This window comes from Candidatus Hydrogenedentota bacterium (genome assembly GCA_018005585.1).
Lineage (GTDB): Bacteria > Hydrogenedentota > Hydrogenedentia > Hydrogenedentales > JAGMZX01 > JAGMZX01.
This window is the reverse complement of the sequence record JAGMZX010000007.1, coordinates 7753-65423: the sequence shown is the minus strand read 5'-3', so window position 1 is coordinate 65423 and position 57671 is coordinate 7753. Positions and strand designations below refer to the sequence as shown.

The 57671-nt window shown below is 63.0% G+C and carries 52 protein-coding genes (1 of these 52 running past the window's edge); 28 read left to right on the top strand and 24 right to left on the bottom strand.

What is annotated here, in order from left to right:
- The 9 genes from rpiB to KA184_02355 all read right to left on the bottom strand — a co-directional run.
- Positions 1 to 274: the 5' portion of a ribose 5-phosphate isomerase B gene (gene rpiB, locus KA184_02395; protein ID MBP8128402.1), read on the bottom strand. It extends 170 nt beyond the left edge of the window; 274 of the gene's 444 nt are visible here — the first part of the coding sequence; its start codon is at positions 272 to 274; the stop codon falls past the left edge of the window.
- A 150-nt stretch (positions 275 to 424) separates the two neighbouring features.
- Positions 425 to 1021, bottom strand: coding sequence for a threonylcarbamoyl-AMP synthase (locus KA184_02390; GenBank protein MBP8128401.1), 597 nt, complete (start codon positions 1019 to 1021; stop codon positions 425 to 427).
- Positions 1018 to 1614 carry an RdgB/HAM1 family non-canonical purine NTP pyrophosphatase gene (rdgB, locus tag KA184_02385; protein ID MBP8128400.1) on the bottom strand — a complete coding sequence of 199 codons (597 nt, stop codon included), beginning with the start codon at positions 1612 to 1614 and terminating at the stop codon, positions 1018 to 1020. The genes KA184_02390 and rdgB overlap by 4 nt, the downstream gene beginning before the upstream one ends.
- A complete protein-coding gene (gene rph, locus KA184_02380; protein MBP8128399.1) occupies positions 1607 to 2317 on the bottom strand; it encodes a ribonuclease PH in 711 nt (236 codons plus the stop codon). The genes rdgB and rph overlap by 8 nt, the downstream gene beginning before the upstream one ends.
- Before the next feature lie 19 nt (positions 2318 to 2336).
- Entirely contained in the window at positions 2337 to 3842 is a 1506-nt protein-coding gene (locus tag KA184_02375; GenBank protein MBP8128398.1) for a S41 family peptidase, read from the bottom strand.
- A 252-nt stretch (positions 3843 to 4094) separates the two neighbouring features.
- Positions 4095 to 4853 (bottom strand): tetratricopeptide repeat protein, encoded by a 759-nt coding sequence (locus KA184_02370; GenBank protein MBP8128397.1) that lies wholly within the window; start codon positions 4851 to 4853, stop codon positions 4095 to 4097.
- Complete coding sequence (locus KA184_02365) at positions 4850 to 7717, bottom strand: O-antigen ligase family protein (GenBank protein ID MBP8128396.1); 2868 nt, start codon at positions 7715 to 7717, stop codon at positions 4850 to 4852. The genes KA184_02370 and KA184_02365 overlap by 4 nt, the downstream gene beginning before the upstream one ends.
- Before the next feature lie 124 nt (positions 7718 to 7841).
- Positions 7842 to 8720: a hypothetical protein gene (locus KA184_02360; GenBank protein MBP8128395.1), complete on the bottom strand. Its 879-nt coding sequence runs from the start codon at positions 8718 to 8720 to the stop codon at positions 7842 to 7844.
- Positions 8713 to 9864 carry a terpene cyclase/mutase family protein gene (locus tag KA184_02355; GenBank protein MBP8128394.1) on the bottom strand — a complete coding sequence of 384 codons (1152 nt, stop codon included), beginning with the start codon at positions 9862 to 9864 and terminating at the stop codon, positions 8713 to 8715. The genes KA184_02360 and KA184_02355 overlap by 8 nt, the downstream gene beginning before the upstream one ends.
- A 195-nt stretch (positions 9865 to 10059) precedes the next feature.
- Between KA184_02355 and KA184_02350 the strand changes: the two genes are divergently transcribed.
- The 10 genes from KA184_02350 (at position 10060) to KA184_02305 (ending at position 21123) form a co-directional block, all read left to right on the top strand.
- Positions 10060 to 11328, top strand: coding sequence for a glycosyltransferase family 4 protein (locus KA184_02350; protein MBP8128393.1), 1269 nt, complete (start codon positions 10060 to 10062; stop codon positions 11326 to 11328).
- A gap of 6 nt (positions 11329 to 11334) precedes the next feature.
- Positions 11335 to 13221, top strand: a complete 1887-nt coding sequence (locus tag KA184_02345; protein ID MBP8128392.1) for an alginate lyase family protein — start codon at positions 11335 to 11337, stop codon at positions 13219 to 13221.
- A 300-nt stretch (positions 13222 to 13521) separates the two neighbouring features.
- The gene (locus KA184_02340) at positions 13522 to 14580 is read left to right on the top strand and encodes a hypothetical protein (protein ID MBP8128391.1); all 1059 of its coding nucleotides are present in this window, start codon (positions 13522 to 13524) and stop codon (positions 14578 to 14580) included.
- Positions 14577 to 15656, top strand: coding sequence for an undecaprenyl/decaprenyl-phosphate alpha-N-acetylglucosaminyl 1-phosphate transferase (locus KA184_02335; protein MBP8128390.1), 1080 nt, complete (start codon positions 14577 to 14579; stop codon positions 15654 to 15656). Before KA184_02340 ends, KA184_02335 begins: the two co-directional genes overlap by 4 nt.
- Positions 15649 to 16791 carry a glycosyltransferase family 4 protein gene (locus KA184_02330; GenBank protein ID MBP8128389.1) on the top strand — a complete coding sequence of 381 codons (1143 nt, stop codon included), beginning with the start codon at positions 15649 to 15651 and terminating at the stop codon, positions 16789 to 16791. The genes KA184_02335 and KA184_02330 overlap by 8 nt, the downstream gene beginning before the upstream one ends.
- 53 nt (positions 16792 to 16844) lie before the next feature.
- Positions 16845 to 18089, top strand: a complete 1245-nt coding sequence (locus KA184_02325) for a hypothetical protein (protein MBP8128388.1) — start codon at positions 16845 to 16847, stop codon at positions 18087 to 18089.
- 112 nt (positions 18090 to 18201) lie between these two features.
- On the top strand, positions 18202 to 18423 hold the full coding sequence (locus KA184_02320) for a zinc ribbon domain-containing protein (protein ID MBP8128387.1): 222 nt from the start codon (positions 18202 to 18204) through the stop codon (positions 18421 to 18423).
- A gap of 14 nt (positions 18424 to 18437) precedes the next feature.
- Positions 18438 to 18782: a hypothetical protein gene (locus KA184_02315; GenBank protein MBP8128386.1), complete on the top strand. Its 345-nt coding sequence runs from the start codon at positions 18438 to 18440 to the stop codon at positions 18780 to 18782.
- Between the two features lie 18 nt (positions 18783 to 18800).
- The gene (gene waaF / locus KA184_02310; GenBank protein ID MBP8128385.1) at positions 18801 to 19850 is read left to right on the top strand and encodes a lipopolysaccharide heptosyltransferase II; all 1050 of its coding nucleotides are present in this window, start codon (positions 18801 to 18803) and stop codon (positions 19848 to 19850) included.
- 127 nt (positions 19851 to 19977) lie between these two features.
- A complete protein-coding gene (locus tag KA184_02305; GenBank protein MBP8128384.1) occupies positions 19978 to 21123 on the top strand; it encodes a hypothetical protein in 1146 nt (381 codons plus the stop codon).
- On the opposite strand, the gene KA184_02300 is transcribed toward KA184_02305, so the two are convergent.
- The 8 genes from KA184_02300 to KA184_02265 form a co-directional block, all read right to left on the bottom strand.
- Complete coding sequence (locus KA184_02300) at positions 21089 to 21823, bottom strand: leucyl/phenylalanyl-tRNA--protein transferase (GenBank protein MBP8128383.1); 735 nt, start codon at positions 21821 to 21823, stop codon at positions 21089 to 21091. The two genes, KA184_02305 and KA184_02300, sit on opposite strands and share 35 nt — an antisense overlap.
- Before the next feature lie 23 nt (positions 21824 to 21846).
- Positions 21847 to 22524: a hypothetical protein gene (locus KA184_02295; GenBank protein ID MBP8128382.1), complete on the bottom strand. Its 678-nt coding sequence runs from the start codon at positions 22522 to 22524 to the stop codon at positions 21847 to 21849.
- On the bottom strand, positions 22521 to 24488 hold the full coding sequence (locus KA184_02290) for an ABC transporter ATP-binding protein (protein ID MBP8128381.1): 1968 nt from the start codon (positions 24486 to 24488) through the stop codon (positions 22521 to 22523). The genes KA184_02295 and KA184_02290 overlap by 4 nt, the downstream gene beginning before the upstream one ends.
- A gap of 280 nt (positions 24489 to 24768) precedes the next feature.
- The gene (locus KA184_02285) at positions 24769 to 25800 is read right to left on the bottom strand and encodes an iron ABC transporter permease (protein ID MBP8128380.1); all 1032 of its coding nucleotides are present in this window, start codon (positions 25798 to 25800) and stop codon (positions 24769 to 24771) included.
- Complete coding sequence (locus KA184_02280; GenBank protein ID MBP8128379.1) at positions 25797 to 26663, bottom strand: ABC transporter ATP-binding protein; 867 nt, start codon at positions 26661 to 26663, stop codon at positions 25797 to 25799. Before KA184_02280 ends, KA184_02285 begins: the two co-directional genes overlap by 4 nt.
- The gene (locus tag KA184_02275) at positions 26660 to 27532 is read right to left on the bottom strand and encodes an ABC transporter substrate-binding protein (protein MBP8128378.1); all 873 of its coding nucleotides are present in this window, start codon (positions 27530 to 27532) and stop codon (positions 26660 to 26662) included. Before KA184_02275 ends, KA184_02280 begins: the two co-directional genes overlap by 4 nt.
- Positions 27533 to 28591, bottom strand: coding sequence for a tryptophan--tRNA ligase (gene trpS / locus KA184_02270; protein ID MBP8128377.1), 1059 nt, complete (start codon positions 28589 to 28591; stop codon positions 27533 to 27535). It abuts the gene before it with no gap.
- A 497-nt stretch (positions 28592 to 29088) separates the two neighbouring features.
- Positions 29089 to 29601: a BrxA/BrxB family bacilliredoxin gene (locus KA184_02265; GenBank protein MBP8128376.1), complete on the bottom strand. Its 513-nt coding sequence runs from the start codon at positions 29599 to 29601 to the stop codon at positions 29089 to 29091.
- Positions 29602 to 29856: 255 nt separating this feature from the next.
- Between KA184_02265 and KA184_02260 the strand changes: the two genes are divergently transcribed.
- Together KA184_02260 and KA184_02255 are read left to right on the top strand one after the other, a co-directional pair.
- On the top strand, positions 29857 to 32283 hold the full coding sequence (locus KA184_02260) for a PAS domain-containing protein (GenBank protein ID MBP8128375.1): 2427 nt from the start codon (positions 29857 to 29859) through the stop codon (positions 32281 to 32283).
- 15 nt (positions 32284 to 32298) lie between these two features.
- Complete coding sequence (locus KA184_02255) at positions 32299 to 33093, top strand: ComEA family DNA-binding protein (GenBank protein ID MBP8128374.1); 795 nt, start codon at positions 32299 to 32301, stop codon at positions 33091 to 33093.
- A gap of 53 nt (positions 33094 to 33146) precedes the next feature.
- Here the strand turns inward: KA184_02255 and KA184_02250 are convergent, their stop codons facing one another.
- Positions 33147 to 33746, bottom strand: coding sequence for a hypothetical protein (locus KA184_02250; GenBank protein ID MBP8128373.1), 600 nt, complete (start codon positions 33744 to 33746; stop codon positions 33147 to 33149).
- Between the two features lie 354 nt (positions 33747 to 34100).
- Here KA184_02250 and KA184_02245 point away from each other — a divergent pair, with 354 nt between their 5' ends.
- On the top strand, positions 34101 to 35933 hold the full coding sequence (locus KA184_02245; protein MBP8128372.1) for a hypothetical protein: 1833 nt from the start codon (positions 34101 to 34103) through the stop codon (positions 35931 to 35933).
- Positions 35934 to 35960: 27 nt separating this feature from the next.
- Positions 35961 to 38090, top strand: coding sequence for a hypothetical protein (locus tag KA184_02240; protein ID MBP8128371.1), 2130 nt, complete (start codon positions 35961 to 35963; stop codon positions 38088 to 38090).
- A 61-nt stretch (positions 38091 to 38151) separates the two neighbouring features.
- On the opposite strand, the gene KA184_02235 is transcribed toward KA184_02240, so the two are convergent.
- Positions 38152 to 39270: an exo-alpha-sialidase gene (locus tag KA184_02235; protein ID MBP8128370.1), complete on the bottom strand. Its 1119-nt coding sequence runs from the start codon at positions 39268 to 39270 to the stop codon at positions 38152 to 38154.
- Positions 39271 to 39530: 260 nt separating this feature from the next.
- Between KA184_02235 and KA184_02230 the strand changes: the two genes are divergently transcribed.
- The 12 genes from KA184_02230 (at position 39531) to KA184_02175 (ending at position 48639) form a co-directional block, all read left to right on the top strand.
- Positions 39531 to 39854: a winged helix-turn-helix transcriptional regulator gene (locus tag KA184_02230; protein ID MBP8128369.1), complete on the top strand. Its 324-nt coding sequence runs from the start codon at positions 39531 to 39533 to the stop codon at positions 39852 to 39854.
- Positions 39855 to 39951: 97 nt separating this feature from the next.
- On the top strand, positions 39952 to 41265 hold the full coding sequence (locus KA184_02225) for a permease (protein ID MBP8128368.1): 1314 nt from the start codon (positions 39952 to 39954) through the stop codon (positions 41263 to 41265).
- 44 nt (positions 41266 to 41309) lie between these two features.
- On the top strand, positions 41310 to 41543 hold the full coding sequence (locus tag KA184_02220; protein ID MBP8128367.1) for a TM0996/MTH895 family glutaredoxin-like protein: 234 nt from the start codon (positions 41310 to 41312) through the stop codon (positions 41541 to 41543).
- Positions 41544 to 41574: 31 nt separating this feature from the next.
- Positions 41575 to 41985: a putative zinc-binding protein gene (locus KA184_02215; protein ID MBP8128366.1), complete on the top strand. Its 411-nt coding sequence runs from the start codon at positions 41575 to 41577 to the stop codon at positions 41983 to 41985.
- Positions 41986 to 42073: 88 nt separating this feature from the next.
- Positions 42074 to 42538, top strand: a complete 465-nt coding sequence (locus KA184_02210; protein MBP8128365.1) for a thioredoxin family protein — start codon at positions 42074 to 42076, stop codon at positions 42536 to 42538.
- Positions 42539 to 42589: 51 nt separating this feature from the next.
- Positions 42590 to 43288, top strand: coding sequence for a cytochrome C biogenesis protein (locus tag KA184_02205; GenBank protein MBP8128364.1), 699 nt, complete (start codon positions 42590 to 42592; stop codon positions 43286 to 43288).
- A 65-nt stretch (positions 43289 to 43353) separates the two neighbouring features.
- Positions 43354 to 44055, top strand: coding sequence for a flavodoxin family protein (locus KA184_02200; protein MBP8128363.1), 702 nt, complete (start codon positions 43354 to 43356; stop codon positions 44053 to 44055).
- Between the two features lie 24 nt (positions 44056 to 44079).
- Positions 44080 to 44547, top strand: coding sequence for a hypothetical protein (locus tag KA184_02195; GenBank protein ID MBP8128362.1), 468 nt, complete (start codon positions 44080 to 44082; stop codon positions 44545 to 44547).
- Entirely contained in the window at positions 44544 to 45014 is a 471-nt protein-coding gene (locus KA184_02190; protein ID MBP8128361.1) for an arsenate reductase ArsC, read from the top strand. The genes KA184_02195 and KA184_02190 overlap by 4 nt, the downstream gene beginning before the upstream one ends.
- Positions 45015 to 45019: 5 nt before the next feature.
- The gene (gene arsM, locus KA184_02185; protein ID MBP8128360.1) at positions 45020 to 45874 is read left to right on the top strand and encodes an arsenite methyltransferase; all 855 of its coding nucleotides are present in this window, start codon (positions 45020 to 45022) and stop codon (positions 45872 to 45874) included.
- A 13-nt stretch (positions 45875 to 45887) separates the two neighbouring features.
- Positions 45888 to 46952, top strand: coding sequence for an ACR3 family arsenite efflux transporter (arsB, locus tag KA184_02180; protein MBP8128359.1), 1065 nt, complete (start codon positions 45888 to 45890; stop codon positions 46950 to 46952).
- A 259-nt stretch (positions 46953 to 47211) separates the two neighbouring features.
- Positions 47212 to 48639: an MFS transporter gene (locus tag KA184_02175; protein MBP8128358.1), complete on the top strand. Its 1428-nt coding sequence runs from the start codon at positions 47212 to 47214 to the stop codon at positions 48637 to 48639.
- An 8-nt stretch (positions 48640 to 48647) separates the two neighbouring features.
- On the opposite strand, the gene KA184_02170 is transcribed toward KA184_02175, so the two are convergent.
- A complete protein-coding gene (locus tag KA184_02170; GenBank protein MBP8128357.1) occupies positions 48648 to 49376 on the bottom strand; it encodes a prepilin-type N-terminal cleavage/methylation domain-containing protein in 729 nt (242 codons plus the stop codon).
- A 62-nt stretch (positions 49377 to 49438) separates the two neighbouring features.
- Positions 49439 to 50929 (bottom strand): MFS transporter, encoded by a 1491-nt coding sequence (locus tag KA184_02165; GenBank protein MBP8128356.1) that lies wholly within the window; start codon positions 50927 to 50929, stop codon positions 49439 to 49441.
- Positions 50930 to 51149: 220 nt separating this feature from the next.
- Here KA184_02165 and KA184_02160 point away from each other — a divergent pair, with 220 nt between their 5' ends.
- The gene (locus tag KA184_02160; GenBank protein ID MBP8128355.1) at positions 51150 to 52106 is read left to right on the top strand and encodes a TlpA family protein disulfide reductase; all 957 of its coding nucleotides are present in this window, start codon (positions 51150 to 51152) and stop codon (positions 52104 to 52106) included.
- A gap of 304 nt (positions 52107 to 52410) precedes the next feature.
- Here KA184_02160 and KA184_02155 read toward each other — a convergent pair whose 3' ends face one another.
- The gene (locus KA184_02155) at positions 52411 to 53724 is read right to left on the bottom strand and encodes a hypothetical protein (protein ID MBP8128354.1); all 1314 of its coding nucleotides are present in this window, start codon (positions 53722 to 53724) and stop codon (positions 52411 to 52413) included.
- Between the two features lie 365 nt (positions 53725 to 54089).
- On the opposite strand from KA184_02155, the gene dinB reads away from it, so the two are divergent.
- A complete protein-coding gene (gene dinB, locus KA184_02150) occupies positions 54090 to 55292 on the top strand; it encodes a DNA polymerase IV (protein MBP8128353.1) in 1203 nt (400 codons plus the stop codon).
- Between the two features lie 14 nt (positions 55293 to 55306).
- On the opposite strand, the gene KA184_02145 is transcribed toward dinB, so the two are convergent.
- Both KA184_02145 and KA184_02140 read right to left on the bottom strand, forming a co-directional pair.
- Positions 55307 to 56827: a sulfatase gene (locus KA184_02145; GenBank protein ID MBP8128352.1), complete on the bottom strand. Its 1521-nt coding sequence runs from the start codon at positions 56825 to 56827 to the stop codon at positions 55307 to 55309.
- Between the two features lie 308 nt (positions 56828 to 57135).
- Positions 57136 to 57671, bottom strand: a 536-nt coding sequence (locus tag KA184_02140; protein MBP8128351.1) for a hypothetical protein, incomplete at its 5' end; no start/stop codon positions are given.

Genomic DNA, 57671 nt, shown 5'->3' with positions numbered 1-57671 from the left:
TGCAGGCCGCGGCACGAATCCCTTTGTGGCGGTTCGCGGCCATGCTCACGCCAATCCCTGTACCGCACAGCAGAATGCCTTCGTCTGCGCGGCCGCCGAGGATCACGTCGCACACAGCGTTGGCGTAATCAGGGTAATCGACCGATTCCGCGCCGAACGTGCCGCAATCTATGACTGAGTGGCCCAGTTCCCGCACATATTGCACCAACGCTTCCTTGTACGCCGGCGGCGGTCCTTCGTAACCGCTGTGATCGCAACCGAATGCTATTCTCATTTCAATAACTCCCAGCGGCCCTTGGCTTGTCTCTCCACAGTGAGAGAGCAGGCGGCAGTTCAGCAACACGCAGAGTGATGTGCTGCAACCTGATCGCCCATCACGGTCATTGTAGGAATTCGCGGCGCCGGTTCACAAGCGCCTGCGCGGTCAACCCGCGTTCCGCAACTCGGACTCCGGCACCGCCCCCGCTCGCAGCAGTTCGTTGGTGACCGGATCGAAAAGCGTCGAAGGCAGGCTCTCCGGGAGCAACCCGCCATCTATGGCCAACGCGATGCCGGCGAGGTCAAGCGTTGCGACGCGGCGGGCAGGCGTCTGCCCGGACGCATTCGCCGAGGTCGAAGTCAACGCGCCGCCAAAGACGCGGCACAATGCCTGCGCCGTCGCATTAGACGGCAGGCGCACCGCCACTTTGTCGCCGCCTGCCGTCACCCGGGACGGGAGCGCCGCGGATTTTGGAAACAGCAGTGTCAAAGGCCCGGGCCAGAACACGTCCATATAGACCCGTGCCTGATTGGGGACGCACCCGGCCACGCGTTCGAGGTGTCCCAGTTCGCCAATAATCAGAACAACCGGCTTGCCGGCGTCTCGCCGCTTCACTTCGAAGAGGCGGTTCAGCGCCGCCTCCGAAAAGGGGTCCACGGCAAGCCCGTATACCGTTTCGGTGGGATAGGCAACCACACCGCCCGCCCGCAGCACGGCCACGGCCTCGTCCAAGCCGTCAGGCGTCGCCGGAACCGTCTTCACCGCAGGGACTCCAGGTAACCACGGACATCGCGAAACGCCCGGCCCCGGTGGCTCATCGCGTGTTTCTCCTCCACGGACATCTCAGCGAAGGTGCGGTCATGCCCGTCCGGCACGAAAACGGGATCATAGCCAAAGCCATTCCGGCCGCATGGTGCGGCGGCGATGTGGCCATCGACCGTTCCCACCGCGAGGTAGGGCTTGCGGCCCGGAATGACCAGTGTCGCGCAGCAGACAAACCGTGCCGTGCGTTCATGCCAAGGCGTGTCTCCCAGCGCATCCAGCAACTTCGCGACATTCTTTTCGTCCCGGCACTCCGGACCGGCATAGCGCGCTGAGTACACCCCCGGCGCGCCGTCCAGCGCATCCACCATCAGCCCAGAGTCATCCGCCACGCAGGCGAGCGCCAGCCGTTCGCTGTAGTATTGCGCCTTTGCCAGCGCGTTTTCCTCGAACGTCGGCGCATCCTCGGCCGGTGCTGCTACGGGAGGAAAATCGGCGAGCGTTTTGATATCCCACGGCAGCCCGTACAATATCTCAGCCAGTTCCCGGGCCTTCTTCCGGTTGGCCGACCCAATGACCAGCGGTTCAGGCAAGTTCCAGCGCCCTCTCCTGCAACGCGATGAGTTCCCGCACGCCCTTCCCGGCGCGGTCAAGCATCTGCTCCAGCACCGCTCGCGGAAATGAGGCGCCCTCCGCGTTGCCCTGCACCTCGATGAACTGCCCTGCGCCGTCCATGACCACATTCATGTCCACTGACGCCTTGAAATCCTCCTCGTAGTTCAAGTCGAGCAGGACTTCACCTTTGACCACGCCTACGCTGATGGCCGCGCAGACCCCAGAAACCGGCACGCGCGCCAGATTACCCTTGGCCACCGCCGCGCGCAACGCTTCATATACCGCGATGTACCCGCCCGTGACCGACGCGGTCCGCGTACCGCCATCCGCCTGGATGACGTCGCAATCCACGTTGATTTGACAAGGACCGACAGCTTTGAGGTCGACCACGGCGCGCAGGGACCTGCCTATGAGCCGGCTGATCTCCTGGGCGCGCCCCTCCGTCGACTTGCGCCGCTCCGTCCGCTCGGGCGTGGAACCGGGCAACATGCTGTATTCCGCCGTCAGCCAGCCTCGCCCCGTGTCTTTCAGGAATGACGGTACCCGCTCCACAAAATTGGCCGTGCAAATCACGCGCGTGTTGCCGAACCCAATCAATACGGAACCCGCAGAAGACTTGATGAACCCGCGCTCAATAGACACGGGACGCAACGCATCCGGGGCACGTCCGTCTGCACGCATAGAGCCTCCGTGATGCCGCCTACGGCGTGGTGACCGGCTGTTCCGCCGGGGCCGCATCGTCACTTGGCACAGCTTCCGGGGGTTCCGGGGAGGATTCCGGCGCCGCCGCGGCCTCGTCTTTCTTTTCCTCGTCCGCGGCAGCCTCGTCCGCCGCCACTTGCGTGATATGGACGTCGCGATGATATTTTTGAATCAGGTCTCCCCAGACCGCGCTTTCCAGCAGGACTTCCACCGCCCGCTGCAACTGCGTGTCCTCCACGGAACCTTCGGCGGGCGCGTTGCCCGTCACCGCGCCGTGATTCTGACGGTCCGTCATGGAGGGGTCGTTCTCGAAGGACTCGTACAGTTGCTTGCCCAGCGCCCGCTCCTGGTCCCAATCCATGAGTACTTCGATATCCGGCAATATGCCGTTCTTGTCGATCGTGACGTCGCCCGGCGTGTAATAGAGCGCCGTCGTCAAACGAAGCGCCGTGTTTTCCGGGTGAGGAAGCGGGATGATCGTCTGTACGCTGCCCTTGCCGAACGTCTTCTCACCCAGAATAATCGCACGTTCGTAGAATTGCAGCGCGCCCGTTACGATCTCCGACGAACTTGCGGTCTGCTCATTCACCAGTACGATGACCGGGAACCCTTCCGGCAGCACCGGGTTTCCCCCCGTGTACAGTTCAAGGTCATCCGGGTTCCGCCGTCCCGCGAGTTCCCGGCCTTTCGTGTACGTAACCAGCGTGCCGCGCGGGAGGAAAAGTTCGCACACATCCTTGGAAGCCGTCAACAAGCCGCCCGGATTCCAGCGCAAATCCAGGACAAAACCCTTCATGCCCTCTTTAAGAAACTCCCGAAGCTTCTTTTTCAGGTCCTGCGCCGTATTCTGCTTGAAATCGCTGATACGAATGTAGCCGATACCGTTCTCAAGCAGGCGGGATTCCTTCAGGCTCGCCAGTGGCACCTTCTCCCGCTTTACGTCGGTCTCAATCACCTCCGGCTCTTCTTCGCCTTCCTTCAGCCTCAGCAGAGTCAAACGCACGGTCGTGCCGCGCGGTCCGCGGATACGGTCCGCGGCGTCGCTAAGAGTCATTCCGATGGTCGGCACCCCGTCGATTTTGGCAATGATGTCGAAAGGACGGATGCCCGCGTCGGCGGCAGGCGAATTCGGAATCGGCTGGAAAACCATGATCCGCTCCTGGTCATCCAGCTTGATCGAGACGCCAATGCCCTCGAACTCGCCCTGGGTGTCCTCCTGCATGATTTCGAGGTCTTCCGCCGACAGGAAAGAGCTATGCTCGTCCAGCGATCCCATCATTCCGTACAAGGCGCCTTCAACCACTTCGCGAATATCCACCTCGTGGACATACTGGTCTTGAATCGTATCCAGCACCAGGCCAATGGGCTCGATTTCGCGATAAACATCGACTTCCTCGGTCTCCGCGCTGATTCTTGCCACAAAGCCGTTGCCCAAGAGCAACACCAGCGAAACCAGGAAAGTAAGCAGGGTCAAAAACTCAAGTTTGGTGTTCCGTGTACGCATGCTTGTCTCCGCGCGTAAGCGCCCGAATCCGTCCGCGCGCATTCTGCCTTCAGATAGGGGCAGTGTAACAAAAGTCTGGAAATGATTGCGAACCGCCAAGCCTTGGCGCCCGCCAGCCGTTGACAGCAGACGGGCGCTTCCGCTGTTTCACGAATGCGCGCCGCTGACGGTCTCCCACGCGAAGGCGCGCACACCCGGTCTGCGCGGTAATGGTTTCTGAATCAAGGATTTACGGAATGACAGGCAGAAGCGCTATGGCATCGTGCCTGTTTCTTTTTCCTGCAGGAGTTTCAGGATGTGCCCGCGCAGCCAGCGGAAATACTCCGCCCGCTCGCCTGTTCCTGTCAGCAGATAGGCGTCAATTTGCGGCAACGCCTCCGCGTGCCGGCCCTGCTCGTAATACATCTGCCCCAATTCGGAGGCATTGCGTCCGCCGGGCAGTTCGCGCAGCCCTTCCAGAAAAGCGGTTTCCGCACGCTGTCGATCGCCCTCGGCCAGCGCGATCTTGCCCTCGTAGTATTTGGCCTTTCCCTTCTCCGCGGGAAGCCGGAGTTCCCCGGCCCGTTCCATCCAGCGAAACACCACTTCTTGCGCTTCCGCCAGCCGTCCCAGCGACAGAAGGCAGTCACACAACGGTTCGAAGACCGAGACCGGCGGCGGTTCGGCCTCCGCGGCAGGTTGCAGGCAGCGCACGGCCGCGTCCAGGTCCCCGGCCTGCCAATACAGCACGCCCAGGCGTTTCTGCGTATCGGCACGGTTCTGCGGCCCTTGAAATGGACAGTTCAGCGCCTCGGCATACACAGCTTTCGCGTTCTCCAAGGAGCCCGCTTCCTCGAAGCGCATGCCGCGCTCCATGAGTACCTCGCCCAGCTCTTCATCGAACGCGTCCACGACAGAACCGCCGAATCTCGCATACAACCACGTCCCGGACAGAAAAACTGCCATTCCCGCGAACGTAACCACGGCCACGGCGCGCATCAGCCCCTGTTCCGGCATGGTCTCATCGCTCACGGAGTATCTCCTGGCTCCTGTTCCATCGCGGCAAGCTCCGCTTCCAGTTCCGCGTGCAACGTGGAACTCTGCGCCACTCTCTGCAGCAGCGCCCGGTATTCGAACCGCGCTTCCGCCGCACGGCCCGACTCCGCGAGGCGCCGGGCGAGCATTTGCCGCACAAGGATCTGGTCCCCAGCGCTCGCTGCCGCTTCCTGCGCCAGCGCCAGGGCCTGGTCCTTGCGGCCGAGATGCGCCAGCGCTTCCGAGTAATACGCAAGCGCCACGCCGCGCCTGCTTTCCGGAAGGGCTCCAATCGCCGCTAAGAAAACCTCGTCCGCCGCATCCCAACGTTCGCTGCGGACAAATACCTCGCCCAGCCACGCCAGAAACTGCGCCTGCTCCGGCTGCGCCAGCGGCGCGGCCTTCAGAGCGTCGATATAGACGTCTCCGATCCAGCTGAGCGTACGGCGGACCGCGTCTTTCTCTTCCACCAGCGCGGCGGTGCGCGCCAACCCCGCCAGTTTCTCCGCCCCGCGCAGCAATTGTTCCGCATTCGGACTGGTCAGCGCCGCGACAAGCCGCAGCGCTTCTGGCACGGCGCGGTGTTCCTGTTCGAGCCGCTGAATCGAGGTGGAGGCAAGTTCCGCCAAGGCGGCGCCACGAGACTCGGGCGCGGTCACGATGCTCAGTTCTCCCCACAGCGCCAGGCTTCCGGGGTCGCGCGAGATGGCCTGCATAAGCGTCCGCCGCGCGAGTTCCGGCTCACCTTTTTCGCGATAGACTACGGCCAGATGCCACGCAATCTCCGACAGCGCGGCCGCCGGCGGCGGCTCCCGGCGGCCCAGCCGGTCCACCGCGCGGTGCAGCGCGTCCAGAAAGGGCCCGAGACGGCTGTGCTCGCTCGCAAACCCATGGTAAACGCGCCAGAATCGCGTATCCTCCGGCTTCAACTCCGCCGCTTGGCGGAACACCCGGTCCGCCTCGTCGACGTTTCCCGCATGGGCGTGAGCCAGTGCGAGCCGTTCCTGCAGTCCCGCGCGGTCACGCGCACCATAGACCAATGCCTTGTCGAAACACTCGGCGGCGGCCCGCCACACTTCCTGTGCGTCGCGGCCCGCGTCTGCCGCGGCTTGCGCTTTCATTGCCGCGAGCGCCCCCCGCAACTCCCACAATTCCGGCAGGCAGGGACAGAGCCGCTCGAGGCGGTCCAACTGCGCGACGGCGTTGTCCATCATGGAGGTCGCATGCTTTGTCCCGCTCGCCGCAAGAGCGACCTGCACACGCGCCAGACGCACCAGGGCCTGTACGTTCTCCGGTTCCGCCGCCACGACGGGTGTCAGCCTTCTGACCGCGGCCTCGCTGTCACCCTTGCGCAAATCGAGCAGCGCCATGAACAGCGGGAACCGGGTGTCCCACGGCGCCAGCTCGTGCCCCCGCGCCAGGGCTTCATACGCCTTCTGGCGCACCGCGGCCGCAGCATGCTCATTTCCTTGCGCTGCATACTGTTCGGAACCATAGCGCGCAAATTCGGCCGTCTGGAAATGCCGTTCCGCCGCGAAGGCCTGCGTGCCGAACACCGCGGACGTCAGCGCCGCCACGCACGCGGCCAGTGCGGCGGCTATTGAAACACCCCGGCTCAGCGCAACTGCGGGGATTCGCGCAGACAACAGGCCCAGCAACAAGAACAACAGCGTCGATGAAACCGGCACGCGCACATTGAAACCGAACAGGCCATCCACGGCGAAAGCGCATACGCAGGCCGCGCTCACGAGTCCCAGGGGACGGTCGCGCGCGGCTTGATTCTGTGCGCCCAGCATGAGACCCAGGAAAACACCCCACAACAACAAGGCCATGTACAGCGCCGCGCCCGGCACGCCCGCGTCGATCGCCGTTTCCAGCAGATCATTGTGCACGTGCATGTTCTTCTTGCCGGTCGTGGCGAACCATTGCTGCTCGTAATTCGTCCAATAGCCTGCGTTATACAACGCATATTGCCCGGGACCGAAACCCAGGGCAGGCCGTTCCAGCGCCATGCGCGCGGCGCCGAGATAGCCGTTGTAGCGCAGCAGCAGCGAGCCGTCCATTGGCGCGTAGGTCTGTCGAACGGCGCGATGGGCCACCACCAGGCTGCCCGCGCCTGCCAGCACGACTGCCCCGGCCAGCAACAGGGTCTTCCAGGCCGCTCGCAGCGGTCGGTTTTCCCTGCGGCGCATCCACATCGCAGCCACAGCCAATACCAGAGCCGCGAGCAGTGCCACCCGCGCCCCGCGCGCGGCCGTCAGATAGAGGTGCACGGCAATGACCAGCCCCGGCGCGAGATACAGCGGTTGCCGGCGCGATAACCCTGCGGCCAGAATGAGCCCCAGAACCAACGCATGGGCCGCGAAATTCGGGTTTGCGTATGTCGAAGGAAGACCGAAATACTCCTCCACATTCTTCTGTCCCCACGGAAACGGGTCTGGCCAGCCCGTAGCCTGGTACAACCCGTACACACTCGACGCCGCCACGGCCAGCACCATCGCCCCCATCAATTGCCGCGCATTGCCTGCGGTGCTGCAGGCGTGCGCCGCATACAACGCCAGCAGCGAAAGCCCCAGCCAGCGCCGCCACTCCGTCAGACCATGCGCCAGATGCTCCGATGCCAACGCGGAAACGAGGTTGACCAGCAGGAACGCCCCGAGCAGCAACGTCAGCGACGACCGCCAGCGCAGCCCCTTCCCTGAAACCAGCACATCCAGAACGCACAACGGCCCAAGCAACGCCAACGCCCAGTCCGTCGCCAACTGCTTGATGGGCCCCGCGGGATTGTGCGTGTACGGATATAACGCGAGCACGAGCACAAACACGAACCCCATCAACACCACCCGCATGCTCCTGCGCATGATTGAGTCCCGGTCTTCCATGACGTCGTGGTATATCAACTCCTGGGACCCCAGACAAGTCCAGCCCTCACGCAGCATCGTGCGAAAACCCGCGCGGGCTGCACGTCATCGGAAATGCTCGCCGCTAAGGCCCTTGAGAATGACATCGTTGCGGCGCGGGGCGCAGGTCGTCCGGCGCAACCGTTGCGGGCGGACACACCGGCGTGACCCCGGCATCGATCCAATGCTGCACCAAGTCGCGCAACGCGGGCGCCATCGTGTAGTACTGCCGCCCTTGCTCCTTCGGGTTTGCCTCCTGCGCCAATGCGCCCCGCATGAACGCGGGCAGGATCTCGAGCAGCAGGTCGAGTCCTCTCAGCACCACGCGGGCCCTGATGCGTCCCAGCGGCTCGCCCCGGCCCACCTCAATGAGCCGCCTCGCGAGGATCGGGCCGGTGTCGATGCCCCGGTCCATCACGTGAACCGTCGCCGCAGGCTGCATGCCGTGGTAGAGGCTCCATTCAGCGGCATTCAGGCCGCGAATATGCGGCAGCCATGCGCTGTGGATGTTCAATACGCCGCCGGGGAAGCGTTCCAGGAACGGGGCGCGGAGAATCCCCCCGCCCGTGAACAACCCGGCGTAGGGCGTGTACCGGTCCACCAGCCGCAGCACCCCGGGCGTGTCGTATCCCCGCACGACGTGAAAGGGAACCCCCAACTCCCGGCACAGGGAACGCAGACTTCGATGAGACACGCCCCATTCGTGGAGCCGTTCTCGATACATCGCGTATTCCGAGTCGTGGATCGACGCACTGCGCCTGCCGAGCGCACTGCGCATTCGCGCGAAGGACTCCGGGCCGAAACGGCGCCGCCACTGTCTCCACCGCCCCGGCGAAAACTCAGTCACGCAGAAGACCGCCTTCACCGGCGGCACATCCCGGGCGCGTCGCTTCAGCGCCCACAACAGCGCCAGAGCCGTGGGTGAACGCCGGTAGCCCGCGAGCAGAATCACGCCCTCACCCATCGCCCAACCCTCCTGTCACGAATCCGGACAAGTGCGCGTCGAGGTCCATCATCGCATCCGTGAAGAACTTTGCCGCCCAATTCGGATACCGGAACGTCAGGTAACTTCCCTGCAACGGATGTGACCCCGCGATGGCACCGTGCAGATGGGGCCGGTTCGGACAATGCCTCTGCCGCCGTATTACTTCATCGAGCGCCTTCAACGCGACGTTCAGATATCGCGGGTCGCCATCGCGTTCGTATACCCGCAGCCACGCAGACGCAAGTTGGCAATGTCCCGTGAGGCATGCAAAACGGAAATCGCCTGCCCACTTCCCGTCGTACGAGCCCGCAATCCGGCCCGCAATCTCGCAACGCCGCATGAGCCGCGCGCACGAGTCCGCGGCGGGCGCGCCGAACCGGTCCCAGGCGCCCAAGTTGCGTGCGCATTCCAGTAACCCTTGAAACGTATAACCGATGGTGTGCGTAAAGGCAGGCGTACCCGGGCGAAACCCCCAGTTGCGGAACGCGCCGTTCTCAAGCCGGTCCGACAAGACCGCCTCAAGACCCCGCTCCACGGATTGCAGCACGTCTTCGTCGCCCCAATGCTTCCAGACAAGGGACAACGGCAGGCAGACATGCGCGTAGTAACTCGGCGAGAACCCCGGACAATACGCGTGCTTGCGCCAGCGGCCGTCGTCATCCTGCTCCCGTACCAGCCACGCCGCGCCACTTTCCGCCGCCTCCCGAAAGCGCGGGTCTTTCGAGTGTTCATGCGCGGCACAGAACCCGAAGAGAATCTGCGCCGTATTGAACACGCTTGGCCGCCCCGGCCGCCCGGCGCGATATAGTCCGCCGGGGAACGCCCCGTCCGGCATTTGCAGCGTCAGCAGCCACTCCCCCATCCGCAGGGCCCGCGCCGCATAGTCTGGGTTTCCATACGCGGTCGCGGCGCGCAGCAAGGTCGGAATGATGTAACCGGTTGTCTCCGGATAGGGCGGAAACCAGCCCCACCAGGGGACATAATAGGCGCACGAGCCCCCCGCCCCGGCTGCGTCCTGCGACGCGCACAGCCAATCCAGGGCCGCGCGCACAGCCGCGATACGGCCCGCTTGCGCTGTCCTGCAACGGGACATGGCGTCTGGGTGCGCTCTTACTTCACTCACATCTTCACCGTTATCATGCCGGGCAGTCTACGAAATACACCGGAACAGGTGTCAAGACCGCATTCTGAAGGAAGTCTCGGATTGTTGACAGTCTTGGAGACGCCACACTAGAATGTCGGGCGGCTGCGGGCGTCTAAGCGGGTTTGGGCGGAGATTGCGTGTCACTACAAGGGATGTCCGATAAACACGCGCCATATGGCTAGTTCGTCGCGCGTGTCCGGGCGCGACAACGCTGTGCACATTCTGTTCTTGTGTCAATATTTTCCGCCTGAAATGGGTGCGCCTGCGGCCCGTACTTTCGAACATGCCCGTAATTGGGTCAAGGCCGGTCACAATGTCACCGTCGTCTGCGGCAAGCCGAATCATCCCGACGGAGTCATCCCGCCCAAGTATCGCGGCCCGCTTCTCTACCGTGAAAACATGGAAGGCATCAATGTGTTGCGCTGCTGGCTCTACGCCACGCCGAACCGGGGCGTCTTCAAGCGCAGCATCGCTTTTTGCACCTTCATGTTGTCCGCCATGCTCTTCGGAAGCTTTGCGTCGGGCCGCTGCGACGTGGTCGTAGCGACCTCGCCGCAATTGCTGTGCGGGCTTGCCGGATACGTGGTTTCCGTGTTGAAACGCAGACCCTTTGTATTCGAAGTGCGCGACCTCTGGCCCAAGCAGATCATTGACCTGGGCGCGGTGCGCAACCCCGTTGTGATTGGCCTGCTCAAATGGGCCGAAATGTTCCTGTACCGCCGCGCCAAGGCCATCGTCACCGTGGCCCCGGCCACCGCCGAGGAGATTGTGAGCCGCGGCATCCCCGGCGAGAAGGTCTTCACCGTTACGAACGGCATTAACGAGCGTTTCTTCTGTCCGCGCGACCGCATGGGACCCCTGCGCGACCATTACGGCTGGGGCGATGACATCGTGGTCATGTATATCGGCACGCACGGGTTGTCCCAGGGGCTCAGCACCATTATCGAGACGGCCGCGCTGCTGCAGGACCGCGAGAACATCCGTTTCGTGTTTGCCGGTCAAGGCGCCGAGCGAGAAATGCTCATGGAGATGGCGCACCGGAAAAAGCTGCGGAATGTCCAGTTCCTCCCCATGCAAAGCAAGGAAAAAATGCCCGAATTCTACGCCGCCGCCGATATCTGCCTTGTCCCCCTCAAAAAACGGGATTACTTTCGCTACAACATACCGTCGAAGATGTTCGAGATCATGGCGTGTGCGCGGCCTCTCATACTGGGCGCGGAGGGACAGGCGCTCGACATACTCAACGAGGCCGGCGCGGGTGTCTCTGTCGAGCCTGAAAACGAGCACGCGTATGCCGAGGCTATCCTCAGACTCGCCCAGGACCCCGAACTGCGCGCACGGTTCGGCGTCAGCGGCCGCGAATACGTGACCCGCAATTACACCCGCAAGCTGAAGGCAGGCAACTACCTCGAATGCCTGGACCGCGTCGTCAGGAACAAGTAAGCCTCGATGAAGACTCTCCGTCTCTACTGCCAAACGCTACGCTGGCTGCGCTTCCGGCAGGTCCGCGCGCGGTTGCTCCTCTTTCTGCGCCGCGAAACGGACCCGCTCCTCTTTCCAGCGCGATTGCGGCGGGTTCTGCGCGGCAAAGCGGGAGCTCCGCGTCTTTCGCCGTGCGTGCAAGAGGGGAGACTCGCCGCGACACCGCCGCACAGCGCCTTGGACGCAGCCGCGATTCTCGCCGGCGAATTCCTGTTTGCCCACGTAACCCGTCGTTTCCACGACGTGCCGGATTGGTCCTGCCCCGACCCCGCGCTGCGCTATTGGTATTACAACCTGCACTATTTCGAATACGGCCCCGCCCTTGCGCAGGCGTACCGCGCCGCCGGCAATACCGCCTATCTCGAACGCCTCATCATGCTGGTCCTCTCATGGATCGAGGCCAACCCTCCCGGCCGCGGATTTGCATGGGATGGCGGACCCCTCTCGTACCGCATTATCCATTGGTGCGACATGGCGTTCCTGCTTCCGCGGGAGCTCCAGGGAGACTCGCGATTCGCGGGCGCGTTCCTGCACAGCCTCTTCGCCCAAGCCCTCTTTCTCGAATCGCATCTCGAGTATCATCTCGGCGGCAATCACCTCGTCGCCAATGGCCTCGCCTTGTTGTACGCCGGGACTCTTTTCGCCGGCCCGGCGGGAGCGCGATGGCGCCGGCGCGGACTGCACATACTTGAAGAAGAACTCGCGGAACAGGTTCCCGGCGACGGTGGCCATTATGAACGCTCGCCCATGTATCACGCGGTCGTGCTCGATCTATATCTGCGGGCCGTACGCCTGCTTCGGGCAAGCGGGTTGCAGGAGCCCGAAACGTTTGGAGACAAGATCGCCGCAATGGCCCGGTTCCTGGCGGCATTGCGCGAACCCGACGGAGAGTTCCCCCTGCTGAACGACGCGGCCTTCGGCGTGGCGCGGCCAAGCTCCGCGATTCTCCGCGATGCGGAAGACCTGCTCGGCACACACGGCCTGCAGTTGCCTGCCGCGGGCGTCGCCGCATTCCGAGAGACCGGTTTCTTCGTCGCGCGCCCTGCCGACCGGGATTTCTTCCTCTTTGACGCCGGTCCCGTGGGTCCCGACTGCAATCCGGGGCATGCCCACAGCGATACGCTGAGTTTTGAGCTCGCGTTGGCGGGACAGCGCATCATCGTCGATTCGGGAACGTACAGTTACGCGGCGGACCCCATGCGCGAATACTGTCAGAGCACCCGCGCGCATAATACCGTCCTGATCGACGGCATCGAGCAGACGGAGAAATGGGGCCCGTGGCAGTTCCGCGCCGCGCGGCGCGCGAAACCGGTAGACGTGGACTACTACGAACACGATGGGCTCACGGTGTTCAAGGGAAGTCATACCGGCTACGACCATTTGCCCGGCCAGCCGCGCCACGTGCGCCACGTTCTGCTTATCCAGGGGCGATTCTGGATTGTCTTCGATGAAGTGTGCGGCGGCGGTGTCCATGCCGCCGAGAGCTTCCTCCATTTCCATCCGGACGTGGCTCTGTCCCCGCAGGGCGCGACTTGGCAGGCCGCATTCTCCAGCGGCAGCCTGTGTATTCTCTTTTTCGGCAACGGCGTTGCGGAACAGATCCCCACTGCCGACACGCCGCCGCAAGGCTGGTACTGTCCTGAATTCGGCATGCGCCTGGCGCAGCCCGTGCTCCGCGCGACTGTTCAGGGCAGGCTTCCGCTGCGTTTTGGCTGGGCGTTGCTTCCGGGCGTGCGCGAAGCCCGCGTCGCCGCCGAAACCCAGCCAAACGGAGTCAGCGTGTATTGCAGCATGGATAATTGGAGCTGTGCCTTGCGCCAATATCCCGGCGGACGTTTCCATCTCGGCGATTAGTGAGCTGTTGTGCGCTTTCACTGACGCATTGTTGCGTTTCATGTGCGCCCGCTTGCTGTCCCGCGGCCTTCTTGTCCCGGCGCCAGTTCCGCGAAGGACAAGACACAAGCATCCGCGTTTGCAGGGGCTACGGCGGACAAGAGTCTGCACAGTCCGCACGCGACCGTATTTCTGAAAAGGACCACATCGACTGTTTCCCAAGCTTCCTCGGGATGGGGGCCGCGCGCGTTGATCCGTTTATCCCGCACGATTACTATGAAGCCGCCTGGAATCGCTCTGGGAAGAATTTGGCGGGTGTGCATGACCAATCTCAAACGCATAGGCGTGCTATGGGCTGTTGTGCTGGCCAGCTTTGCGGCATTCACAGCCGTGTATTGGCCGCTGCAAGCGTATCAAGCGCGCATGGCTCCTGAGAACTTTGCGGCATATGCGCGGGAACTCGCGGAGAACGGCCGCCCCGCGGATGCGATTGCCGTTCTTCAGGAGGGGATGGCCTCGTTTCGCCCGCCGTGCCGCGCGCCTTACGAAGCGCTGGCGCTGCTGCTGGAGCAGACGGGCGCTACGGATGCGCGCAACACGCTCGAGCCCGCCCGCATGTTCTACGCCGCTACGGAACAGGCCAATCCCGACACGCGCGACAGCCTGCTGCTGGAGGCTGCGCGGTTGCGGCTCCTGCAGCAACCCGCCCCGCCGTTCGGCGCCGCGAACGCCCAGGCTCTTCAACACATGGCGGCCGACCTGACCGCGGTATACGGCGCGGGACGCGCCGTGCTCGGCATGCGCCCGGAGGAGCATTTTGCGCTGCTCGCCCTCGCGGGCGGCGCATTCCGGACAGATGGCCTCGTGGGCGAAACGGGCGTGGCCTCACCCGTCGATATCCTCGTGCAGAGCGGCGGTGGCCAAGGCATACAGCGCGCGGCGCACATCGTCGTCAACGGCCGCGACTATGCCCGCCGCGAACGCGGCATCCACGCCGTGCTCTATGACCCGAAGGCCGCCGAGGTGACTCATTGGGACTGCTTTGACCTGTACGACGACCCGACGGCGGCCCACAGGCTCTCGCGCCTCCTCCAACGCGCGCCGAAAGGCACGGTCGGCGTATTCGCTGTCTTCGACGACGGCTCCGTAAACATGACACCGGAATTGGAGGAGTCGTTCATCGAGTTCGGCCTCGAACGCAGAGCGCGCATCGACCGCGGCATGGCGCTCGTAGGCCTGCGGTATAGCCTCGCGGCTATCGGCGCAAGAGGCGCCGCCCCGGGAACGGCCTTGCAGGTCTGGGCTCCCGAACGTTTCAATGCCTGCGCGGGGCATCCTGTCGCGTGCGGCGTGTTGCTGCCCCGGGGAGATGCTTCATGAGACAGCCCCTCCTGGTCTATGCCTTGATTGCGGCGGGCGCGTTCTTGCTCACGTTCGTGCTCGTGCCCGTGTTCCGCGCACTGGCCCGGAGACTGGACGTGGTGGACCGGCCGAGCGAATCACGCAAGGTGCACAAGCGGGTCATCCCCTATCTGGGCGGCGTACCCTTCTATTTTGCGTTTCTCGGGACCGTCCTTTTCATTGAGGGCTTCTATCCCGAGTATAGCCAGCCCTCCTTCTTCCCCATGTGCCTCGTCGGGACCCTTATCGTGCTCATGGGTCTGTACGACGACATCGCCGACATGTCCAGTTCCAAGAAACTCCTGGTTGAACTGGGCCTGTTCCTCCTCCTCTACTTCTGGGGCGGGTTCCGCGCCACGGAAATCGCGCATCCCTTCGGGGGGACGATCCAGATTGGCTGGCTCGCGCTGATCATATCGCCTTTGTGGATTGCGGGCGTGGTCAATGCCGTGAATTTCTCTGACGGGCTCGACGGCCTTGCCGCGGGCCTCGTCTTCGTCTGCGCTGCGTCTATCTTCGCCATCGCGTTCACGCGCGGCCAGACCACCTCCTGCATCATGATGGCGTACCTCATGGGCTGCACCCTCGCGTTCCTGTGCTACAATTTCAATCCGGCGTCCATCTTCATGGGCGATGCCGGCGCGCTGTTCCTGGGATTCGTGCTGGGCGCGTCAACGCTCATCGAGCGGCAGAAAGGCGTCGCCGTTGTGGCGCTGGCCGTGCCCATGGTCGTGTTGACGGTGCCCATCCTCGATACGCTGCTCAGCTTCTACCGGCGGCTTTTGCGCGCGCGGCAGGGCCAGTTCTTCATGCCCGACCGCGACCACCTGCATCACCGGTTGCTGGACCTCGGCCTGAGCCAGCGGCAGGTCGTCCTGTCGCTCTACTATCTCTCCGCGTGCATGGGGCTGCTTGCCTTCATTCTGGCCGGCGTTCCGGGCGCGTACGGGTTTCTCATTCTGGTCCTGGGCGGTATGGCCATCGCCTTCTGCGTCGCAGTCCTTCGTTTCATCGAAGGGTTCGCGCGCAACCACGAGCCCAATTCTCATGAGTAACGGTCCGCCTGTCCCGAACGGCGCCAAAGACGCGCGCGGAAACGCAAGACGCACGCGCGTGGTGCTTTTCGGCAACGAGACCGAACGCATCGCGGCCATCCGTTACCGCGTCATCAAATTCGCGGATATGCTGCGCGCCGACGGTTACGATTGCGACGTGTGTCTTACCTCCTCGTTCCGCTTGTGGCAACGGCTCTATGAGAACCGCGGCCGCCTCTCGCGCGCCGCGTACCTGCTGCTGGTGCTGTTCCGGCGCCTGGCCCAGCTACGGCGCGTGCCCGGGGCGGACGTGGTGTTCTTCCGCGGGCCGCTCCTGCCTTACGGCAGACCCTATCTCGAACGCGCAATCCGGCTGATGAACCCGCGCATGGTCTTCGACATCGACGATGCGGTCTGGGAGCCGCCCGCTTACGTCGATTCTTTCTTCGAGCGGTTCATGGACCACGAATGGATATGGAAAATGTGCGGCATGTGCGCACACGGCGTCGTCGGCAACCTCTATCTCGAAGAGCGCGTGCGGCCGAAAAACCCGGACCTTACCGTCATCCCCACGTGCGTGGATATGGACCGTCACGCACAGAAGACCTATCCGGCTCCCGATAAACGGCCGGTCGTGCTTGGCTGGACCGGTCTGCACACGAATCTCGGCTATTTTGAAGTCATTGAAGACGTGCTCCGCGAACTTTCGCGGCGGCATGACATCGTCTTGTCGGTCGCAACCGGAAAACCGTACCAACTACAGGGCGTGCGAGTGCTCAATCATCGTTGGACCATCGAGCGGGAAATTGCCTACCTCCAGGAGGCCGATATCGGCCTGATGCCGCTCGTCGACAGCCCCCGCGCGCGCGGCAAGTGCGCATACAAGGCCATGCAATACATGGCTGTCGGCACGCCATGCATCATATCGCCCGTGGGAATGAATGCCGAGGTGATCGAAGACGGCGTCACCGGATTCCTCGCGGATTCGCCCCGGGAATGGCTGGAAAAACTGGAGCGTCTTATTACTGACGCCGGGTTGAGGGAGCGCATGGGCCGCGCTGCGCGGGAACGCATGCGCGAACGGTATTCACACGAGGCCAACTATCCCAAATTCAAGGCAATGATAGACCGCGTCGCCACGTTGAGGAATTCATGAACGAAACAAAGGCTCATCCTCCCCTCCCTGCATATGCGAAGGCCCCGCGCGGAATGCCGCCGTCAAACCAGCCGGACGTAGCCATCGCCCAGGACTGGTTTCATGACCTCGACGCCTGGATCGATACGCACGGCCTGACCGGTCACGATCCGTTCGACATCAAACAGCACCCGTGGATGCGCGCCGTGCAACCTTATCGTCTCCCGCGCCGTGCATCCACGCTGCTCTGCGACCTTTTCCCCAATGTCCTGCGGCGCTTGCTGCACGTGCCCAGGACGGAAAACCCGAAGAGCCACGCGCTGCTCGCGCTGGCGCGGCTGCGCATGCATGAATTGACCCACGACGGGTCCTACCTGGATCAGGCAACCGGCCATCTCGAATGGCTCCTCGCCCATGGCTGCCCGGACTACTCCGGCTTGTGTTGGGGCTATCCCTTCCACGTATATGCCAAGGGGCTCGATACGCCCGCAGGCGGACCCGTGGTAGTCGTCAGCAGCATCGCGGGCGAGGCGATGCTGCGCGCGCATGCGGTCACAGGGGAAGCGCGCTGGCTCGACGCCGCCCGTTCAATCTCGGCATTCATCCTCGAAGACCTGCCCCGTCTGCGCCATACGGATGGTTCCTTCTGCTTCGGCTATGCCGTCTGCGACCATCGCCGCGTTCACAACGCCAACCTTCTCGCCGCACAGTGCCTGTTCCGCACCGCTGCCGCAACCGGCGACATCACGCTGCTGGACCCCGCCGAGGCGGCGCTGAAGTTCTCGCTGGCGCGGCAACGCGAGGACGGAGCCTGGCCCTACGGCGAGTTCTCGCAAGGCGAGCCCTACGAGGAAGCCAACCTGCGTATCGTTGACCACCACCACACAGGCTTCATGCTCCGTTCCTTGCTGGCCATCCAGGAAATTCGTCCGGGCGAAGACATTGAGAAAGCGGTCAAACAAGGCCTTCACTTCTACCTCAACTCCCTGTGGGGCCCCTATGGCATGCCCGTCAATGATTACGGACGGTACCCAGTGGACATCCACGCCTGCGCGGAAGCGGTGCTGTGTACGTCCACCTTCGCCGCAACCCGTAAGAGCCTCTTGCAGCAGGCCACGATGGCGCTGCGGTGGGCCTACTGGTACCTCCGCGATCCCCGGAGCGGCGCGCCCTACTACCGCCGCTACCGCCACTACACCTCGCGTCTTGTCTGTGCGCGCTGGGGGGTTGCCTGGATGTACCGCGCGCTCGCCGAATACCTGCACGCCATGCAGGACGCGGGCGGCGACCTGCCCCCCGTCTCGGGCAAGGCCTGGTAACCCAGCTTGCCCGGGCGCCGTGCGCCGCAGCCGTGTCTGCATTCTTGCCGCGTCGCGTCCCGGCTGTTATGATCCTGCCCGGACACGTAGGCTTCAGCAAGAGGAGCGCGCCATGCCCCTGTTCAGTTATGCTTGCGCCGCCTGCGGCGCAAAGAGTGAGATTCTTGTTCGCGGCAACGAGGAACCGGCCTGCCCACAGTGCGGCAGTCGCCGGATGGAAAAGCAGGCCAGCCATTTCGCGGCCCTCTCCAGCGCGGCAAGCGCGCCTGCCTGCGCATCCGGCGCGTGCGCCGCGGCGTCGAGTTGTCCCATGGGCGGCTGTTGCATGGAGTAACCCGGGAGTTCTCTATGCCTGACACGGGCGAGCAGGAGTCCAAACAGACCGGAGAAACCCGGAAGACGCAATCGTCCCGCCGCTGGCGCCCGGTCAGCTTTTATCTGCTCCTCATCATTCCGCTGGTGATGCTGCTTGGTCTGCAGATGGTCACTTCCAGGGACAATCCCAGGCGCTTCGCCCTGGTGCTGTCCCTGATGTTTCTCTTCTTCGGCATCCTGCTTCTGCGCGCGGTCATGGACCTTTTCGACATTGCGCGCCGCCGGCTGCGCGAAGAGCGGGACTCCTTTCGCGACACATTGGGCGACAAATCGTTTACGAATGCGCTGCGACGGCGCATCCGCGAGCGGAAACGTTAGGGGCATCCGATGTTCAATATGCGGCGCACCCGGCGCAGCGGCAGCCCCGGCACGATTGCCAAGGTTCTGGTCCTCGCGCCCAACTGGGTCGGCGACGCGGCCATGTGTACCCCGGCTCTGCGCGCATTGCGGCGCCGCCTGCCTCAGGCGGAAATCACCGTCGCCGCGCGGCGCTCCGTCTGTGAATTGCTGGAGGAATTCCCGCACATTACCCACTGCGTTGAAATCGCCGCCCGCCCCGGGTTGGCGCCCATGCTGCGGCTGAGTGCCGGGCTCCGGTCGCAAGCCCCCGACCTCGCCGTGGTCTTCCCCCACTCTTTTCGCGCGGCGCTGCTCGCCCGGCTTGCGGGCGCTCAGATCCGCCTGGGCTATGCCCGCGGCGGGCGCAGTTTTCTGCTCACGCATCGCGCAACCCCGCATCGTAAGGACGGGCGCATAGCGCCGGTCTACATGGCGCGCGAGTATCTGGACCTGCTTGAACCGCTTGGCTGCGAGGACGATGACGCGGGCCTGGAATTGCACGCGGACCCGGACGCCGTCGCGGAAGTGCGGCAGGCCATCGGCGCCGCGGCCCCGGTCATCGGCGTCGCGCCCGGCGCGGCCTTCGGGCCAAGCAAGCGCTGGCCCGCCGCGAGGTATGCCGCCGTCATGGACCGTCTTGCCGCCGAGACCGGGGCGCGATTCTTTCTGCTGACCGGTCCGGACGAAGCGGATGTACGCTCAGCTATCCTGAGACAGACTTGCGCGCCCGTTATTCAAGGCCCGTTCCGCACCACGGGCATCGCGCTGCTCAAGGCCATGATCGCGCAGGCCGACCTGCTGCTCTGCAACGATACGGGGCCGCGCCACATTGCGGTTGCCTTCCAGAAGCCGGTGGTATGCATCATGGGCCCCACGTCGCCGGATTACACGGACGGTCCCTGGGAGCGCGGCGCGATTCTCCGGGTCGATGTGGACTGCGGACCCTGCCAGAAGCCCGTATGCACAACCGACCACCGCTGCATGACCCGCATCGATATCGATAGCGTCACCGCCGCGGTCATGGATTCCCTCCCGGGCTTAAGATGATACACGCCGCACGTACCCTGTAGAATAGGAGTGGAAACAACGCTCGAACGGCGCTTCCCGAAGGGTGCGCGGGAACTCAGAACGCATATCGCCGCCGTCGTGTCAGTCTTTCGCTTAAGGAACAGGGATGCCAAAACGCTTGCTGCTGGTTAGTGCGAAGGCCGCACCCGACCGCTTGCGGGAAAAAGCCCTTTCGGAAGGCTTGGAAGCCATTCATGTGCCGGATGCGCTTGAGCCGGAGTCGTTGCTGCGCGTCGCGCGCGAACAGCGGGCCGACGGTATACTTGCCCTCGACGCCGCGGCGGAGGATGCGGCAGACGCCGTCATAGCGCAATTGTGTCTGCCCGGCGTGCCAGGTGCGTGGCGGGAGCCTGAGGCCCAATCCGCCTGTCTCGAACAGATGCGCGCGGAAGGTTTGCCCGTCGTCGAGTTCAAGGTCATGCCGTCGGCGGAACCCATGCTCGACGCGCTGCACGCCATCGATCTCCCCGCGTGGGCGGGCCCGGCGGCCGCGCTTCGGCAGCCGTTTCGCGTCCGTATCGACCATCACCCCGATTTCCCCCTCGCGTTTGCCAAGATACACAAAAGAGCCCCCGCCGTCGCGGTAGCGCTGCAGCGGGCCTGGGACGGCCCCCTCTTCCGACTGTACGGTTTCATGTTCCAACGGGATTTTTTCCCTGTCGAAATTGTCGGCGAAGAACTGCTTCCCGGTCAGTTCCCCGTTCCCATCAGCGTGGTATACCCCCCGCCTCTTTCCCAGCGGGCCTACCAGTCCCTCCTCGCATTCGCAAACAGGGCCGCCCGGCGTCTGCCCAGCGGCCACTACCTCGTGGAATTCGAATTCGCGGTCGTGCTGGACACGCCGCTCCTGGTCGGCTGCAATCCCGCACGCATCGTGAACGCGGCCTACAATGACCTGCTCATGGAATCGCTCGACATCGACATCGAGCGCGATTGCCTGCGCGTTGCCGCGGGCGACCCGCCCCGCGAAACGCCCACATCCACCCTTCCCGCCGCTGTCCGCTGGTTAACCTCCCACAGCGGCATCGTGCAAGAGATAAACGGTCTCGAAGCCGCTCGAGCCTGTCCTGGCGTGCGCAAGGTTGCCGTGGCCGCGAAAATCGGCGATACCCTGAAGCACGTCGTCGACACCGCGTCGCGCGACACCATCGGCTATGTGCTCGCGGTGGCCCCCCTGCGCGAAGAAGCACAGGCGAGCGCTGCCCACGCCTGCGCTCTCATTCAGGTGGTAACCCGTCAGATTGTCGCCTGAACGCCGAGGCCGCCAAGTCCTCATCGAATCGCCACGGCCCGCGCAGCGTCGCGCGCTGCGCCAGCGATTCGAGAAGGCGCAGGTACTCACGGCGCGGCATCTCAAGAGCACCCAGTCGCCGCAAATGCGGGTTCGGCAACTGGCAGTCAATCAATTGGATGTCCCAGCGCACGCACTGATGCACAAACGCGGTCAGTGCCGCTTTCGAAGCATCCGTCGCGCGCGTGAACATGGACTCACCAAAGAAACACGCGCCGAAAGAGAGTCCGTAGAGTCCCCCGGCCAGCGTTTCTTCCTGCCAGGCCTCTACGGAATGGGCATAGCCCGCTTCGTGCAGTCGCACGTAGGCCTCGATCATATCGGGGGTAATCCACGTGCCACGCTCATGGCGCCGCCTGACCGCCGCGCACCCGCGAATCACGTCCGCGAACACGGTGTCCAGAGTGAAACGGAATTTCTGTTGTTTCAAGACACGCAACAGCCGTTTCGACGTGTGGAACCGCTGCGGAACAATGACCATGCGCGGATCCGGCGACCACCACAGGATTGGCTCGCCCTCCGAGTACCACGGGAAGATACCGTGCCGGTAAGCGAGCATCAGCCGGCCTACGCTCAAATCCCCCCCCACGGCGAGAAGACCGTCTTCCGCAAGTTCGGGGTCGGGAAACGCCAGCTGGCGTGTGAGGCGGAAAACGGGCATTACGTTAGCTTGACTCCACAACGTTATTGCAGGAACACCGGCCCCAAATCGACGGACGCGCCGGGCGGCAGACTCAATTCCGGCAGGTCAATTGACTCCCCGCTGTCTATCTTCACTTTCAGGAGAAAACGGCCCGGCGGTATCGACACGAACGCGACTCTGCCCGTGCTGTCCGAATTTCCCTCGCTTGGCCACCACGGGCCGCGGGTCGGATGAAACATCATCAGGCCCACATTCCGGTTCGCCGCGGGCAGACCGCCCGGCAGCAGCAGCGTCATCTCAAACGACGCGGCGGGAGCCATTATGATTTCCATTTCTTCCGTGATAGTGCCGGTATTAGGCAGGACATCAACGTAATTGTTGGCGAAAAAGCGCAGTTCCGGGTCCCACGCCCGCACGCAAACCCTCTGGTCCGCCGGGAACAACAAGGCGGACCGGCCGTCCGCCGCCGTGAGCGGCCCCGAGGCTACCGGCTCATCAAAGGCATTCGGTTGCAGCGTCGCGATTGGCGCCATACCCGCCAACGGCTGCCTTTGCAGGTCCACGACCCGCACGAGTCCCCGGACTTGAGAATTCGGGGCACGGGCGTCTTGCCCATGCCTCTGTCCTGCCGCAGCCGGAGCGCCCGCGGTGCGCGGTTCTTCGCCGCCACATCCCACCAGGACCAGCGAGAGCGCGGCGACAGCGGCCCACGTTCTCATGCGCCGTTCTCCTGGTTCGCCGCCGCGAATTGCACCTCGTACAGGCGCCTGTAAATGCCGTTGCGCTCCAGCAACTCCTGGTGCGTGCCCTGCTCCACCACTGTGCCATCGTCGATCACGAGAATGCGGTCCGCGCGCTGGATCGTCGAGAGCCGGTGTGCAATCACGATGGCGGTGCGCCCCGCGACAAACTGGTCCAGCGCTTCCTGAATCAAGCGCTCGCTCTCCGAGTCCAGGCTCGACGTGGCCTCATCGAGGATCAGAATCGTCGGGTCCTTAATGATTGCGCGGGCAATTGCCAGCCGCTGACGCTGACCGCCCGAGAGGGTCTGGCCCGCTTCGCCGATGCGCGTCGCATACCCTTGCTGCAGCCGCAAGATGAAATCATGTGCATACGCCGCCCGTGCGGCGGCTTCGACCCGCTGATCCGTGAAATCAGCGCGTCCGAAGGCGATGTTGTCCCGAATCGACTCATCAAACAAAATCGTGTTTTGCGTCACGAGGCTGATCTGCTCGCGCAGGCTCTTGAATGTCGCGCGGCGAATATCCACGCCATCGAACGTGATGGAACCGGCCGACACGTCGTAGAAACGAGGAATCAGCTTTGTAATCGTGCTCTTGCCCGAGCCGCTGAACCCGACGAGGGCGATCATTTCGCCCTTCCCCACCTCGAACGTGAGCCCTTTCAGTATCTCCGTCGTCCCGTCATACGAAAAATGCACGTCATCGAAACGCAACCTGTCCGCAAGCGGCGGGAGTTCGACGGCATCCCCCGTTTCAACGATACACGGCTTGAGGTCGATGAACTCGAAGACCCGTTCCGCGCTCGCGATGCTCGTTTGGATCATATTGTTGACCGCCGAGAGCTTCCGCACCGGGTCGAGCATCATCGCGAGCGAAAAATAGAGTTGCACGAGGTCGCCGGCGTCGAGCCGACCGTCAACCACCCGTCTGCCGCTCATCAGCACGAATACCACCAGGCCGATGACCAGGATAAACTCCGTGACGGGGCCCGTTGCGGCGTTGTCCCGGATCATTTTCATGAGAAAACGCTTCAGTTTCTTGATCTCAGCCCTGACCCGGCCGACCTCGTAGGCCTCCATGCCGAAACCCTTCACGATGTGAATGCCCGTGACGGTTTCGTTCACGACCGACGCCATGGACCCGATTTTTTCGAGTGAACGCCGTACGCTCTTGCGCACCTTAATGCCAATGTATGCGAGCACGTAGGCCACGGGCGGCAGGACACAGAGGCCAATAAGCGTAAGACCCGGGTCCACCGCGATGGCGATGAAAAGGAACGTGAGCGCCTTCAGCGGTTCGCGAAGCACTTTTTCAAAGACTCCGAGCAAGCCGCGATTGACCATGAATATGTCGTTGGTAAACCGGGAAAGAATATCGCCGGAACTGCGCGCCTCGAACAGTCCCACCGGCTGCCGCATCAGATTGACATACATTTCCTCGCCGAGGTCGGTCGTGATATTCGTGCAGATGGCCCCGGCGAAGTATTCCTGCAAAAACCGGGCTATCCCGATAATAACCGCCAAAAACAGAACGATGCCGCACGCGATACGCAACGCGCGCATTTTGTCCGCGCGCATCGCGTTCACAAGCGCCTGCGTGTGCGCCTCCAGCCCCTGCGGCCCCCAGCCGGTGTTGTCCGTCATCCACTGGACCGCATTGTGCACATCCTGGACGAGCCGGTCGCCGGGGTCGATGTCCGGCTGTTCGCCGGGTTTGGGCAGAACGGGTTCATAGAAGGTGATCTTGACGACCGTGCCCACAGCAACGAGCATACCTCCGAAGGAGGCCGCAATGACCAACGCGAAGAACAGGGCCAGCAGCAGACGGCCCTTGTAGCGCCAGGCGTAGCCCATCAGCCGACTATAAACGGTCCATGCGGAACCTCGCGGACGCGGCGGCGTAACGGACTGTAATTCCGGCGTGACACTGAGATTTGCCATGAAGAAACCCGTTGAAACAAGGGGGCTTGGACGAACGAAACGCTAACACACGCGGGCGTGCTCGTGCAATGAAACGGGCATGTCGGGCGCAAGCGCGCGAGGGAGACTCATTTGACGCGAGGTGCCGCGCAATTTAAGCCCCGGAGACCGCGCGGTCCGCACGGTGATAGCCGGTTTGGGAACCTTTCCTTGGCGCTGACGCGGCGTCACAGGAATTGGCCATTCGCGCCACAGCTATATTTCCGGTCTCAGGGATTGCCCTTCGGGTGGCAGCGGTCTCTCACGTTTCCCAATCGGTGAATTTGCCGCGCATGAGCAAATAAAGGAAAAACGGCCCGCCGATGAGCGAGGTGATGATCCCGATGGGGATTTCGCCCGCGACGGGCACCTTGCGCGCGGCAAGGTCACACAGGCACAGAAAGGCGCCGCCGCTCAACAGGCTCGCGGGCATGAGCAAGCGGTGGCTCGACCCGGTAAACGCGCGGACGGTGTGCGGCACAACCAACCCCACAAAACCTATGGGGCCGACCTCTGAAACGATGACACCAGTGATCAGCGACCCCAGCAGCAGCACGACAATTTGCAGGCGCGCGATATTGACGCCCCGGCCCGCGGCCATTTCCTCGCTGAAACCGAACTGGTCGAGCTTCCCGGCCTGCGCGAACAGCACCAGGCACGCCGGGAGGACGCCTGCGGCCAGCGTGGCCGCGGAACCATAGCCGACCACATCGACGCCGCCCATGAGCCAGCGGTCCATGTCGATCAAGCGCTCAGGGCGGGCGAAGTAGCGGGTCAGCATGATGCCCGAATTGGCGACGATGCCCAGCGTGACACCCGTGAGCAGCAGCACCGTCGGCGACGGCCTGACCCGCCGCGATGCGACCAGAAAGATCAACAGAACATCCCCGGAGGCAAACAGGAATGCGAAGGCCTGCACCATCGGGACGCCGAGCAGTGCGTAAGGCAAGCGCCCGAAATCGATCAGCACGAGCGCGGTGTAGGCGCCAAACGAGCCCGCTCCGGCAAGGCCAAGCGTGTACGGCGTGGCAAGCGGGTTGCGCAACAGCGCCTGGAAAGCGCACCCCACAAGCGCGAGACCCGCGCCTGCCAGAAACGCGACCAGCGTGCGCGGCAGGCGCAGGCTGAACAGGATGTACTCCGCGTCAGAGGACGCCTCTCCCGCGCGCCACTGGCGCAGGAGATCGAGCGGCGTCACGGGTTCCGGACCGACGCTGAGACTCGCGCCGGCGGCGGCCAGGCAGAGCAGGGCAGCGCCGGACAAGACCCAGACGGCGGAGAGGCGCCGTTTCATGGCGCGTCTTCCCGGGCGCGGGTGGGTCCGCCAGGTGAGGGGCAGGGAACCGGGATGGGAATCGAAAACGCAGCGGTGTCCGGCTGTTCGGCGTGAACGAACGGAGCGCCGGTGAGCGGATTCAACCCAACACGGATGGAAGAGCCGTACGCGGTGGTAAGAATGTCCGCATCGAGGACCGCCTCCGCGGACCCGGAAGCAACAACCGCATGTTCGCGCGACAACAGCAGGAATTCGTTGCAGAACCCCGCCGCGAGGTTCAGGTCATGGGTTACGACGCCTATCCCGTACCCCTCTCGGGCGAGGCGCGCGAGCAGGGCGAACACCTCCGCCTCGTGATGAATATCCAGGGCGGCGGTGGGCTCATCGAGCAATAACAGGCTGGGCTCCTGGGCAAGAATGCTCGCGAGAAGCACGCGCTGCCGCTCGCCGCCGGACAGTTCCATGAAACTGCGCCGTCCGAGGTCTTCCGTGGCCGTGTCGCGCATGCAGCGGCGCGCTACCCGAAGGTCATGCGCGCGCAGGCCGCCCAGCGCGCCTGCATGCGGATACCGGCCCAGGCAAACGACCTCGAAAGCACTCAAGGAGAACACGGGCTGCACACCCTGCGGCAGATACGCCAGAGACCGCGCCCGTTCGCCCGCGGAGAATGAGGTCAGGGGCCGCCCGTCCAGCGTCACTCTGCCGGCGGACGGATTCAGCAGGCCGCAGAGCAGGCGCAAGAGCGTGCTCTTGCCGGACCCGTTCGGCCCCAGGATGCCGGTGAAGACGCCACTGCGCACCGCTGCCGTAACGCCGCACAGGACGGGCGTTCCCGGCTCATAGGCGAAGGTGACGGATTCGGCGGCAAGACACCGTTTCATTCGGGCAACTCGGCCTCGGGGTGCAAAAGCTTCACCATGCGCCGCGCGATCTCTCCTATCCGCGGTCCCGGCCGCAACGCATGTGATTCCGCCAGCAAGTATATGCGTTTGTCCTGCACGGCGGGTAGTATCGGCATGGCGTCCCAGTCCGCGACGAAGGCCGCCTTGTCGCTCGCGTTCAGTCCTTCACCCGCGTGGAACTCAAGAATGACTTCGGGCGCTTCCGCGACCACCGACTCCTTGGAAGCTTCAAAGTATGGCGCGGCCACGTTCGCATAGATATTATCGCCGCCCGCACACGCGACAATCTCCGACACGAAAGACGCACCGCCCGCGGTCGCGAGGTCGTTCAGGTCGTGCGTGGAACGGCCCGTAATAATCAGGACTCGCGGGCGCGGGCGCCCCGCCGCCGCCGCGCGCACGGCGTCCAACGTATTCGCAATTTGCGCGCGCAGCCGGTCCGCGGCGGGCGTACACTCCAGCACCACGCCCAGCGTCGCGATGCCCGCGTCGATTGTCGCGAGGCTATCCATCGCAACCACGAGCGTGCGCATTTTGCGCGGTTCGGCAAATTCCATCACTTTGGGGAAGCGTCCTGCGAGAACGATCAATTCGGGCCGAATCAGCGTGATGCGCTCGAGGTTGGGATCGATATATCCGCCGACGCGCGGCAATACCCTTGCCTCCGGCGGAAAGTCCGTGAACGAATCCACCGCGGAGACCCGGTTTCCCTGGCCCAGCGCGAAAATCGTCTCGGTAATGTTAGGTCCCATCGACACGATGCCGCCCCGCGGCAGCGTCTCACGGGAGCACGCCTGCAGGACGGCGAAGACGGCGCCTGCAAGCAGGGCTGGCAGCGCACGTTTCATTTAAGCCCGATAAAGACTGTGGCCAATGCCAATGGCCGCGCGGCAGCGTTCGACCGTGTCCAGCGCCACCGGCGTGACCCGTTCCGCGTTCTCACGCAGGAATTCGCACACGTGCGCCTCGCTGTTCCCGGGGTCGTTATATCGATCGATAATGGGCGCATTGAAACGGGACACGTACTCGGCAAGCACGCCCTTCAGTTTTCCGTAGAACTTCTCCTTGCGCCGGTACTTGCCCAGGAAGTCCAGGTATACCTCCTCCGGCGCGAGCAGGTGCAGCAAACGGTACAACACGCCCACCCCGGCGGGCATCAGCGGCACCACCACGTCCGGATTTGTGCTCTCCGTCTCCAGCGGCAGGGGGTCCGTGGACGTCTCGACGCCGCGTATCTTCTTGAGCACCGTATCGGGGTCGTCCAGAAGGTCCAACGTGTTGTGCTCGCTCTTGCCCATCTTCGATGCGCCGTCGAGCCCCGGCAGGCGCAGGGCGTCGCGCCCGACCGGGTGCGGCACGTGCAGCGTATCGCCGAAACGGCTATTGAAGCGCTCCGCAATGTCGCACGCCATCTCCACGTGCTGGCGCTGGTCGTCGCCCACCGGCACCTTGTCCGCGCGGACAATGAGAATGTCCGCGGCCATGAGCACGGGATATCCAAGAAGTCCATAGGAAAGCGGATTGCCTTCCGACTTTGGGTCCTCTTGCAGTCTCGCCATCTTATCCTTGTATGTCGTGCCGCGTTCCAGGAAACCAATGTTGGTGATCATGCCAAGCAGGAGACACAGTTCCGCGGTGCAGGGAAGGTCGCTCTGCCGGTAAATGACGGATTTCCCGGGATCGAGCCCGCAGGCAACATAGGTGCGCAGCATTTCGATGGTCTGCCCATAGAAATCCTCGCGCTCCGTGATTGTGGTCAGCGCGTGATAGTCCGCAATGAAATAATAGCAGCGCTTGCCTTCTTCCTGAAGCCGTATGAAGTGCTTTATGGCGCCGAAGTAGTTGCCGTAGTGCAACCGCCCCGTCGGACGAATGCCGGACAGTATGACCTCTTCCCGTTTGTTCATTCCGAAAATCCCTTGTGAACATCCACTGTATCATGCGCATCGCGGCAGGGAGGGAAGAATAGCCGAAGCCCCGCACGGGAGTCCAGAACCGTGTTCCCGCATCCCGCGACCCTCACGGTTCAGCCCGAATCCCTTCCGGAGCCTTAATTACTGGCCACGCCGCCTTCATACTCCCGCGGAACAGCGCCTCACGCCCGTGTCTCGACTCGCAGCAGCTCCGCCCTCATTGCCCGCCTTCCAGTTAAACGGCATCGGAACCCAGAGCAACCGTTTCCGGAAATTCGACCCCCGTGGCGTCATCCGTCGCCTCTACGAACTCGGCTTGACCCCAGTGCAGCCGCACAAGCCCTGAAACATATCGCGTTTCAGGGCACGGCCAATTTCGAGTGTGAACGGGACGAGAAGTACCCCGTTCCCGGCACGAAGACGACCCCGGGCGAATTGACGCAAGGCCGCCGCCTTGGTCCGGCGGTCCGGGAAGCGTTCCTTGGCTCGTCTCACGCGGTATAGGGAGAAAGGGTGCTCCCGCATACACGGGCCGGTTCATTGGCCTCATAGACTTCACGCGGAACGGACGGGCCCCGGCGGGTGCAATGCTCACGGAACACGGCCTGCAGCTGGTTGGCTATTTCCACGGCAGTCATATCCTCGATGTGCCGCCGCTCAAATACCCGCAATGGTTTGCCGTTCTTGAAAAGCGCAATACAGGGAGAAGAAGGGGCGACATCCGGCATATACGAGCGGGCACGCGCCGTCGCCTCGGTGTCCATTCCTGCAAATACCGTGATCATGACGTCGGGAATCACGTCACTCTGCAGCGCAAGGCAGACACCGGGCCGCGCATTCCCCGCCGCGCAGCCGCATACGGAGTTGATGACGCACAACACAGTCCCCTCATTGTTCCCGATAGCCTCGTCTACGCCTCCGGGCGTCGTTACGGGGGTAATCCCGACGCGGGCAAGTTCCTCCCACATGGGCCGAACCTGTTCGGGGTCATAAAGCGGCGGCATAAGAGGTTCCTTTCGGTGGTTCCGCGCAGGGGAACGCGCGTCTTTGCCCTGATGTGACCGGAACAGACAGTCGCACGTAAAAACGCCCGTTTTCGCTCTGTTATTCCCGAATATTCCTGCCCGAATTCCCGCAGGGCCGGGGAAGAGCCTCAAGCATGAAGCAGGTCCTGCTTGACACCTTCGCGCCATGACCCGCATACTAGGGAGAAGGCCGACCTCCTGGTGATTTTCAAGGCAATTTCGGGATTCTAGGGCATGAGCCAACCGGTAGTCTTGGTCTTGGACGGCGTGACGTCGGCACGGCGCCGCGTGGCAAGCCTTATCGAGACCTGCCTTGCGGAAACCCGCCCCGTGACGGCGCCGTCCGTCGAGGCCGCGCTTCGGCTCCTGAAAGGCAGGATTCCAAGCGCGGCCGTGGTCGGTGTTTCCCAAACGGGGAAAAAGTCTCTGAATTCCGTTAAGTCCCTTCGCGAGCACTTCTTCGACGACCCCTTTCCCGTACTCTTGCTGCTGGCCAACGGCGTGAACCTGGAAGCCTCGGACCAACAGTACCTGGAGACGGGCGACCAAGTCATGTCCGCGGACCTCCCCGATGTCATTCTGGCAGACCGCCTGAAGGCGATTCTGCAGCTTCGGGAGCAGACGGAAGAACTGCGCACCGCCAACAAACGCCTCGCAACGCTTGCTTCGGAACGCAGCGTGGCTCTGCGCGAAAGCGAGGAAAGATACCGGACCATTTTCAACACAACGGGCGACCTGGTCGTCGCATTCGAAATTTCCAGGAAAGACCTTGTTCCCGGCCGGATTATTGAAGTCAACGACGAAACCTGCAGAGTACTGGGCTACGATGCCGAAAACCTGCTTGGCATGAGCATCATGGACCTTGTCCATCCTGAACGGGCCGAAGCCGCTGTGGTGCGCATGGAAAGCCTGGTGAAGCATCAACAGGTCTTTTTTGAGACGGTACTCGTCAGCAAGACAGGCCAAACCCTGCCCATTGAACTGACCGTCCGGTCGCTTGCGTCAAAGGACCGTTTTGTGGCCTTGGCCATTGCGCGGCCGCCGCACTCGCGTATCGAAGCCGTGCGCACGTCCCCGGATGGAAGCAGCAGTTACGAAATCGTCGCGGACCGCACCGGACAAATTCTCTACGACTATCACATCGAAACGGGCGGCATCCGCTGGATTGGCCCGATTTCGCGTGTCACGGGTTATACGCGGGAGGAAGTGGAAGGCGTCGATTTCCAGCGCCTGCTCTCCTTGATTCATCCCGAGGATCGCGACCGGGTCAATGCGAGTATCCGAACGGCGGTTGCCAACGTGGGCGCCTATCATGCCGAATACCGCTTTCTGCACAAGTCCGGCGCGTACCGGTATTTTGAAGATGAAGGGCTGGCTCTGCCCGGCGAAAACGGGCGCGCATATCGCGTGTTGGGCGCATTGCGCGACATTACCGCACGCACCCTGGCCGAAAGGCAGCGCAGGCGCTTCGAACTCGAAGCGCAACACTCGCAGCGTCTCGAAAGCCTCGGTGTGCTTGCCGGCGGCATTGCTCACGATTTCAATAATATTCTCGCCGCTATTATCGGGCTCACCGACATGGCCCTCCAGGACCTGCATCCGGATTCAGAAACTCACAGCGACCTGAGCGAAGCGTTGCAGGCCGCGCATCGCGCAAAGGACCTTGTCAAGCAGATTCTCGCATTCAGCCGGCAAGGCAGCGAAGAGCGGATTCCCCTCTATCTGCACGTCATTGTGCGGGAGGCCATGAAACTGGCGCGGGCAACGCTGCCCGCGACCATCGAGATTATGGACAATGTCGATGTGCATTCCGGCGTGGTCGCCGCCAACGCCGCGCAGATGCACCAGGTGATCATGAATTTTATCACGAACAGCGCGCAGGCCATGCGCGACCAGGGCGGCCGTATCATCGTGACCCTGCAAGACGTTGATGTGGACGAGCGGCTCGCGGCAACGCACCCAAAACTCCACCCCGGCCCTTATGTCCGGCTCAGCGTATCCGATACCGGCCACGGCATGGCACCCGATATTCTCAAGCGCGTGTTCGACCCCTTCTTTACAACCAAGGGGCCTGGCGAAGGCACCGGAATGGGGCTTTCAGTCGTACACGGCATTGTCACCAGCCACGGCGGCGCCGTTATGGCCGAGAGTGCACCGGGTCACGGTGCTACGTTCAATACCTACCTGCCGCGTGTTGTCAGCACGGTCCTCGAGAGCGAGCGCCCGTGCAAGGCAACGTCGCGCGGGCAGGGACGCATCTTGTTCGTGGACGACGAGGACGCTGTCCGGCGTTTCGGCAAGGCGGCCCTTGAGCGGCTGGGTTATGAAGTGGTCGCCGCCGAGTCCGCCAGCCGTGCTCTCGAACAGTTTCAATCTGACGAAAGCGGATTCGACCTATTGATCACGGACCAGGTTATGCCCAAAATGAGCGGCGACGAACTGGTCATGGAATTGCGCCGGCTTGGAAGCGATATTCCCGTGATACTCTTCACGGGTTATGGTGAGAATCTCACGGAACAAAAGGCGGCTAGGGCAGGGATCCAGGAGATCGTTACGAAACCAGTGGTTATGCATGAGCTTGATGCGATCATTCGGCGCGTTCTGTTCACGCGGTCGCGCGCGCTCCCATCCCGAACACCCGTCCCGCCGGAACCCCGCTAAACGGACAGGTCATTCATGGTAAGCCGTTTCCTGACCTGGAAGGAACAACTCATACTCGGAAGTCTTGCGGCCGCTGTTCTGGCCGGCGCGGTAGTGCTGTTCATCCACGCGCGTCACGACAAGGATAAGGAGCTTGTCCAGATACCGCCCCAAGAAAACAGCCCGGCGCGGGTTGAAGCTGACCAACCTGTAAGCCCGGTTGCCTCTATGCTTCCGCCGATGGCGGAAACGCCGTTTCCGCCGCCACCCCATCCGCAAACCGGCGTCATCGTGGCAGAGGTAAAGGGCGCGGTGAAGCATCCGGGCGTATTCGACCTGGCGGCCGATGCGCGCGTCGAGGACTTGATTGACGCCGCAGGCGGCCCCACGGAAGACGCAGACCTGAGCGACATCAATCGCGCCGCCAGGCTCATCGACGGCGCGCCACTCATCGTCCCGAAGTTTCCACGTATCGCGCTTGTGGACGGCGTGGCGGTAAATCAACCGGAACCAACGGCAGCAGAGCTGAATCCTCCAGCATACACCGTGTCAGGCTGGCGGGGCGGGTTCACCAGCGCGCCCCCCGCATCCGGCCCTGCGTCAGCCGAACAGCATACGCCCCCTGGGAATCCGGGCCTGGTGGACCTCAACACGGCCACACGCGAACAGCTCGAGGCGCTTCCCAGTATCGGTCCCGTTACTGCCGACAAGATCATCGCCTACCGGAACCAGACCCCTTTCACACGCGTGGAAGATTTGCTGGAGATTAGAGGAATCGGGCCAAAAACGCTTGATGCCCTTCGCAATTGCGTAACCGTAAACGCACCCTGAGACCCTGTCCCATGACAAGGCTTATCGGCGGACCGTATTGCGCAACCGGTCACTCACCTGGCAAGACGGAGCAGATTGCCGCGTCCCGGCCGCGGCTCATTGACCCGCGCCCGCTCACCCAAGTAGGCGCGTCGGGCGTGTTCCACTCTGGATTCGGTGGGCCGGGCAGCAGGCTGCACCGGTTCCCGCTCCAGCTCGCCGCCGGAAGGCGATTCGCCCGCTTCCACGGGGGGATGAATCGAAGCATCCGCCGGGTCTACGTTGGCCGTGGCGTCATCTTCCCGGTGGAGCTTGAACTCCGCCTCCAGCACTTCATTCCAATGACCAATCTGGCGAAAGCTGCCTTTTGCCGGCACCCGCACGCCGATGGCGCCCTTGTACACGCTTTCGCTCAAGCGCACGACACCACGTTCGGCGCCCCGCGCCGTGCCGCGCACCGCCGGGCAAAATCCCTGTTCCCGGCCCTTGTTGAAACCGTGAAACGTGTGATGCACCAGCGCCTTTGCCCCATGCCAGAACCACTTTACGGGACGCAACGCCGGTTCCTCCGGGTTGCCCATGGGGCCGTTATAGGCCGGTTCGACCCCGAAAGCGTACGAACCGCACAGCAACATGCTGGCGACCATAAGCGCTACCCCATGTCTTCTTGACATCGGCTACGTCCTCCCGTCTCTGTCCGGCGGCTGCCTCGAGCCTGCCCGGCCGTTCTGTCCGCTGTCGCCATTCTAGCGCAACGTTCCGAAATATCCAAACGTGATATTGCCAAGGCCGGGGTCGGATTATGGCGGTCCCACTGTACCGGCCCGGACATGGGGGTCTCAATCCGTCGTTCAGCATTCCCCGCCAAGTCTTGGCCCGCTTCTTGCTCCTTCCTGGTTGAACTGTGTCCTCGACTGTGAACATACTGTCACAAGGAAGGGAAGCGGCGATGTGCCACGGGTTTCCAGGAACGGCACGCAGGAAGCCTCGAGGGGACATCCGCCCCACCCACGGGAGGTAAGCGTATCATGGGGATCTTTTCTACACTATGTGAAAACCCGGACTGCAAAGCGCGCATCCCGACCCGGACAAACTTCTGCGCGAAGTGCGGCTGGGCCGGTCCCAACAGCACAACCGTGTGCGGGGACTGTCACAAACAGGTCGGGCGCAACAGCCGCTTCTGCTGGAATTGCGGGGCCGACATTGCCGCGACGGCCGCGCCGCGCGTTTCGGGTAACCGCTGGGTACGCGCGGAAGAGGAATTCGCGGTGCGCGTCTATCCTGAAGATATCGACCGCTCCTGGCTCGCGCGGCGGGTCACGGTCGAGCCCGGCACCTTCGGAGTAATCGAACAGAACGGCCGGATCCTGGACCGGGTCGACGAAGGCGCGCAGACTCTGGAAACGCTCGTTCGCATGGCGCCCATGTCCCTTCATCTGGTCAGCGCGGGCGACGTCCTGCTGCGCCCGACTGTCCGCGGCCTGCGCGACCGGAACGGCGCGGAACTGGACCTGACGCTGCAGATCGTGTTCCAGGTGAACCAGGACGAATATGCGTCGTTCATTCGCCATTTCTTCTCGGGACACCGCCGCCGCGTTACGGTTTCGATGTTGGAGGAGGCGCTCGCATTTGAATTGCAGGACGTGGTGCGCGCGCTTACCAGCAGCCACGCACTACAGGACATGTACGGCAATCTCGCCTGGCGCGACCAGTTCGAGGAAGGCATCCGCGGGGCAATGGCGCTGACCCTCCAGCGTTTCGGCCTCAACCTCGTGCAGCTCAATTTCGTGTCGTTCGGAGGCGACCAGTACGAGACGATTATGCAGGCGCGCGGCGAGGTCTACATGGGCAATTTCGCCGCCGACATGCTCGCCGAACGCGCCGCCATCCGCCGGCGCACAGACGAATTGGCGGCCCGGGGCAGACTCGACACTTCGAGGCGCGACCGCGAACTTTCCGACGAGATCGCCGAACTTAACAAGCAATACGGTGTGAAGCAGGTCTTGCGCGACACGGAACTCGAGGAAGCTGTCGCTCACGCCCGTCACGAACAAGAGTTGCGCGCGCGCCTGCGTAAACTGGAGGTCGACGACCTCGACGAACGGGTGCGACGCGAACGCGAGGAACGCGACCGGGAACTCAAGAAGGTCGTCGTCGCGCATCAAAACGAACTCGATATGACCAGCCTGATCGCGCGCATCCGGCACACGCAAAGCGAGGACGAGTACCGCCGCGAATACGACAGGTTGCAGCACGAACATGAACTCGCCAAGGCGCGCGCCGCGTCGCTCGAACGGAACCAGTACATCATCGCCGAGGCCCGCGCCCTCGCCGAAGCGCAAATACAGAAGCTTGAGGCCGACAGAAAGCGCTTCGAACTCGAACAGGTCTCGGAAGACGAAACGCTCCGGCGCAAGATGGCCTATGAAGCCCATCTTCAGTCGCTCAAGGAAGCCGAACACCGGCTCCAGATGGAAGAGAACCGGCTTGAACAAGAGAATCTGAAGATCATTCTTCAATACAAGCTGGATAAGACGCGCATCAAGGCCGATGCGGAGACTGCCCGCCATACGAGCGACGAACGCACCGCCGCCGTGGATGCGAAGGCGCGCAGCGAAGAAAAAGACAAGCTCATTGCGGCGCTGGAAAAGGGGCAGGACCGCCTCGCCGCGCTTGCGGAGGGCATGGTCGACAAGTTCACGCGCGGTGCCCAGCAGCCAAGCATCATTTTCGCGGGCTCGGGCGGGCCGGCGGCCGTGGGCGGCGCGCAACAGACCGCGCCCTGCCCCAAGTGCCAGAAACCCGTGCCGGTCGAGTACGCCATTTGCCCTCACTGCGGCATGAATATCACGGGCCGGTAACGGCCGCCCGAAGGGAGACTGCCAGGTATGGAGGCCGTGAAGGCGTGGTGCCCGCAATGTGGAAACCCCATCGGCGAATACCGGCCGCTGTGTGAATCGACGGGTGCCGAAACACCTTTGTATGTCGAGATCAACGCCGTGGCCCAGTTCATCGTGGGCGTGCCCACCTTCGTCGAGTTCCGGCTGATCAACGTTTCGGACCGCCCCCTTACCGTCGATTCTTTTCAGGCATTCGTAGGGTCTCGTTTAGTCGAGGGACGCGGGGTCTGCGTCGATCCCGCGGGACAGGTCCTGACGCCCGGCGCCGGCAATATCAGGCTGGCAGACCGGAAGGTGGCGCTTTCGGCGGAAGAAGTCCAACCGGGCGAACACATCCTCCGCGTCGCCGTGGCGTTCCACACGGAAAGACGGCACGCGGTGCTCGTGGGCGAGTCCAAGATCGTCATGGACCCGCCCGGCACGGACAGGCTGCATATCTACGACCCCCTGGCCGAGAGGGTCTGCGATCTGGACGGCGTGGATTTCCCCGGCGGGGAATCTACGCCCGCGGTCCTCTATGGCGAAGCGCACGCGACCGACCCCCGCCTTGATTTTATCCGGGGACTGAAGCGGACTGCCGGGTTTCGTTTCCTGCCCCTGCGCATGACCTACGAAGGGGGCGCCGTTCCGGACGCCGTGCCGGAATGCAGCGATTCCCCGCCGTCGGGCGCCGTGATGACGCCCACCTCGGAAGCCCGGGCCTTCTGTCCTCACTGCTGGCCTCCGAAAGCGCTTCCAGAGCCTTACGGCGAGTGTCCCTACTGCGGCAAGGACATTCCCCTCCATCTCACGATCAACCATGTCCCCTTTTTCATGGAAAATGTCCGGACTCGCGTCGAATTCCGGCTGCACGCCACCGCCCGCGAGGAATTGCGCAATCTCGTTTTCCGCGCACTTCTCGACGGCGCGGAATTGCCCAAAGGGCCGCATCAGCTCTGGCAACCCACGCTGCCGCCCGGCGAGCACGTCGTGATCGACCGATACCTCGAACCCTCCGCCAGTTGCGGCAAAGGCGAATGCTCCCTGACCTTCGAACTCCAATACGACGCCGGTGGCGCCGCGCATCACCTCACCGGCGCCTACAATATCGTCATACTCCCCCAGAATGCGACCCGCCAGCAGATCGTCTACCAGCTCACCATTTCCGGGCACAACGTCGTCTTCGACGACCTGAACATCCCCGACAGGGGCTTCGAGAAGCCCGACGGCGCAACAGAATTCATCCGGGACATGGTGGCCTCCCGCGGGCCCGACTTCCGGCCCGTCGAATTACACGCCGCAAGAGCGGTGCCGCGCCCAATGGCCCCTGCCGCGGCTCCGGCGGAGCGCACTTGTCTGACGCAATTGGTCGGCGGCGTGCCGCACCACTTCTGCATTATCGCCAAGGACGGCCTGGCCTTCGGAAGGAAGCCCGGCCTCGTCGATATCCGGCTATACCATATCGCGGACATGATGTCTGGAAACCTGCCGCAGGTAAGTCGGCTGCAATGGCGGGTCACTCTGGACCGCGAAGACCTTGCGCTGGAGGTGCTCGCGGACACGAACCCCACCTATCTTCTTTCTACGGACCGGGTGCTCAAGCCCGGGGCGGTTCATCGGCTCCGGCGCGGCGAAGGCATCGAGATTCGCGAGCATATCGGCCTGAATTACACGGCGCGCGCGCCCAGATTCCATGGTCTTGACGCGGCGTGGCGCGCCATACGGCAGTGCCTTGACACGCACGCGCCACACCGGAACCGGGTCCCCGAATGGTGCGGCGAATACGGCGGTTACGCGCTCACAAGACGGTATTCCCTTGCGCCCGGCGGGGAACAGGCGGCCAATTGCCCGGGGGTCGAGGCCTACGTGGCCGCACCCGGCTGGGTGAGTCTGGGCGCGTCACAAGACGCATGCATCCACGTGCAGGGCCCGGGGGTGCTCCCTTTGCATGCCTGTCTGCTGCACATGGACGCATACTTCTTTATGTGCCCCTGGGCCGAGCACGCGCCCGTATGCGTCGACGGCGTGCCCGCCGCATGGCTCGCGCCCCAGCCCATCGGCCCCGGCGCCCAGATCTCGCTTGGCGACGCAACGCTCACCTGCGCCGCCTTTCAACAATTGTACGTGCCGAATTCCTGAGGTCACGGCTGATTCCGCGCGCGCGCCCGTCACCCCATAACCCAATCGTTACCGGTCCCGGTCACAGCGCCTCAAGCGGAATCTGCCACGCCCGGACCCGTCGCCGGTTCCACGTATACGAAATAGCCACTCCCTTATCCGTCCGGACAATCGCCGGGTAGGAATACTCGGTGTCCAAGTCCGGGTCGTCTTCGAGATGGGCCACGTTCTCGAACGCGTCCCCGTTATTCGTCGACACCGCCAGCGTCAGTGGTGTCCGCGGACCCCAGTTCATGCCCACGGGGTTGTAGACCAGCAGCAGTCGGCCATCCTCAATCAGCAGGACATCCAGGCCGCTGTTGTTGTTCGGCAGTTCCGTCGCCCGCACCGGGGACCATGTCTTCCCGTGGTCTTCCGAATCCGCGCGCCATATTCGTCCCCAGCCGCTGCGCAGCAAAGCATGCACCTTGCCCGGGGGCGACTCCCAGAACGTTGGCTGGATCGCTCCCGGCCCGCGCAGCAATTTCTCCGTTTTGTCTATCACGAAACTGGCGCTCCGCTCCCAGGTGACGCCGCGGTCCGCGGAACGGTCCGCAAATGGCTGCCAGCCTTCGTATTCAATCGAGGCCGGCGCCAGCCAAGCGCCATCGGACAGGATGACCGGCTTGTTCTTCACCGGCCCGCGGCCGCCCTTATCGCCGGCGACCAGTTCCACCGGGGCCGACCACGTCGCCCCGCTGTCTTCCGAGCGCATCCAATAGGTCTGCCAGTAGTCCGTATCCGGCCCGACCTTGAAAAACAGGTAGACCACGCCTTCCTGGTCCCGGAACAGGACGGGGTTCCAGTGCGCCGTCTCATTCACCTTCGCCGCGCGTTCCGGCTTCGACCATGCGCCTTGAGAAAAGCGCGCGCGCCAGATGACCACGTCCGGATCGCTTTCTTCCGTGCCGCCAAACCACGCGCACAGCAAATCCCCGTTGGGCGCCTGTACGACCGTCGACGCATGGCACTGCGCGAAGGGGCGGTCATCCTCGAACACGAAATCCGCCCGTCCGCCCGCTTCGCGAACGCGCGCCTCGAATGCCTCCACCGAAAACCGGACCGGAACTGGCTTCACCGCGCGTTCCTCCTCTGCGCCGCCCGGAAGAGCCAGGCAGAGTAGTATACTGCAACAAACAACGTCACGTATGGGCGAGTGCATCGCTTTCATCACGGCTTTCCCTCTCGTTCTCGCTCGTTTTTGCGCCCTTCCTTACGTCTTAACCCGCGTGGCGCGCTATCATAGCCGTGCAGCGCAATGGGAGCAAACATATCACTGAGGCGGTGTCGCTGAGGCGGCGCGGGCGAACGCGGGCACTTGGACGGCGGCGGGCACGGTGACCGCTTCCCTTTCCGGCACATGCGCGCTTGATTTTTGCGCGTTATTTTGTTAAACTGCCAATTAGTAAAGGTTTCGCGCCCATGAAAACAAAAACGTTCACGCGTTGTCAGGCCAGGGCCCGAGTCTTCAAGGCCCTCGGCCATCCTGCACGCCTCTGCATGGTCGAGGAACTGGGCAAAGGCGAGCGTTGCGTCTGCGAGCTAACGGACCTGCTGGAACTGGACATGTCGACGGTCTCGCGGCACTTGTCCGTGTTGAAATCCGCCGGCGTGGTGGAAGACGAAAAACGCGGCCTCCAGGTATTCTACCACCTGAAGGTCCCGTGCGTGTTGAATCTGTTCCCGTGCGTTGAAAGCGTGTTGAAATGCAACGTGGAGGCGCAGTTGGCCGCGGTCGAGGAGTAAGCGTATTTTCTTACTCCACTATTGCATATTTTGCCAAATAGCGGTTAACGGCCTGCGGATACGGCGTCCCGCCGGCCTGTAGCTGGGAGTACATCGCATGGAAAACCGAAAAGAACTGAAGATTTTCGCCGCCATGGCAGGCGTGTTCATCGTCGCTTACTCCTTGCCATTGTCCGACCCGAAAATCCGCGAAGCCATCCTGGAGGCGTTCAAGCTGCTGCAGTGGTACGCCCGCAACCACACGCTCGCCTGCGTGATTCCCGCGCTCTTCATCGCGGGCGGCATCATCACGTTTCTGTCGCAGGAGACAGTGTTGCGCTACATGGGCCCGAACTCGAACAAGGTCGCGGCGTACGGCGTGGCTTCCGTATCGGGCACGGTGCTGGCCGTATGTTCGTGCAGCGTCCTCCCCATGTTCGCGGGCATCTACCGCATCGGCGCGGGGCTTGGCCCGGCCACGGCGTTCCTGTATTCCGGCCCCGCGATTAATGTCCTCGCCATCTTCCTTACGGCGCGCGTGCTTGGCGTTAACTTGGGCGTCGCGCGCGCGATTGGGGCGGTGGTGTTCGCCGTTCTCGTGGGCCTGCTCATGGCAGGCATCTTCCGCCGCGGCGAGGGCGAACGCGCCCAGCGCTTCGTGCAGACCCCCGCTGTGACGGGTCCGGCGCGACCCATGTGGAAGACCGCGGCCCTGTTCGCGTGCATGCTGGCGTTCCTGGTGTTCAGCGACTGGTTCAACCCCAACAATGTGGTCGTGAGCACAAGCGACGGCGGCCGCTTCGCCGCGGTGCAACTCCAGGAAATGAAAGACGAAGTCATGTTCCAGTTGGAAGAAGACTGGAACGGGCAGGCCAGCGGCGCGAAGGTAACGCTCGCCAAGACGGACATCGCCGGGATCGAAGAGGTCCAATCCTGGGTGCTCACCATCTACCATGTGCGGTGGTATCTGGCCGGTCTAATGGGCGCGCTCGTCGCGCTGATGACGTGGCGGTGGTCCAGCCGCGAAGAAACCCTGCAGTGGATGCACAACACCTGGGACTTCGCGAAAATGCTGGTGCCGCTGCTGTTCGGCGGCGTGTTCGTCGTCGGCTTTGTCGGCGCGCTGCTGCCTGAGCGCTACGTGGCGGGGCTCGTGGGCGACAACTCGCTCTCGTCCAACCTCGTGGCCAGCGTGGTGGGCGCGTTCTGGTACTTCGCCACGTTGACCGAGGTTCCCATCTGCGAAGCGCTGGGCAAACTCGGCATGCACCAGGGCCCGATGCTGGCGCTGCTGCTCGCGGGCCCGGCGCTGAGTCTGCCGAGCATACTCGTCATCCGGCAGGTGCTCGGCACGAAAAAGACACTGACCTTTGTCGTGATCACCGTGGTCATGGCAACGGCTACCGGAATGATCTATGGAGCAATAGCCTGAGTGCGCGTCGCCGCACACCAGGATGGAACAAGAAGGAGGACAACATGAAAAAGCTGCAAGTACTGGGCCCCGGCTGCCCGAAGTGCCAACTGCTTGCCAAGACGGCGGAACAGGCGGCGCAGGCGCTGAACATCGAGTACGAAATCGAGAAGGTGGCTGCAATAGACAAGATACTCGAATTCGGCGTCATGAGCACGCCTGCGCTTGTCGTCGACGGCGAGGTCAAGGTCGTGGGGAAGGTACCATCTGTCGAGGAAGTCAAGAGGATGTTGGGCTGAGCCGTACGGGACCTCACAAGAAAGGAATATGATGTCTATGGAAAGAACGTGTGCGTGCAGTGCGGCGCCCAAGCTCGTTTTTTCGTGCTCGGGCGCGGCGGACGTAGGCGCGGTGACCGATCAAGCAGCGCGCAAGCTCACGCGTGACGGCCTGGCAAAAATGTTTTGCTTGGCCGGTATCGGCGGTCGCATAAGCGGCATTATGAAGAGTACGGAAGCTGCGTCCGCCATCCTGGCCTTGGACGGATGCCCAACCGCTTGTGTCAAGCACTGTCTCGAGCAAGCGGGATTTTCGAACTTCGCCTATGTGCAACTGGCGGACCTCGGCATGGAAAAAGGCAAGACGGCCGTGGATGAAGACCACATCGGCACGGTGGCGGCCGCGGCCGCCGAGATTCTCGCAAAACACTGCGCGGCCAGGACCCCAAATACAGCATCTTGAACTTCAATCATTTCGTGGCCGGTCTAGGAGACATATCATGTCAGGCAAGGAGACAGACGCATCGAATTCGTCCGGGAGCGGTCCTGCGATGAAAGTTGGGATCGTCCTGGTACTTGCGGTCGCTGTGGGCGCTGCGGTATATGCCAAGAGGCAGCCCGCGAAGGACGATACGATTCAGGTGACCGCCGGGACCACCCTGAAAGCGCTGTCCGACCCGGCGTCGCAGACCGCGGTCAGCGAGCGCCCAGAAGCGGCGTCCGCGCTACCCCGCCTGGTCGACCTCGGCGCGGACAAATGCATTCCCTGCAAGGCGATGGCGCCTATACTCGAAGAACTGAAGAGAGACTACGCGGGCGTTTTCGCGGTCGAGTTTATCGACGTGTGGAAGAGGCCGGAAGCCGCCGAGCCTTTCAATATCCAACTGATTCCGACGCAGATATTCCTCGATTCGAACGGCAAGGAACTCTTTCGGCATCAGGGTTTCTTCTCGAAAGAGGAGATTCTCGCAAAGTGGAAAGAACTCGGCATCGACATCTCACGGAAGGCTGATTGACATGTGCCATGCTCGTGTTCGTAATCGCAATCGCTCCGGCGCATGCACCAAATCATGAACACGCTCTTCACCACTCTGACGCATGCGGTCGAGGGCAGCACTGCCATCGCGTTTCTGGCCTCGTTTCTGTGGGGCGTTCTGAGTATCGTGCTTAGCCCGTGCCACCTGGCCAGTATTCCACTAATTGTCGGCTTTATCGATGAGCAGGGCCGCATCAGCACGCGCCGCGCGTTCTTCATCTCGTTTCTATTTGCATTCGGCATCCTGCTTACCATCGCCCTTATTGGCGTAATCACCGCGGCAGCGGGACGCATGATGGGCGACGTGGGGCGCTATGGCAATTACTTTGTGGCGGTGATTTTCTTCGTTGTCGGTTTGCACCTCCTCGACGTAATTCCGATACCTTGGACCGGCCCCGGCCAAGTGGGCATGAAGCGCAAGGGCGCGCTCGCCGCGCTGATTCTAGGCTTGGTATTCGGCGTGGCGCTCGGTCCGTGTACTTTCGCCTATATCGCGCCGATGCTTGGTGTCACTTTCAAACTTGCCGCAACCAATCTCGGCTATGGCGTGCTGCTGCTCCTGGCGTACGGCATCGGCCACTGTTCAGTCATTGTCGTGGCAGGCACGTCGACCGAGTTGGTGCAGCGATTCATGAACTGGAATGAGGACTCGCGGGGAACCAGCGTCGTGAAGAAGGCATGCGGTGCGCTGGTCCTGCTGGGCGGTCTTTGGATGGTCTACACGGCATGATGTGCCATCGCGAAATACGTAATTGACGGGAACAGGCCGCGATACGGAACGATAGGAGACAAGTCATGCAAGAGTATTTCACGCGCCGTACCATGTTGCGGGCCGCCGGCGTTACGGCGGCGTCGGGATTGCTTGAACAAGGCGCAATGGCCGGCGAGGCCAATGCCGATTCCACGCAGAAGCTTCTTGTGGTGGGCGTATCGTGCAGCCCCCGCAAGGGAATGACCACTGCAACGGCTGTGAAAGAGTCGCTCGACGCGGCCAGCGCCGCCAATTCGCGCATTGAAACGGCGCTGCTCGATTTGGGAGAACTCACGATTGGCGGCTCAGATGGCAGCAGTTCCTCCGGCGGTACCGGCGTCGAAGACGATTTCGAATCGCTCTTGCCGGTGTTGCGAGCCCCCAACCTCTTCGGATTGATCATCGGCTCGCCGACGTATTTTCGCACCATGAGTTCCCTCTGTAAAGCCTTTCTTGAACGTCTTGCCATACTGCGTGAACCCACACTCCTCTTGGCAAACGTGCCCGTCGGCGTGCTATCCGTTGGCGCGTACCGGAACGGCGGTCAGGAACTGGTGATCGAACAGATACAGGCTGCGATGCTCTGCCATGAAGTGATGATAGTCGGCGGAAAGCCCCGCGCACATCAGGGCGCTACCCTCTGGAATGGTTTTGAGGACGACATCATGAAGGACGAGCTTGGCATCGAATCCGCGCGTAAACTCGGTGTACGTGTCGCGGAAGCGGCAGCAAGAATTGCCAGGTGACATCATCCGCGGAAAGGTTCAGCGATGGCATATAGAACCGCCTCCAATGTGTTAATTCAAAGCGCAGTAGTCTTTTCGATTGTATTTGTGGCCGCTGGTTGCGGCTCAGGGCCTATTGCACCATCCGAACCCGTGCAGCGAATCATCGTGTATTACCTGCACGGCACGGTCCGCTGCGAGACGTGCTTGTCCATCGAGCGGGAAGCAAGCGAGATAGTTAAGGCAACGTTTTCTGAACACATGGACGCGGGGCGCCTTCAGTGGCAGGCGCTGGACTATGAACAGCCGGAAAACGCCCATTTCTTTAAGGAATTCGCGCTTTCCCATCCCGGTCTGGTGCTGGCGCACGTGGTAGGCGCTCGAATTGTCAAATGGAAGGTGCTCGAAAGAACTTGGGATCTGATTCAAGAACCGCCATCGTTCGCGAGCTACGTCGAAGAGGAGGTGGGCGCTTTCTTGGCGAATGTAACAACAAACGGAGATGCCGAATGAGCGGCCCCGGCAAACTAAAGGTCCTTTTCCTCTGCACGGGCAACTCATGCCGCAGCCAGATGGCCGAGGGCTGGGCGCGGCATCTGAAGGACGAGGCGATTGAAGCGTATTCGGCGGGTATCGAGACACACGGCCTGAATCCAAACGCCGTCAAGGCTATGTCTGAGGCCGGCGTAGACATTTCAGGCCAGCGGTCCAAGCGTGTGGACGAATTGACGGACATCGAATTCGACTACGTTGTTACCGTTTGCGCACACGCTCATGAGTCGTGCCCAATCTTCCCGGGACGCGCCAAAGTCGTGCATGTGGGTTTCGACGACCCGCCACGCCTCGCACGCGAGGCCAAGACTGAGGAAGAAGCACTGAGCCATTATCGACGCGTACGTGACCAGATTCGGCAATTTGTGGAGTCGCTTCCTGAGAGTCTGCTGCGGGAATCACCACATGAGTTTAAGAAGAAAGGATAGGTCACATGGGACAACTTGAAAGGGATTCGGAACGAGTCCGGCAACAGGTACGCGAAGGTTACGGCGCAATAGCGCGCGAAGGCGGATCCTGTTGCGGTCCGCAAAAATCCTGTTGCGGCGGCGGCGCCGCGCGCGACATCGCGGAAGGCGTTGGTTATACCGCGGCGGAACTGGCCGCGCTCCCAGACGGCGCAAACCTGGGCCTGTCCTGCGGCAATCCGACGGCCCTGGCCGGGCTGAAACCCGGCGAGGTTGTGCTGGACCTCGGCAGTGGTGCGGGCTTTGACGTGTTTATCGCGGGCCGGAAAGTCGGCGCGACGGGCAGGGTCATCGGCGTGGACATGACTCCCGAGATGCTGGCCCGGTCACGCGGAAACATTGCCGCATACCGGGACCGAACAGGACTGAACAACGTCGAATTCCGCCTGGGCGAAATTGAGCATCTGCCGGTTGCGGACAACTCGGTGGATGTCATCATCTCGAATTGCGTGATCAATCTATCGCCGGACAAGGAGCAGGTGTGGCGGGACATGGTCCGCGTACTGAAACCCGGGGGAAGGGCGGCCGTCTCCGATCTCGCGCTGTTGCGGCCGTTGCCCCTGGTTGTCGCGGATATGGCCGAGGCACTGGTGGGCTGCATCGCGGGCGCGGTGCTCATAGAAGAGACGGAGCGCATGGCACGCGCGGCCGGACTGGCGGAGCTGCGACTGACCCGCAAGCCAGACTACATCAAGGCCATGATGAATCTGAACGACCCGTTGTATCGCCAGGTGTTGGCGCACCTGCCGCCGGACGCCAGTCCCGCGGACTTCGTAACAAGCCTGGAAATCACAGGCGTCAAGCCGCGCCAAGACGCGTAGAGGCAACCGGCATATGGAATCCGGCGTATCTAAGAGACTTTCGTTTTTGGACCGTTACCTGACCCTCTGGATCTTCCTGGGGATGGCCCTCGGCGTAGGGTTGGGCCATTTCCTGCCCGGCGTCGAGGGATTCATTCATCGCTTCCAGGCGGGCACGACGAACATCCCCATTGCAGCCGGTCTGATTCTCATGATGTATCCGCCGCTCGCGAAAGTCCGCTACGAGGAACTGGGCGACGTCTTCCGCGACGTGAAGGTCCTGGGCCTCTCGCTGTTTCAGAACTGGGTGATTGGGCCGACCCTCATGTTTATCCTCGCGATTGTGTTCCTGCGCGACAAGCCGGAATACATGGTGGGCCTGATCATGATCGGCCTCGCGCGCTGCATCGCCATGGTGATCGTGTGGAACGACCTTGCAAAAGGCGACACCGAGTACTGCGCGGGTCTGGTGGCGTTCAACAGTATTTTCCAGGTGTTCTTCTACAGCATTTACGCGTGGTTTTTCATCACCGTGCTGCCTCCGTTATTCGGAATGAGTGGTCACGCCGTGGATATCAGCATTGGTCAGATTGGCGAGAGCGTGTTCATTTACCTCGGCATCCCGTTTTTGGCAGGCATGCTCACCCGGCTTGTACTGGTCAAGGCCAAGGGCAAGACGTGGTACCACGAGCGGTTCATCCCGAGAATCAGTCCCATCACGCTCGTCGCGCTGCTTTTCACGATCGTCGTCATGTTCAGCCTCAAGGGGAACCTGATCGTTGAAATTCCGTTCGACGTGCTTCGCATCGCGCTTCCGCTGCTAATCTACTTTGTCATCATGTTCTTCGCCAGCTTCCTCCTCTCGTACAAGGCCGGTGCGAAGTACTCGATCAGCGCGACCCTCTCGTTCACAGCCGCCAGCAACAACTTCGAACTCGCCATCGCCGTCGCCGTGGCCGTCTTCGGCATCAACTCCGGTGCGGCCTTTGCCGCAGTCATCGGCCCATTGGTCGAGGTGCCCGTGCTGATTAGTCTGGTAAACGCCGCATTCCTGCTGCGCCAGAGGCTTTACGGCCCGGCTGCCGCGGAGCTCGCCTGACTCGGGTCTCCGGGAATTCGGAACAAATCCGCTCTTCCATACACGACCCATAATCGATGCCGTTTGTTCCTGTTTCAACCTTCAGGTTGCCTCGAAAACCCGCAATCTGAGGCTTGGACTGCGAACAAGGAAAGCCTGTCGTCACGTATAACCACTTGCAGCGGGACTTTGGCGTTACCGTAGTGTTATGCTCTCTCCGGCGCGTGCCGGCGTTCGCCGCGACGCGTTCCGGCAGCAGGACTTTCAGCGGAAAGGTTCCATGACAACAGGCTCGAGCGGCAGCGATTCCAGTTCCCTAACGCGCGATCAGCGCCTCTGGCGCTGGCGCGTGCTCATCGCGACATATCTCGCCTATGCGGGTTATTACCTGACGCGCAAGGTCTTCACCATCTGCAAGACGACGCTGGCTTCCGAATTCGACATAGGCCTGGACCAAGTCGCGCACATCTGGACCGCCTACCTCGTGGCCTACATGGTAGGCCAGTTTCTAAACAGCTTCCTCGGGCGCAAATACGGGCCGCGGGCGATCCTCCTCGCCGGGTTTGGCGGCACCATCCTCATCAATCTCCATTTCGGTTTCGCCGACTCGTACTGGACGTTCATGGAGTTCATGATCTTCAACGGACTGCTTCAGGCCACCGGCTGGCCGGGCGTCGTCGGCGGCGTGGCGCAATGGCTGCGCCCGCGCGAGCGCGGCTCGATCATGGGCGTGTGGTCGACCAGCTACCTGGTCGGCAACATCATGGTAAAGTCGGCGGGCGGGTTCCTGCTCGCCAATATGGGCTGGCGCTTTGCCTTTTTCGGCACGTCCCTCATCGCTTTCGTTATCTGGTGGCTGGTCTACGCATGGCAGCGCGACAAACCGGAAGACGCCGGGCTCGACCCCATCCTCGACGAGGCATCCGCCGAGTCGCGCGCGGTCCAGGCCTCGAACGCGGAGCAGGTGACGTTCCGCGAGTATCTGCGCCTGCTGCTGAATCCCGTCGTGCCCTTGATGGGACTGAGCTACTTCTTCATCAAGTTTCTCCGCTATGCGCTTGACTCGTGGCTGCCGACTTTTCTCGACCTGCAGGGCATGGACGTGGGCAGCGCGGCCTACTATTCGCAGCTTTTCGATTTCGCCGGGCTGGCCGGCGCGATAATGGCAGGCTGGGCGCTCGACCGCCTCTTCCGGGGGAACTGGGCGGCGCTCTGCTTCTTCCTGGGCCTCGGCATGGTCGGCGGCTACTACGTCGTGACCCAGTTCGGGGGCAATCCCTACGCGCTCGCCATCAGTTTCGGGCTCGTCGGGTTCATGATGTACGGCCCCGACACCATCCTCTGCGGTGCCGCGTCGGTCGCGGTCGCGGGCGAGCGCAACGGCGTCGCGCTTGCCGGTATCGTAAACGGCATCGCCAGCATCGGCCCCGTCGTCCAGGAAGAGGTTATCGGCTGGTTCCTGCGGCTCGACGAGTCCTTGCCGGCCCATGTCGCGCATGCCGCGTCGGAAGCCTCCGCGATGCTCCAGGCCGGCCCCTTCGCGCGCGGCGTCCAGGCCGCCGTTTCCGAGTTCGTGACCACCTGTCAGCAGCAGGCCGCCATTGACCGCACCAATCAACTCGGGCTTATTCTGAGCGTCGCGTTCGTGGCGCTCATGGCGCTGCTCATCTGGCGCGTGGCCGCCGCGCACAAGAAACACGCGCAGTAACCACGCCCCTACCTGGTATCGCAGCCCCGGATGCCGTTGATGGTCAGATTCGGATTCGGCAGCCCGTCGTTGCCCAGCCGGATCTCCTGCCAGTCCAGGTACTCGACGTGGTAGTCCGCAAACAGGTGCAGCCGTTTCCCGCCCGTGCCGAACCAGCCCGCGTCGTTGCCCCACGCGGAATGGTTCGAGAACCACTCGCCCACCAGAATCTTGCGCGACGGGTTGGCCACCATGGCCTGACGCTGCGGCAGGGCCGGAAGCGGGTTCGTGTAGTTGTCCGACATGTCGTCCAAGCTGTCGATCTGCTCCGGCGAATGATAGAACGCCATTGAATACGCATAGGACGTGCGCTCGAACACGTCAATGCTGCGCTCGCGCGAGTCCGAGGGACAATAGAACACGCCCGGCGTCTCCTTGTCGCCCGGGATGTACGGCGTAAGCAACTGCCGCCAGCCGCGCCCCATCCAAAGCCAATATCCCGGCGGCTGGCTCAGCGGCAAGTCCTGCCAGGAGGGATACGTCCCGTCGTGCTCGAGCAGATAGCACTCGAACGCAATGCCGATCTGCCGGAGATTGTTCGCGCAGGACGAGCGTTTCGCGCCTTCCCGCGCGCGCGACAGCGCCGGAAGCAGCAACGCCGCCAGAACGCCGGCGATGGCGATCACAACCAGCAACTCGACAAGCGTAAAGCCGCGGTACTCTTGCCGGGAATTTCGAATCGGGATACGGGGATGCATAAGCCTCTGCATGACATCTTAACGCATCCCGCCGCGCCTTTCTTCCCCCCCCTCGCCGCGGTTCAGGCCTCTTTGCGGCCCAGGACGCGGCCCACGCTCGTGATGGCGACGGTGGTGAAGATGCGGATGCTCGGCAAGGTCGAGACCTGGCGCATGCGCCGTTCAAGTTCCGCGAAAAACTCGGCGCGCACCATTTCTTCCGGCACTTCCCCCTCTTCGCGGACGGCCAGGAGCCGGTGCAAGGCGTAGAGGCCGAAGATGAAGGCCAGCAGGAAGAGGAAGTCGAGTCCGTGCAGGTTGAGCGGGGGCGGCCCGAACGCGACGGGCGCGCCGCCGCCGCTGTAGATGCTCTGCACGCTGACCACGATGCTCCAGGTTTCGAGGCGGTCGGCCACGAGGCCCGCGATGATCGGCGCGACGGTCGCCGCCACGCCCTGCGCCAGGATGTTCATGGCCATATAGGCCGTGGCCTTGCCCTTCGGCGCGGTCTTGTAGGTCAGGTTGTTCGCCGCAAGCATAATGCCCGCGCCCGAAATGCCCGTGATCACGTGGAACGCGGTCATGACCACGATGGTGACCCAGAAATTGCCGAGCGACGTAATCGGCCACAACAGCAGCGCCAGCACGAACACGGGCCCCGTCACCGCGAGCACCGACTTGTTGCTGAACCGGTCCGCCAGCCGCCCCCAGATGGGGAAGCAGATCACGTTCATGAACTGGCTGAGCACGGAAAAGCCGAGGATCCACGTGATGGTCAGGCCCTGCCTGCGCAGCATATACGCCGTGAAGAAAGGACCGCACAGGTTCATCGCGAAGGTCCACGCGGCGAGGAAGAAGGTCAACGCGCGGAAGTTCTTGTCGTGCAACGGCTCGGACAGCACGCGCAGCGCGTTGTGCTCGACGTGCACGTGCATGCGCGGCTCCGGCACGCGCCCGAGGAAGAACAGGCCGCTGAACCCCGCCAATGCGCCGCAAAAAAACACCACGCCGTACGCCTGCGTCTTGCTGTTCAGCGCCTCGCTGAGCATGTCGATGCTCAGCGCGCCGGCCAGGCTGACCGCCGCGCCGAACATCGTCGCCCACATCATCCGCTTGCTGAAGAAGGTGTTCAGCACCGCCTCGGGGATGAGGTCGCGGCTCCACGACGAGAAGGCGCAACTGGCCACGGCGTTCATGCCGAAGAAGAGCAGGAGCGCGCCCATGAAAACGGCAATCCGGTGTTCCGGGGGCGTCCAGAAGGGAATGCTCGCAATTACGAACCAGCCGAGGCGGCTGACGAAGGCCGCGCCCACGGTGAGCAGCTTGCGCATTTTCACGTGCTCGACGAGAAAGACCGCGGGCAGCTGCAGTATCTGCGAGAGGGGTCCAATCGAGCCAATGAGGCCAAGGACAACGTTCGGCGCGTCCAGAAGCACGGCAAAGGCCATCATGAAGGGACCGACGGTGAGCACCGCCATCGTCTGCGACGCCATCGCGTCGCCGAGCAGCATGCGCAGGCCCTTGTCTACGTCCTGCTCCGACAAAGCCTCCTTGGGCCGTATCCAACGCAACATGTCACGTCTTCTTTCAATTATCATTTCCGGAGGTGGCCTGCGGCCGCCTCAATCGGGCAGCGGCGCGGCGGCACGAGCTTACGCCGCAACACCTCGGGACGGCAACTCTGTTCCCGCGCCCCGCCTTGTACGCCCTGAACGATTCCGCTATGCTCCTGTGAGTTCGGGGAGACGTGCGCATCGCAGCCTCGACGCAACAGGTGTGAAGGGGATTTTGGCCATGAGAAAGATCGTTACGCTGTACCATTCGCTGATTGCCGCTCTCCTGGGTCTCTACGTAGCCTTGGCGTGGGCGCTGCTGGCCCTGTTCGGGCGCGGCGCCGGCTTGAACGCCTACCTCGTCTTCGGGCCGCTGTACGTGCCCCTGAGCCTGCTCGTCGCCATGACCGTCCTGTTCCTTCCAGCGATCCTCTTCTGCACGATGCGCGCATTCCAGAGGTCCTCGCGGAACCCCGACAGGTTCCGCCGCTTCCCCGGCCTGCCCGCGCTCGCGCGCGTGTTCTCGCTTCAGGGCATCGTTTTTGCCGCCTTGCTCCTGACCTTCGAAACGCCCTGGGCCGATATCCTCGAAACCGACTGGGCCGCCGCGGTCCGGCAACTGGTCGAGGGTCCCAAGCCGCGCGCCCTGCCGCCGGACAGCGAACTGGCGTTTCCGCAACTGCCGCTGGCGCAACAGGACCCCTTCGCGTGGGCCGTCAAGGACCTCGAAGGGAACGAGATTCCGATTGCCTCGTTCAAGGGCAACGCCCTGTTCCTCAATTTCTGGGCTACCTGGTGCCCGCCGTGCCGGGCCGAACTGCCGAATATCCAGCGGATGCATGACGCCGTCAAGGACAAGCCGGGGATCTCCGTGCTCCTGATTTCCAGTGAAGAACCGGAACAGGTCAAGCAGTTCATGACGGAAAACGGCTATACGTTCCCCTGCTACCTCAGCAAGGACGACCTGCCGTTCCCCTTCGCGGTAAGCAGCATCCCGACCACGTTCCTCGTGGCGCCCGACGGGGCCATCGCCCTGCACCATGTGGGGCCGGTCGCATGGGACGGCGGCGGCACGCAGGCGTTTCTGGAGGCGCTTTCGGGCGCGGCGCAACCCGCCCCCATGGTTCCGGCGACGCCGGTCGAGCCGACGCTTCCGGTGGCCAATACCGGCGAACTCGCCATGGGGGCCATTCCGTAGGCGCGCGCCGGGTTCCGCCGAAGGAGAATGAATGAAACACTCGGCGTTTCGTCTTGTAGGATGAAAGGTGAACCACTTGGGAAAGGAGGCCCACATGAAACACCTGAAGCGCGTTACCCTGCAGCAGGCCCAGGCCAAGGATAGCGACGGAGCGGAGGTCATGTTTTTCCAGCTCTACTTCACCATCCTGGCGTTTATGATCTCGGCTGCAATGGGCGACAAGTAAGCGAACAAGACGCCGCGAAGCCAAGCGGCGAAAACAACCGGCGCGGCCGCCTTCCTTCGGATGCTGGCCGCGCCAATCTCATTGGTCCGCCAGGCGTACCGGGTGATAGAGCACTTCCTGCACTTCGAGCCGCGTCGAGCGGCGGCCGCGCAGCCATCCCACAATCGTGACCACCCACCACTCGATGCTGTACTTGAAATTGACCCTTTCCCACAAGAGCAGGATGCCGTACCAGAGCAGGACTTGCATCCCGGCGAACGAGAACAGGCCGACGTAGCGCCACGCGAGCGGGCCGCCCTCGAACAGCGGCAGGAACCACTTCATGTTCAGCACGCACAGCAGGCTTTCGCAGATGTAGATGCTCATGGCCATCAAGCCGAACCGGCGAATACCCGTGGTGTGCCGAGCTAAGTCGAAACGGCGCAGGGTGTCCTGGTATTCGAACTTCTTTATGCAATACACCGCCAGCAGCAGCATCAGGCCCAGGTTCACCATGTGTAATTGAACCGGCAGGGCCGTGCCGACGCGCTCAGGCCCCAGCGGCACCCCCGAAACAGCCAGGATCAACAACCCCGCCGCCAGGGAGAGGCCGCCGAAACCCAAGCCGTAGTTGCGCACGAAACGCCAGTCCTCATGCCGGGCAACCGCGATACCCAGCACCGCGCCGAACAGGGCAAAACCCGCGTTCGGGAACGTGCTGTGCGGCGGACCGACAAGGAGCTTGAGCAGGATGGCGGGGACCAGCCGCCGGTCCGTGACCGCGCTGAAAAACGCCCCGTCGAAGAGCCCGTGCAACACCGGCGTGACGGCAAACCAGAGCACGCCCATGACGGACAGCGTGACATACGTCCGTCGGGTGCGGTCGTAGCCCTTGCCGCGCCAGAGCAGGCCCAGCGTAGTGGCAATGACGATCCCCGCCATGGCCACAAGCGCCACCGCGTCCGTGAAAAACAGCAGGTCCACGTCGCCCTTCGCGAAGTAGCCCCGCTCGATCGAACCCGTCAGGAACGAATGGCGCACCTCGCCGTTGAACTTCACGGCGAAATGCAGCACGGCCATGTGGAACAGCGAGCAGAGGAACAGCATCAGACTGTTCCAGTACGTGCCCCGCACGTACGCGCCCACGCTGCCGCGCGAACTCAGCCCGGCCCGCCGTTGTTCCTCGAGATTGGAGAGCACGTAACCCGTCGCCGCGCCGCTGATCAGCGCGAAAATCGGCGCCCACGTACCCAGCAGAATGAGCGGCGCAAACAGCACCATCACCCACAGGCTGATCTCCTCCCGCGCAATCAGCGTCGCGTTAATGAACAGCAGGTGGCCCCACGCATGGAAGACAATTACCATGACGATGAAACCGCCCCGAAGAACATCCAGACACAAAAGTCGTTTCATGCAGCGTTTACCCTAGTGTTTCTTCCGCGGCCCAGCCGTCATCAGGCCCGTAAGTTATTAAACGCCAGCGAGATAAAGAGACTTCCCAAAGTGGTCGGTCAGCCCGCCGGTCGCGCATGATACCCTCCAGAACCCGATTCGTTACGGAAAGGCCCATCAACCCGGCGGCAACGGTTTCCTGAAGTGTCCGCGGCCAATCACCCATGCGGGTGCGCGTTGCCCCCTGCGCGTGACGCGCTGTGCCCTCCGCGGCTCCGTGCGAGAACAGTTGACTTTTTCGGGGTTTCTCCCCCCCGTTTTTCTTCCTTGACAGCCGGCGGCGGATGCGCTAGAATCTAACTGTACAAATTTTCAGTAATTCTGTCATGAACCATCGGATTCTGCATATCGATATGGACGCGTTCTTCGCGTCGGTGGAGCAGGTGCGCGACCCGAGCCTGCGCGGGAAGCCGCTGATTATCGGCGGCGACCAGGAATCGCGCGGGGTGGTGTGCACGGCGTCGTACGAGGCGCGGCAGTACGGCGTCCACTCGGCGATGCCGCTGGCAGAGGCGCGGCGGCGCTGCCCCCACGGGATTTTCATGCACGGCAATTTCGCGCATTACGAGGCGGCGTCCGGGCAGGTGCACGCGCTGCTACAGACAGTGTCGCCGCTGGTGCAGATGGCGTCGATCGACGAGGCATACGTGGACGTGACGGGCTCGCAGGGGCTTTTCGGCGGCGACGACGCCATCGCGGGCTATCTCAAGTCGGCCATCCGCGCGCGCACGGGCCTGCCCTGCACCATCGCCGTCGCGCCGAACAAGCTGGTGGCGAAAGTGGCGACGGGCGAGGGCAAGCCGGACGGCTACGTGCGCGTGGACGCGGGCGGCGAGGCGGCCTATCTCGCGCCGCTGCCGGTGCGCAAACTGCCCGGCGCGGGCCCGCGCACCTGCGAGGTGCTCGAAGGACTGGGCATCCTGACCATCGGCCAGCTTGCGGCGGCGCCGGCCCCGGTGCTCGAACGGGTCTTCGGCCTGACCGCGGCGGTCGGCCTGCGGCAGGCGGCGCGCGGCGTCGCCTCGGCGGAAGTCGAGATAGACACGCCGCCGAAATCGATCAGCCGGGAGACGACCTTCGAGCGCGACCTGCTCGACTGGAACGAGATCGGGCGCGTGCTCGCGTATCTCACGGAACGGGCGGCGCACACGCTGCGCGAGGATGGGTTCGAAACGCGTCGCGTCACACTCAAGGTGCGCTACGCCGATTTCGAGACTCACACCTTCGCGAAGATGCTGCCCATGCCCACCTGCGTGGACCGGGATATCGTCGAGGCGATCCGCGAACTGACGCCCAAGGCGCGGGCGCGGCGCGCGCGCGTCCGGCTCATCGGCGTGAACCTGTCCGCGCTCAGCTACAACCAGCACCAGCTTTGTCTGTTCGGGCGCAAGACGGTGGAAAAATGGGAACACGCCCTCGAAAGTGTGGACCGCATCCGTGCCCGGTTCGGATTCGACTACCTGCGTTTCGGCCGGTCGATGCAGTACGGCCGCGACGTGCGCCTGTCCACCCCGTCGCTATCGCGGTGAGTTTCCGCCCCGCCTCAAGAAGGCAGCGCCCCGCGCCAGCCCGCCACCAACTGCCGCGTCAGTTCCTCGACCAGCGCGGCGTTCTTCGGGTCGCCCGCGATGTTGACGTTTTCCTGCGGGTCGGTCTCGTGGTCGTATAACTCCACGGCCTCGACCCGGGCGGAGTCGTCGCGATCGACCCAGCGCGTGAACCGGTAGCGGCGCGTGCGCATCGAATAGCCCATGAGCCGCTTCTTCTCGTGCGTGCGCGGATACTGGCTGAACGCGGCGCGCTTCCATTCGCGGTCCGGCTCCGCAAGCAGCGGCGCGGCGCTTGCGCCTTCAAGATGCGCGGGTTTCGGAAGCCCGGCCAAGTCCGCCAGGGTCGGGTAGATATCCACGAACTCCACGAGCGCGTCCGTGCTCGAGCCTGCGTGCGCCATCCCCGGCACGGAGAGGATCACCGGCGCGTTGGTGTCGTTCTCGACGTTGCTGTGCTTGCACCAGCAGCCATGTTCGCCCAGTTTCCAGCCGTGGTCGCCCCACAGCACGACGATGGTGTCATCCTGCAGGCCGAGCCGCTCGAGTTCATCCAGCACGCGGCCCACCTGCGCGTCCATGAAGCTGACTGCGGCGTAGTAGCCGTGCTTCAACTGGCGCGCGTAGTCGTCCGGCAACAGGCTCGTGTCCGGCACTCCGTCATAGCTCCACAACTCATTGCGTTCCGCCAGCGCATAGGGCGGCGCGCCCTTCGGCAGAAACGGATTCGGGGCGGGCGGGATCTTCTCCGGGTCGTAGAGATCCCAGTATTTCTTCGGCGAGATGAAGGGCAAATGCGGCTTCACGAAGCCAACCGCGAGGAAAAATGGCTGTTCCTTCTCGCACAACCCCTGCAACGCGGCCACGGCCATGTCCGCGAGCACGCCGTCGTTCAACGAATTATCCGGACCGTCCACCGCCTGAAACGGAACACCGCGATCCCCTTTGCGGCGTTTGGCCCGCGCCTGCCGGGCGCGGCGCTCCATCTCGTCCGGTTCCAGTGCCCGTGCGTCCGCCGGGGTCTTCACACCCGGCGCCGTCCATGGCGTGGACCAGGACGCGGGGTCATCCAGGCCGCCGTGGTAGATTTTTCCCATCCCCTGCACGAAGTAACCCTCGTTCTTGAACAACTGCGGCAGCGTGACCACATCGGGCAGCGCCGTCCGGAAATGGGTCTCAAGGTCCCAGACCTGTGTCGTGTCGGGCCGCGTGCCGGTCAGGAGGCTCGAACGGGACGGCGAACATACCGCCTGCTGGCAATAGGCATGACGAAACACGAGGCCCCGCGCCGCGAGCCGGTCGATGTTCGGCGACTGGATGACCGCGTTGCCGTAGCAACCCAATTCAGGCCGGAGATCGTCTACCGCGATGAAGAGAACGTTCGGTCTCCCCTGCGCCCCCGCGGACGCCAGGCGCGCTGAATCCGCCGCGTAGGCCCACGGCACACGCGCGCACTCCGCGGCGCCCAACGCCACAGCCCCAGAACCCAGCCATCTCAAGAACTTGCGCCGGTCCATGTGCTTCTCTCCCCTGCCGGTTGCGTCGTTCCCGTCGTCAGACTCATGTCCGCCCGGACTTCCGCGGTATTGTACTCTCGCCACGGCGCACGCTGCATTGGTCTCCGATCCCTCGCCCCGTACAAGGGACCAATAGCCGAACACCACAGTTTCAATGGCATGAACCGGCGAACAGCTCGCCCAAGAAAGCAGAATCCGGAAATGAATACGCCAGGGACCCCGCACATCTCCGCGTTGACGGAATGCCCCCTTCAACACGGGAGGACGAGGGACGAGGCCGCGAGCGCCCGCGCACCCAACAGCGGCGGTTACCCCGCCTGGGACGCCGGAGACGCATTCATCCGGATCTCTGCGCGCTTGAAAGGCACGATGCGAACGGGACCCAGCAGGCCGGACCGCGGCAAAGGTTCAAAACCCAGGAGCTTCTCCGCTTCCGGGGCCGATGCGCGCGGACCCGCCCCGAAAACAGGACGCAGTTCTTCCGGCACATCTGGAAACGCACCAAGCCCGGACACGCGGTTGATCAACGTATTGGTGACCGCCACTTCGAGCGTATTGCCGCCTCGCCGGGCGATGCCCTCGAGGCCGAATTCCTGCCCGGTCATCCAATACACACCCACGGGCCGGCCATTCAGGCGCACCTCCGCGACGTTGCCCACCACGCCCAGCGACAACCTGAGGATTATATCTTCCGCGAGATAACTATCCGGCAGTTCGAAACCGATGGTATAGTGCGCCTGCCCGCTGAAATGCCGCAGCCGCTCCTCCTCCGTCCAGGATTTCAGACCGGTCCAGCGCAGGGCCTCTCCCGTGATTACCTCTTCGGGAAACCGCACGTTCCACA

What these genes read in the sequence shown, in the direction of transcription:
- arsB (MBP8128359.1), top strand. Translation starts at nt 45,888, where the DNA reads ATGGAATCCGGCGTATCTAAGAGACTTTCGTTTTTGGACCGTTACCTG.
- KA184_02280 (MBP8128379.1), bottom strand. Translation starts at nt 26,663, where the DNA reads ATGAAACGGTGTCTTGCCGCCGAATCCGTCACCTTCGCCTATGAGCCG.
- KA184_02315 (MBP8128386.1), top strand. Translation starts at nt 18,438, where the DNA reads ATGCCTGACACGGGCGAGCAGGAGTCCAAACAGACCGGAGAAACCCGG.
- KA184_02305 (MBP8128384.1), top strand. Translation starts at nt 19,978, where the DNA reads ATGCCAAAACGCTTGCTGCTGGTTAGTGCGAAGGCCGCACCCGACCGC.
- KA184_02250 (MBP8128373.1), bottom strand. Translation starts at nt 33,746, where the DNA reads ATGTCAAGAAGACATGGGGTAGCGCTTATGGTCGCCAGCATGTTGCTG.
- KA184_02265 (MBP8128376.1), bottom strand. Translation starts at nt 29,601, where the DNA reads ATGCCGCCGCTTTATGACCCCGAACAGGTTCGGCCCATGTGGGAGGAA.
- KA184_02350 (MBP8128393.1), top strand. Translation starts at nt 10,060, where the DNA reads ATGGCTAGTTCGTCGCGCGTGTCCGGGCGCGACAACGCTGTGCACATT.
- KA184_02300 (MBP8128383.1), bottom strand. Translation starts at nt 21,823, where the DNA reads ATGCCCGTTTTCCGCCTCACACGCCAGCTGGCGTTTCCCGACCCCGAA.
- KA184_02210 (MBP8128365.1), top strand. Translation starts at nt 42,074, where the DNA reads ATGAAAGTTGGGATCGTCCTGGTACTTGCGGTCGCTGTGGGCGCTGCG.
- KA184_02225 (MBP8128368.1), top strand. Translation starts at nt 39,952, where the DNA reads ATGGAAAACCGAAAAGAACTGAAGATTTTCGCCGCCATGGCAGGCGTG.
- waaF (MBP8128385.1), top strand. Translation starts at nt 18,801, where the DNA reads ATGCGGCGCACCCGGCGCAGCGGCAGCCCCGGCACGATTGCCAAGGTT.
- KA184_02145 (MBP8128352.1), bottom strand. Translation starts at nt 56,827, where the DNA reads ATGGACCGGCGCAAGTTCTTGAGATGGCTGGGTTCTGGGGCTGTGGCG.
- KA184_02360 (MBP8128395.1), bottom strand. Translation starts at nt 8,720, where the DNA reads ATGGGTGAGGGCGTGATTCTGCTCGCGGGCTACCGGCGTTCACCCACG.
- KA184_02330 (MBP8128389.1), top strand. Translation starts at nt 15,649, where the DNA reads ATGAGTAACGGTCCGCCTGTCCCGAACGGCGCCAAAGACGCGCGCGGA.
- KA184_02375 (MBP8128398.1), bottom strand. Translation starts at nt 3,842, where the DNA reads ATGCGTACACGGAACACCAAACTTGAGTTTTTGACCCTGCTTACTTTC.
- KA184_02190 (MBP8128361.1), top strand. Translation starts at nt 44,544, where the DNA reads ATGAGCGGCCCCGGCAAACTAAAGGTCCTTTTCCTCTGCACGGGCAAC.
- trpS (MBP8128377.1), bottom strand. Translation starts at nt 28,591, where the DNA reads ATGAACAAACGGGAAGAGGTCATACTGTCCGGCATTCGTCCGACGGGG.
- KA184_02295 (MBP8128382.1), bottom strand. Translation starts at nt 22,524, where the DNA reads ATGAGAACGTGGGCCGCTGTCGCCGCGCTCTCGCTGGTCCTGGTGGGA.
- KA184_02325 (MBP8128388.1), top strand. Translation starts at nt 16,845, where the DNA reads ATGCCGCCGTCAAACCAGCCGGACGTAGCCATCGCCCAGGACTGGTTT.
- KA184_02160 (MBP8128355.1), top strand. Translation starts at nt 51,150, where the DNA reads ATGAGAAAGATCGTTACGCTGTACCATTCGCTGATTGCCGCTCTCCTG.
- KA184_02255 (MBP8128374.1), top strand. Translation starts at nt 32,299, where the DNA reads ATGGTAAGCCGTTTCCTGACCTGGAAGGAACAACTCATACTCGGAAGT.
- KA184_02345 (MBP8128392.1), top strand. Translation starts at nt 11,335, where the DNA reads ATGAAGACTCTCCGTCTCTACTGCCAAACGCTACGCTGGCTGCGCTTC.
- KA184_02165 (MBP8128356.1), bottom strand. Translation starts at nt 50,929, where the DNA reads ATGTTGCGTTGGATACGGCCCAAGGAGGCTTTGTCGGAGCAGGACGTA.
- KA184_02215 (MBP8128366.1), top strand. Translation starts at nt 41,575, where the DNA reads ATGTCTATGGAAAGAACGTGTGCGTGCAGTGCGGCGCCCAAGCTCGTT.
- KA184_02365 (MBP8128396.1), bottom strand. Translation starts at nt 7,717, where the DNA reads ATGCGCAGGAGCATGCGGGTGGTGTTGATGGGGTTCGTGTTTGTGCTC.
- KA184_02220 (MBP8128367.1), top strand. Translation starts at nt 41,310, where the DNA reads ATGAAAAAGCTGCAAGTACTGGGCCCCGGCTGCCCGAAGTGCCAACTG.
- KA184_02155 (MBP8128354.1), bottom strand. Translation starts at nt 53,724, where the DNA reads ATGAAACGACTTTTGTGTCTGGATGTTCTTCGGGGCGGTTTCATCGTC.
- rph (MBP8128399.1), bottom strand. Translation starts at nt 2,317, where the DNA reads ATGCGTGCAGACGGACGTGCCCCGGATGCGTTGCGTCCCGTGTCTATT.
- KA184_02235 (MBP8128370.1), bottom strand. Translation starts at nt 39,270, where the DNA reads ATGCACTCGCCCATACGTGACGTTGTTTGTTGCAGTATACTACTCTGC.
- KA184_02170 (MBP8128357.1), bottom strand. Translation starts at nt 49,376, where the DNA reads ATGCATCCCCGTATCCCGATTCGAAATTCCCGGCAAGAGTACCGCGGC.
- KA184_02240 (MBP8128371.1), top strand. Translation starts at nt 35,961, where the DNA reads ATGGAGGCCGTGAAGGCGTGGTGCCCGCAATGTGGAAACCCCATCGGC.
- KA184_02195 (MBP8128362.1), top strand. Translation starts at nt 44,080, where the DNA reads ATGGCATATAGAACCGCCTCCAATGTGTTAATTCAAAGCGCAGTAGTC.
- KA184_02340 (MBP8128391.1), top strand. Translation starts at nt 13,522, where the DNA reads ATGACCAATCTCAAACGCATAGGCGTGCTATGGGCTGTTGTGCTGGCC.
- KA184_02320 (MBP8128387.1), top strand. Translation starts at nt 18,202, where the DNA reads ATGCCCCTGTTCAGTTATGCTTGCGCCGCCTGCGGCGCAAAGAGTGAG.
- dinB (MBP8128353.1), top strand. Translation starts at nt 54,090, where the DNA reads ATGAACCATCGGATTCTGCATATCGATATGGACGCGTTCTTCGCGTCG.
- KA184_02335 (MBP8128390.1), top strand. Translation starts at nt 14,577, where the DNA reads ATGAGACAGCCCCTCCTGGTCTATGCCTTGATTGCGGCGGGCGCGTTC.
- KA184_02260 (MBP8128375.1), top strand. Translation starts at nt 29,857, where the DNA reads ATGAGCCAACCGGTAGTCTTGGTCTTGGACGGCGTGACGTCGGCACGG.
- KA184_02200 (MBP8128363.1), top strand. Translation starts at nt 43,354, where the DNA reads ATGCAAGAGTATTTCACGCGCCGTACCATGTTGCGGGCCGCCGGCGTT.
- arsM (MBP8128360.1), top strand. Translation starts at nt 45,020, where the DNA reads ATGGGACAACTTGAAAGGGATTCGGAACGAGTCCGGCAACAGGTACGC.
- KA184_02285 (MBP8128380.1), bottom strand. Translation starts at nt 25,800, where the DNA reads ATGAAACGGCGCCTCTCCGCCGTCTGGGTCTTGTCCGGCGCTGCCCTG.
- KA184_02175 (MBP8128358.1), top strand. Translation starts at nt 47,212, where the DNA reads ATGACAACAGGCTCGAGCGGCAGCGATTCCAGTTCCCTAACGCGCGAT.
- KA184_02230 (MBP8128369.1), top strand. Translation starts at nt 39,531, where the DNA reads ATGAAAACAAAAACGTTCACGCGTTGTCAGGCCAGGGCCCGAGTCTTC.
- KA184_02290 (MBP8128381.1), bottom strand. Translation starts at nt 24,488, where the DNA reads ATGGCAAATCTCAGTGTCACGCCGGAATTACAGTCCGTTACGCCGCCG.
- KA184_02245 (MBP8128372.1), top strand. Translation starts at nt 34,101, where the DNA reads ATGGGGATCTTTTCTACACTATGTGAAAACCCGGACTGCAAAGCGCGC.
- KA184_02275 (MBP8128378.1), bottom strand. Translation starts at nt 27,532, where the DNA reads ATGAAACGTGCGCTGCCAGCCCTGCTTGCAGGCGCCGTCTTCGCCGTC.